This window comes from Streptomyces sp. NPDC085937 (assembly GCF_044540535.1).
Lineage (GTDB): Bacteria > Actinomycetota > Actinomycetes > Streptomycetales > Streptomycetaceae > Streptomyces.
The window spans coordinates 52,420-110,090 of the sequence record NZ_JBITSH010000017.1 but is presented as its reverse complement, the minus strand read 5'-3'; the positions used below and the strand labels follow the sequence as shown (position 1 = coordinate 110,090).

Annotated in this window: 45 protein-coding genes (2 of these 45 only partly in view); 40 read left to right on the top strand and 5 right to left on the bottom strand. The window is 70.8% G+C overall.

The annotated features are described in order from the left end of the window. Positions 1-377, top strand: partial view of a tyrosine-type recombinase/integrase gene (locus ACIF8S_RS28765; protein WP_400002935.1) — the 3' portion only. 787 nt of this gene lie to the left of the window's left edge; only the last 377 of its 1,164 coding nucleotides appear in the window; its start codon lies beyond the left edge, outside the window; it ends in the stop codon at positions 375-377. A gap of 139 nt (positions 378-516) precedes the next feature. On the opposite strand, the gene ACIF8S_RS28760 is transcribed toward ACIF8S_RS28765, so the two are convergent. After that, positions 517-759, bottom strand: coding sequence for a DUF397 domain-containing protein (locus ACIF8S_RS28760; RefSeq protein ID WP_400002934.1), 243 nt, complete (start codon positions 757-759; stop codon positions 517-519). Beyond that, the gene (locus ACIF8S_RS28755) at positions 756-1,589 is read right to left on the bottom strand and encodes a helix-turn-helix domain-containing protein (RefSeq protein WP_400002984.1); all 834 of its coding nucleotides are present in this window, start codon (positions 1,587-1,589) and stop codon (positions 756-758) included. The genes ACIF8S_RS28760 and ACIF8S_RS28755 overlap by 4 nt, the downstream gene beginning before the upstream one ends. A 392-nt stretch (positions 1,590-1,981) precedes the next feature. Here ACIF8S_RS28755 and ACIF8S_RS28750 point away from each other — a divergent pair, with 392 nt between their 5' ends. The 11 genes from ACIF8S_RS28750 (at position 1,982) to ACIF8S_RS28700 (ending at position 13,758) form a co-directional block, all read left to right on the top strand. Further along, the gene (locus tag ACIF8S_RS28750; RefSeq protein ID WP_400002932.1) at positions 1,982-2,872 is read left to right on the top strand and encodes an ATP-binding protein; all 891 of its coding nucleotides are present in this window, start codon (positions 1,982-1,984) and stop codon (positions 2,870-2,872) included. Then, on the top strand, positions 2,869-3,474 hold the full coding sequence (locus ACIF8S_RS28745; RefSeq protein WP_400002930.1) for a hypothetical protein: 606 nt from the start codon (positions 2,869-2,871) through the stop codon (positions 3,472-3,474). Before ACIF8S_RS28750 ends, ACIF8S_RS28745 begins: the two co-directional genes overlap by 4 nt. A 133-nt stretch (positions 3,475-3,607) precedes the next feature. Beyond that, positions 3,608-4,192, top strand: a complete 585-nt coding sequence (locus ACIF8S_RS28740; protein ID WP_400002928.1) for a hypothetical protein — start codon at positions 3,608-3,610, stop codon at positions 4,190-4,192. A gap of 169 nt (positions 4,193-4,361) precedes the next feature. Further along, positions 4,362-4,532 (top strand): FxLD family lantipeptide, encoded by a 171-nt coding sequence (locus ACIF8S_RS28735; protein WP_400002927.1) that lies wholly within the window; start codon positions 4,362-4,364, stop codon positions 4,530-4,532. Between the two features lie 68 nt (positions 4,533-4,600). Beyond that, positions 4,601-7,597, top strand: a complete 2,997-nt coding sequence (locus ACIF8S_RS28730; protein ID WP_400002925.1) for a lantibiotic dehydratase — start codon at positions 4,601-4,603, stop codon at positions 7,595-7,597. Next, a complete protein-coding gene (locus ACIF8S_RS28725; RefSeq protein ID WP_400002924.1) occupies positions 7,594-8,739 on the top strand; it encodes a lanthionine synthetase C family protein in 1,146 nt (381 codons plus the stop codon). The genes ACIF8S_RS28730 and ACIF8S_RS28725 overlap by 4 nt, the downstream gene beginning before the upstream one ends. 13 nt (positions 8,740-8,752) lie before the next feature. Then, complete coding sequence (fxlM, locus tag ACIF8S_RS28720) at positions 8,753-9,949, top strand: methyltransferase, FxLD system (protein WP_400002922.1); 1,197 nt, start codon at positions 8,753-8,755, stop codon at positions 9,947-9,949. 179 nt (positions 9,950-10,128) lie between these two features. Beyond that, entirely contained in the window at positions 10,129-10,662 is a 534-nt protein-coding gene (locus ACIF8S_RS28715) for a hypothetical protein (RefSeq protein ID WP_400002920.1), read from the top strand. A 41-nt stretch (positions 10,663-10,703) separates the two neighbouring features. Further along, positions 10,704-11,048, top strand: a complete 345-nt coding sequence (locus ACIF8S_RS28710; RefSeq protein WP_400002918.1) for a hypothetical protein — start codon at positions 10,704-10,706, stop codon at positions 11,046-11,048. Next, a complete protein-coding gene (locus tag ACIF8S_RS28705; RefSeq protein WP_400002916.1) occupies positions 11,048-13,510 on the top strand; it encodes a phage portal protein in 2,463 nt (820 codons plus the stop codon). Before ACIF8S_RS28710 ends, ACIF8S_RS28705 begins: the two co-directional genes overlap by 1 nt. A 2-nt stretch (positions 13,511-13,512) precedes the next feature. Beyond that, positions 13,513-13,758: a hypothetical protein gene (locus tag ACIF8S_RS28700; protein WP_400002914.1), complete on the top strand. Its 246-nt coding sequence runs from the start codon at positions 13,513-13,515 to the stop codon at positions 13,756-13,758. Between the two features lie 7 nt (positions 13,759-13,765). Here the strand turns inward: ACIF8S_RS28700 and ACIF8S_RS28695 are convergent, their stop codons facing one another. Beyond that, complete coding sequence (locus ACIF8S_RS28695; RefSeq protein ID WP_400002912.1) at positions 13,766-14,539, bottom strand: DUF5677 domain-containing protein; 774 nt, start codon at positions 14,537-14,539, stop codon at positions 13,766-13,768. A gap of 97 nt (positions 14,540-14,636) precedes the next feature. Between ACIF8S_RS28695 and ACIF8S_RS28690 the strand changes: the two genes are divergently transcribed. After that, positions 14,637-28,961, top strand: coding sequence for a hypothetical protein (locus tag ACIF8S_RS28690; RefSeq protein WP_400002911.1), 14,325 nt, complete (start codon positions 14,637-14,639; stop codon positions 28,959-28,961). A 7-nt stretch (positions 28,962-28,968) separates the two neighbouring features. Next, positions 28,969-29,241, top strand: a complete 273-nt coding sequence (locus tag ACIF8S_RS28685; RefSeq protein WP_400002909.1) for a hypothetical protein — start codon at positions 28,969-28,971, stop codon at positions 29,239-29,241. A 52-nt stretch (positions 29,242-29,293) separates the two neighbouring features. On the opposite strand, the gene ACIF8S_RS28680 is transcribed toward ACIF8S_RS28685, so the two are convergent. Beyond that, positions 29,294-29,881 (bottom strand): hypothetical protein, encoded by a 588-nt coding sequence (locus ACIF8S_RS28680; protein ID WP_400002907.1) that lies wholly within the window; start codon positions 29,879-29,881, stop codon positions 29,294-29,296. Between the two features lie 238 nt (positions 29,882-30,119). Here ACIF8S_RS28680 and ACIF8S_RS28675 point away from each other — a divergent pair, with 238 nt between their 5' ends. From ACIF8S_RS28675 to ACIF8S_RS28550, 26 genes are all read left to right on the top strand, one after another. Beyond that, on the top strand, positions 30,120-30,758 hold the full coding sequence (locus ACIF8S_RS28675) for a hypothetical protein (protein ID WP_400002906.1): 639 nt from the start codon (positions 30,120-30,122) through the stop codon (positions 30,756-30,758). Between the two features lie 12 nt (positions 30,759-30,770). Further along, entirely contained in the window at positions 30,771-30,983 is a 213-nt protein-coding gene (locus ACIF8S_RS28670; protein ID WP_400002904.1) for a hypothetical protein, read from the top strand. Positions 30,984-31,129: 146 nt separating this feature from the next. Continuing rightward, entirely contained in the window at positions 31,130-32,992 is a 1,863-nt protein-coding gene (locus ACIF8S_RS28665; protein WP_400002902.1) for an NUDIX domain-containing protein, read from the top strand. Positions 32,993-33,216: 224 nt separating this feature from the next. Next, positions 33,217-34,506: a phage major capsid protein gene (locus ACIF8S_RS28660; RefSeq protein ID WP_400002901.1), complete on the top strand. Its 1,290-nt coding sequence runs from the start codon at positions 33,217-33,219 to the stop codon at positions 34,504-34,506. Positions 34,507-34,591: 85 nt separating this feature from the next. Then, a complete protein-coding gene (locus ACIF8S_RS28655; RefSeq protein WP_400002899.1) occupies positions 34,592-34,867 on the top strand; it encodes a hypothetical protein in 276 nt (91 codons plus the stop codon). Further along, the gene (locus tag ACIF8S_RS28650; RefSeq protein ID WP_400002897.1) at positions 34,864-36,111 is read left to right on the top strand and encodes a hypothetical protein; all 1,248 of its coding nucleotides are present in this window, start codon (positions 34,864-34,866) and stop codon (positions 36,109-36,111) included. Before ACIF8S_RS28655 ends, ACIF8S_RS28650 begins: the two co-directional genes overlap by 4 nt. Before the next feature lie 38 nt (positions 36,112-36,149). Beyond that, on the top strand, positions 36,150-36,890 hold the full coding sequence (locus ACIF8S_RS28645; RefSeq protein ID WP_400002895.1) for a hypothetical protein: 741 nt from the start codon (positions 36,150-36,152) through the stop codon (positions 36,888-36,890). Between the two features lie 157 nt (positions 36,891-37,047). Continuing rightward, positions 37,048-37,509, top strand: coding sequence for an IPT/TIG domain-containing protein (locus ACIF8S_RS28640; protein ID WP_400002893.1), 462 nt, complete (start codon positions 37,048-37,050; stop codon positions 37,507-37,509). A 155-nt stretch (positions 37,510-37,664) separates the two neighbouring features. After that, positions 37,665-38,210 (top strand): hypothetical protein, encoded by a 546-nt coding sequence (locus ACIF8S_RS28635; protein WP_400002891.1) that lies wholly within the window; start codon positions 37,665-37,667, stop codon positions 38,208-38,210. 11 nt (positions 38,211-38,221) lie between these two features. Continuing rightward, positions 38,222-39,082: a hypothetical protein gene (locus tag ACIF8S_RS28630; RefSeq protein ID WP_400002889.1), complete on the top strand. Its 861-nt coding sequence runs from the start codon at positions 38,222-38,224 to the stop codon at positions 39,080-39,082. A gap of 15 nt (positions 39,083-39,097) precedes the next feature. Continuing rightward, positions 39,098-39,430, top strand: a complete 333-nt coding sequence (locus tag ACIF8S_RS28625) for a hypothetical protein (protein ID WP_400002887.1) — start codon at positions 39,098-39,100, stop codon at positions 39,428-39,430. After that, a complete protein-coding gene (locus ACIF8S_RS28620; protein ID WP_400002886.1) occupies positions 39,430-39,960 on the top strand; it encodes a hypothetical protein in 531 nt (176 codons plus the stop codon). Before ACIF8S_RS28625 ends, ACIF8S_RS28620 begins: the two co-directional genes overlap by 1 nt. A gap of 40 nt (positions 39,961-40,000) precedes the next feature. Further along, positions 40,001-40,285: a hypothetical protein gene (locus tag ACIF8S_RS28615; RefSeq protein WP_400002884.1), complete on the top strand. Its 285-nt coding sequence runs from the start codon at positions 40,001-40,003 to the stop codon at positions 40,283-40,285. Further along, positions 40,285-40,710: a hypothetical protein gene (locus ACIF8S_RS28610; RefSeq protein ID WP_400002883.1), complete on the top strand. Its 426-nt coding sequence runs from the start codon at positions 40,285-40,287 to the stop codon at positions 40,708-40,710. The genes ACIF8S_RS28615 and ACIF8S_RS28610 overlap by 1 nt, the downstream gene beginning before the upstream one ends. A 73-nt stretch (positions 40,711-40,783) precedes the next feature. Further along, positions 40,784-41,617: an IPT/TIG domain-containing protein gene (locus tag ACIF8S_RS28605; protein WP_400002881.1), complete on the top strand. Its 834-nt coding sequence runs from the start codon at positions 40,784-40,786 to the stop codon at positions 41,615-41,617. A 137-nt stretch (positions 41,618-41,754) separates the two neighbouring features. Then, positions 41,755-42,279, top strand: coding sequence for a hypothetical protein (locus ACIF8S_RS28600; RefSeq protein ID WP_400002879.1), 525 nt, complete (start codon positions 41,755-41,757; stop codon positions 42,277-42,279). Positions 42,280-42,576: 297 nt separating this feature from the next. Continuing rightward, the gene (locus ACIF8S_RS28595; protein ID WP_400002877.1) at positions 42,577-46,590 is read left to right on the top strand and encodes a hypothetical protein; all 4,014 of its coding nucleotides are present in this window, start codon (positions 42,577-42,579) and stop codon (positions 46,588-46,590) included. Beyond that, the gene (locus ACIF8S_RS28590) at positions 46,577-47,518 is read left to right on the top strand and encodes a hypothetical protein (RefSeq protein WP_400002875.1); all 942 of its coding nucleotides are present in this window, start codon (positions 46,577-46,579) and stop codon (positions 47,516-47,518) included. The genes ACIF8S_RS28595 and ACIF8S_RS28590 overlap by 14 nt, the downstream gene beginning before the upstream one ends. 122 nt (positions 47,519-47,640) lie before the next feature. Further along, positions 47,641-48,618, top strand: a complete 978-nt coding sequence (locus ACIF8S_RS28585) for a hypothetical protein (RefSeq protein WP_400002873.1) — start codon at positions 47,641-47,643, stop codon at positions 48,616-48,618. Position 48,619: 1 nt separating this feature from the next. Then, positions 48,620-49,837 carry a hypothetical protein gene (locus ACIF8S_RS28580; protein ID WP_400002872.1) on the top strand — a complete coding sequence of 406 codons (1,218 nt, stop codon included), beginning with the start codon at positions 48,620-48,622 and terminating at the stop codon, positions 49,835-49,837. Between the two features lie 51 nt (positions 49,838-49,888). Then, on the top strand, positions 49,889-52,336 hold the full coding sequence (locus ACIF8S_RS28575; RefSeq protein WP_400002870.1) for a hypothetical protein: 2,448 nt from the start codon (positions 49,889-49,891) through the stop codon (positions 52,334-52,336). 9 nt (positions 52,337-52,345) lie between these two features. Next, entirely contained in the window at positions 52,346-53,680 is a 1,335-nt protein-coding gene (locus ACIF8S_RS28570) for a glycoside hydrolase family 6 protein (RefSeq protein ID WP_400002868.1), read from the top strand. A 32-nt stretch (positions 53,681-53,712) separates the two neighbouring features. Continuing rightward, the gene (locus ACIF8S_RS28565) at positions 53,713-54,075 is read left to right on the top strand and encodes a hypothetical protein (protein WP_400002867.1); all 363 of its coding nucleotides are present in this window, start codon (positions 53,713-53,715) and stop codon (positions 54,073-54,075) included. A gap of 96 nt (positions 54,076-54,171) precedes the next feature. After that, complete coding sequence (locus ACIF8S_RS28560; protein WP_400002865.1) at positions 54,172-54,597, top strand: hypothetical protein; 426 nt, start codon at positions 54,172-54,174, stop codon at positions 54,595-54,597. Positions 54,598-54,672: 75 nt separating this feature from the next. Further along, positions 54,673-54,996 (top strand): hypothetical protein, encoded by a 324-nt coding sequence (locus ACIF8S_RS28555; RefSeq protein ID WP_400002863.1) that lies wholly within the window; start codon positions 54,673-54,675, stop codon positions 54,994-54,996. 334 nt (positions 54,997-55,330) lie between these two features. Further along, on the top strand, positions 55,331-56,143 hold the full coding sequence (locus ACIF8S_RS28550) for a hypothetical protein (protein WP_400002862.1): 813 nt from the start codon (positions 55,331-55,333) through the stop codon (positions 56,141-56,143). A 731-nt stretch (positions 56,144-56,874) separates the two neighbouring features. On the opposite strand, the gene ACIF8S_RS28545 is transcribed toward ACIF8S_RS28550, so the two are convergent. After that, positions 56,875-57,671: the final stretch of a hypothetical protein gene (locus ACIF8S_RS28545; protein ID WP_400002860.1), read on the bottom strand. It continues 811 nt past the right edge of the window; the window shows 797 of its 1,608 coding nt (coding positions 812-1,608); its start codon lies off the right edge, out of view; it ends in the stop codon at positions 56,875-56,877.

The following is a 57,671-nucleotide window of genomic DNA, read 5'->3' as shown; positions in this document are numbered from 1 at the left end:
AGGGGGTCACGACCGGTCCCGTCTTCCGGCACCTCCTCAAGAACGGCAGGCCCGCCACCGAGTCGACTCGGGCGCGAACGGCCACGAAGCGGGGTGTCCACCTTCGGGGGCACGTCGTCAACGAGCGGGTGAAGTTCTGGTTCGCGGCGGCCGGGCTGGTGAGCGACGGCCGACCGGTCACCTCGCACGGCCTGCGGGCGGGCGGAGCCACAGACCTCGCCCAGCACGGCGCCACGGACGAGGAACTCGAGCGCGCCGGCCGGTGGGCCCCCGGCTCATCCATCCCCCGCAAGGTGTACGTGCGCCCGGCCCGGGATGCGCAGAAGGACCCGTTCGAGCGGATCCCCGTACACGAGCCCGAACGGAAAGCTGAGTGACTCTCGAATATGCGGGTGACGGGCCCTTACACTGTGCTACGAGCCGTCCCCTTGGTGCTGGGGATGGGTAGAACGACGATGGCGGCCCCCCTCACTGTGTCTGAGGGGGGCCGCCATATTCGGTGGCTCAGAGGCGTGCTCAGGCGCGGGCGTCGAGCGTGCCCGTGCTGACCGACGTCACGAAGGTGGCCCACGACGACCGCGGGAAGACGAGCGCGGGGCCCGCCTTGTCCTTGGAGTCACGGACGCCAACCTCGGGCTCCTGAACGACGACCATCAGGTCGGCGATCTCGAGGCAGTTGCCTTCCGCGCCGCTGCTGTGGGACGACTTGAACCACGCCCTTTCAGGGGCCAGGTCGGTGGACTTGCGGGGTCGATTCACGGTGTCAACTTTCGTTCCAGGTCCCGGTGGACTTCATCAATGAAATGCGGCGTCTCGTTGGGCGCGAGCGCCGCGGCCCGCAGGGCTTCAAACCTGCGGGAGTATTTCCCGACCTCGGGCTTCTTGTCGGTGATGCTGGCTTGTCCTCCAGGCTGGTCGGCCTGGACGATCTTCCCCAACGGTTCGCCCATGTCGAGCAGCGCGAAGTTCTGGCTCGCTCGGTAGCCGGTCGATGCGGCCGGCAGTATCTGCACCGTCACGGTGTCGAGGGACGCCAAGTGTTTGATCTCCTCGTACTGCTCGGCCATCACCTCGCGGCTGCCGATCGTGCTGCGGATGCTGTCCTCGCTCATGATGACCCACAGCTCTCGCGGGTCCTCCTTCGTAATGAGCGTCTTGCGGGCCATCCGCATTTCCACGTTGGCGTCGATGAACTCGGTCGTGGTCTCGTCGACGGCCTTGGCGGACAGCAGTAGCTCCCGCGCGTACCGCTCCGTCTGCAGGAGCCCGAAGACGAGCGACGGCTGCCACGCGGCGATCGACAGCGCGTCGGTCTCCATCCCGACGTACTCGCGCATGCCCTTCGGCAGGTGCGCGGAGTACGGCACCCACCAGCCCTCTTGCAGCGACTCCCGGTGGATGACGAGCAGGCTCTCGACGACCTCGGAGTCGTGCACCTGGTAGTGGCCCAGGAGGTTCTTCAAGTCGGTCGGGTTGGGGAGGCTGGTCCTGCCCCTCTCCACGCGCCACAGCTTCTCGGGAGAGAAACCCAAGGCCGACGCGACGTCCTCACGCCTCATGCCCAGGTCTTCTCTCATCCTGGTGAGCACCTTGCCCAGGTGCACCCGCCTGCTTGTCGGCCCCTTCGGTGCGGCCACTCGTCATCCCCTCTGTCGTGCCGAGGCACGCGCCGATCGAGTGGGGTCTGCCCGTCCCAGAGTCCGGTTCATGCATCCCGGAGTCCGGTTCAAGCCTCCCCAAGTGCCCCTTGACCTTGCTTGAGTTGGAAGTGTGCCACCCCAAGTGTCCCTTGCACAGCCAAGAGCTCCGTCAACTGCATATGCCATTCGCCGTGAAAATTGCACGCGCTGTTGCACAGCAACTGTGCCATGCAAGACAGTAGTTGAGCCACGGCGCAGCGTGACTTTCAGCGGTCGGTGCTCCGACTTCGCGATGCCCTGAGCCGTGCCATCCCCCGTACCGGCCGCCCGGAGGTTTCGGCATGACATCTGCGTTCGCGACGCCGAAGGACGGCGTCCGGCAGGCCCTCGAGCTCTCCATCGAGCGGCGCCCGGACCCGCGCACTGACGGCCTCTCCGCCGCAGACGCTGCCTGGCCCCAGCGGCTGCGCCGCATCCTGCGAGCCGGCCTCACGCACTGGGCACGCCTCGACCTGGTGGACACCGCGGAACTCCTGCTCACCGAGTTGGTGACCAACGCTCTCCGCCACGGTCACGGCCACGACATCGGCGTCCGTATCTACCTCCAGGACGACAACCTCGCCATTGAGGTGAACGACGGCTCCCCGCACGCCCCCGTGCCTCGGTGCCCCGGCCCCGACGATGAGAACGGCCGAGGACTGCTCCTCGTCGAGGCCCTGGCCGAAGCCTGGGGTGTCAGCGAGGACGGCAAGACGACCTGGTGCACCCTCCCCCCAAGCAAAGGACCCTCCCAGATGGACCCCGTCGCGGCGACCGCGCCCGTCTTACGTGAGATGCCGCTCGAACTCCCCTCCGACCCCAGCGCGGTGACGGTCGCCCGCGTCTCCGGCCGCACCAAACTCACGATGCTGGACTGGCCCGGGAACGTGCACGCAGCGATTGACGTGCTCGGCTGCCTCGTCGACAACGCCGTCGCCTACGGCCTCACCGCCGGCCGGGCCGGACAGTGCCTCTCCGCGCGCCTGGGCATCACCGAAGCGCGGCAACTGATCATCGACGTCACGGACCCCAACCCGACGTTCCCCAACTTCCCTGAGGCCGTCGACGGCACGACGGGGCGCGGATTGTGGAACGCCCGGCAGCACGGCGCCCATCTCTCCTGGTTCATCGCCTCCGACTTCCACGGCAAGACGGTACGGGCCACCCTCGAGCCGGGACGGGTGGAACTGTGAGCACCCAGGTCATGGCCCCGCCGACCGCTGCCGAGGTGATGCAGCACCTGGTCGACTCCGCCGGAGCGGTGGTGCAGCAACCGGCTGCCGACATGGCCGACCTCGCCGAGATGATCCGCGCCCTCCTGGCCGTCGAAGCCCGCCAGGACACCCGAATCCGGTTGGGCGGCAACTTGTTCGACGTCGTCATCAGCAGCTCGGGCCCGCAGGCACGATTCGCCGTGGAACTGATGGACGAGATCCAGGGCGGATGCGGGCCCGTGATCGAAGATCCAGAAAGTGGCTGGTTCTACTGGCTGGTCCCGCCCGGGTCCGCCGGCCAGTGGGCGCCGCACTCCCACGCGGTGTGCCTGGGAGCCCCGCACACGATCACCCTGCCCTCGCTGAACCGGACCGCCCCGCCGGGCCCGTACTGGCACCGGCCGTCGGCCAGCGACCGCCTCGTTCCCACGGGCCCCCTGCGCGCGGCGCTCGAGCAGCTCCGCCCCGAGCCGACCCCGCACGCCGCCCTCGCCGCCCGCCTCGGAACCTCGCATGACGCCTACCTCCGCGCGACCCACACCAGCGGCGCGCCCAGAAGCGCCGTGCCCGTCGACGAGTGACACCGCCTCGTCGACGGGCACGGCTCCAGCCCCTGCGGCCGGGAGGATCCGACCCGGCCGCAGGCCCTTCCCTTCACCGCTCACTGCAGCACCACCTCCGGGGGACACCGTGGACCGACCGATAGCGCCGTACGTGACGCCGTGGACGGGTGAGAGCGCGCAGACCGCGCCCCTGACGGTCACCGTCTTTGGCGTTGCCTACACCGACCCGCTGCAGGACGCCATCGCGCGCGACCTGGATGGCGTGCTTTGGGCGTTGTGCACTGGCACGACCACCGGCAAGCCTGAGTACACGGCCGAGCTGCACCCCGATCGGCAACGGACGGCAATGGAGGGACTCCTGTGCGCGTGCTGCAGCCGACCAGCCGCCCGCAACAAGGACGGCATGCTGTGGGTCCTTCCGCTGCTGGACGATGCCGTGGACACACGATGGGAAGGCGTGCGCACCACGGTCCCGCCCATGTGTGAGCCCTGTTCTGTGTCGGCTCCGCTCCTGTGCCCGCGGCTCCGCGACGGGCATGTGCTGCTCCGCGTACGCGAGGCCGAACTGATCGGTGTTCGCGGGACGCTCTACCCCCGGCTCGGCAGCTCCGGTCCCGCGGACGACGATGCGCTCGTTCTGCGCCACTCCCCGGACGAACGGTTCGTCGTCGCCCGCCAGGCCGTGCGCGAGCTCCTCGGCACCACTGTGGTCGCCTTCGGGGCGGCCGCCTCCTGACCGCCTGCCCGGCGACTCGGAGACCCCCGAACGGGTCGCCGGGCAGGCTCCAGCACTCCGTTCCGGCGCAGGCCCTGCGCTGTCGGCTGTATCAGGCAGCCCTCAGCGGAGGCCCTGGGCCTCTCCACCCTCTCTCTCGAGGGGTGGTCCACCGATCGAGGAGCAATCCGTGCTGAACACGCTCGAGCCCCAGCAGTCGACCGAGCCCACCGAGGCTCTCCCCGTCGACGGCTGGGAGCTGACCACCACCGTCACCACGTCGCCAGTCCCGATCGTCGAGGCCTGCGGCTCGGGTGATGGCTGCAAGAGCACCTGCGCATCGTCCTGCGCGTCGAGCTGACCCGACCGCGGTGGTGCGGGCACGTAAGGCCGTGTCCGCACCACCGCGTTCCCAGGAGGGACCGACTGATGACCCGAAGCACCTTCCGCAGGCACGGCGACGTGCTGGTCCTGCGCTCCGCCGCTCTACCCGTTGGGGCCCGCCCGGGTGAGTGGCCCGACGTGGACTCCCCGGAGGACTGTCGGCAGTGGCTGGCCCGCGTATGGGAAGACGACTCCTTCACCGAGGCACTGCGGGCGGCATCTTCCGGGCTGGTCACCTTCGTTGAGCAGATCCTGGAGAACCACCGCGTGGCGCCGAAGCGGGTGCGTAGCGCGGCGCTGTCCGTCGCCAGCTACCTCCTTCGGGCCACGTCCCGGCCGACGCCGTTCGGTCTCTTCGCCGGCGTATCCCTCGCCGACGTCGGCCCCGTGACCGCAGACGTGGGCCACATACACCGAGCCGTCGCCCGGCCCGACACGCTGTGGGTCGATCATGTGCGCCGCGCACTGCAGCGCCGCCCCGACGTGCTGCCACACCTGACGATCCAGGTCAGCACGGTCGCCTTCCAGCGCGGTGACGCCATCGGCGTGCCCCGGTCCGGCGGACGCCTGGCGAGCGCGCCCTTCACCCGCCCTCTGGTCGCCCTTCTGCACGCTGCGGCCACCCCGACCACCGGACGTCGGCTGCTGGACGTCCTGGCCGACCAGGGTGGCACCCCGGCCCAGGCCACCCGTCTGATCGTGCAGGCCCTGGAAGACGGCTACCTGACGAGCGACCTCGCCGCGCCCATGACCGTCGTGGACCCCGTCGGCCACATGACGCGTCTGCTGCGGCCGCACGCGGACAAGCTGGATACGGACACGGTCCAGATCCTCGACCGCCTGGAAGAGACGGCGGCGGCCCTCGCCGCGCACAACCGGGCACCGAGCCGGGCGGAGGCACGCCGGCTGCGGGATCAGGTGGACGCCGCGATGGAGACGATCCAGGCCGCGGACTGCCGGAACCGGATCAGCCTCGACTTGCTGCTCGAGGCCCGCGTGTCCGTACCGCGCCAAGTGCTGGACGAAGTGGAGCGAGCAGCGTTCGCGCTGGCCCGCCTGACCCGGGCTCAGGGAGAGTCGCCCGCGTGGGCCGACTTTCAGGCGCATTTCTGGGAGCGCTACGGCGCCGGCGTCCTGGTCCCCGTCCGTGACGCCGCCGACCTGGCCGCAGGGGTCGGGCTGCCGGCCGACTACCCGATGTCCGGGTGGAGCCTGCCGCCGCTCACGGTGCTGCCGCGCGACGAGCAGCTCGCCGCGCGGGCGATGCAGGCGGCGGTGACCGGCGCCCGCGAGATCGTGCTCACCGAGCAGGACATCGACGACCTCGCCGGAGACGCAGCGGACGGGCCCACGGCCCCGCACGTGGAGATCGGGTTCCGGGTCCGTGCCGTCAGCGAAGAAGCCGTGAGTAGCGGCGATTTCGTTCTGGACGTGCGGCCCGCGTGGACGGCTGGCGTCCTGTCCGGGCGGTTCGCCACCGTGCTGGGGACCAGGCTGTCAGACCTGTACCGCACACTGCCCACCATGACCGAGGGAGCCCTGCACGCCCAGCTCTCCGTCATGCCCGACTTCCCGCACGCCCAGAACGTCTCTCGCATCCCCGCTCTGCTGCCCTACCTCATCCCCGTAGGCGAGACCCGGGCCCCGGCCGACCACCTCATCGACATCGACGACCTCGCGGTGTACTCCACCGGCCAGGCTCTGCACCTGGTCAGCATGTCCCGGCGGCGCATCGTGGAGCCGCACGTGCTGCACCCCCTCGCCCTGGAGAAGCAGGTCCCGCCCCTCGCCCGGTTCCTGGCCCAGCTCGGGCGCGGCTTCGCCACAGCGTGGACCGAATTCGACTGGGGGCCGGCCGCTGTAGCACTGCCGTACCTTCCCCGGGTCCGTTACCGCCGCACGGTGTTGAGCCCGACCCGGTGGAATCTGACGGCCAGGGACTTACCCGCGGGGCCGTTCGGTCCCGCCTGGCACAAGGCGCTGCGGGAGTGGGCGGACACCTGGCACTGTCCCGCCCGGGTGCAGCTGCAGGACGACGACCGGACCATGCCCCTGGACCTGGCCGAACCGCTGCACGCGCGTCTCATTCACCAGCACCTGCGACGCCACCCCCAGGCTGTGCTCACGGAGGACGTCAGCGATGAGGAACTGGGCTGGCTGGGCCACGCCCACGAGCTGACGGTCCCGCTCGCCACCACCCGGCCGCCGGCCCCGCACCCGGACCTGACGCACGCCCCCGTCGTGACCAACCGGGACCTGGCCCAGCCCGCAGACCCCGCGCAGCGGTGGACGCAGGCGAAGGTGTTCACCCACCGCACGGCCATGGACCAGATCATCACCGCCCGGCTGCCCCGGCTGCTCGAGGACATCGGCACCGATCAGGTGTGGTTCGCGCGGTACCGGTCCCTGCAGGAGACCGACCATCTCCGAATCCGCGTACCCACCGGCACCCCGGACGACCAGGCGGCCGCACTGCGGGCCCTGTCCGCGTGGACGCGCCAACTCACCGAGGACGGACTCGCCTCCCAGCTCATCCTCGACGGCTACCGGCCCGAGACCGGCCGCTACGGCACCGGGCCGGCCATGGCCGCGGCCGAGGACGTGTTCGTCGCCGACAGCCTCGTCACCCGCTACGCCCTCACCGACCTGCCCGCCCTCGAGCGGGAAACGCTGTGCGCCGTCAACATGATCGACATCGCGGAGGGCTTCCTCGGCATTCACGACGGCCGCACCTGGATGGCGCGCACCCCCGTGCACGGCGCCGGCCGGCTGGACATCACCCGGCAAACCGTCGACCAGGTCGTCACCGCGCAGCCCCTGCGCAACGCCACTTCACGCCTCGAGGAGGCCGCAGCCCGGCGGCGGGCCGCCCTCGCGGCGTACCGGGCGTGCACAGGCGACAGCAGGACGGCTCAGGTTCTGGCGTCTCTGCTGCACATGCACCACAACCGGGTGGTCGGGCCCGACCGGGACAGTGAGGCGGCGGCTCGCCATGCAGCACGGCAGGCATGCCGGTCCCTGCTGCTGAGGAGGACCTCGTGACGCACGACGACCTCGGCACCGGCCCGGCCGCGACCGCCCTCTACGAGATGGTCCTCGCACGCGGAACCGGCGACTGGGCGAAGGCCCACGCCGCAGCCAAGGCCATGGCCGCGCAGCCCATCACCGGAAACGCGGAGTTCGCGAACCTGTACCGCGGGGCTCCGGCAGTCGCGTACATCCTGCACACCGCCGGCCACCGGGCCTACGCGCGCGCCCTCGCGGAGCTCAACGCCGAGGTCGTCGCTATCGTCGCCCACCGCCTGGGCGCCGCTCACCGCCGCATGGACACAGGCCTCCCGCCGCGCCTACGCGAGTACGACCTGATCAGTGGTCTGACAGGGCTCGGCGCCTACCTCCTGCTCTGCGAACTGGACAGAGCCCTCGAGGCTGTTCTGCAGTACCTGGTGAGACTGCTCACCGAACCTCTCATCGTCAACGGCCACCCGGTCCCCGGCTGGTGGGCGGCCACCGGCCCGAGCGACACCCCCGAGCCCGCAGGGTTCGCCCACGGCCACGCCAACTTCGGCGTCGCGCACGGAGTGGCCGGACCGCTCGGTCTGCTCGCCCTGGCCCGCCGCGCCGGCCACACCGTCGACGGACAGGACGACGCGCTCGCCGCAGGCATCACCCACCTCACGACCTGGGCACAGCCCCTCAAGGGAGGAGGCACCGGCTGGCCCGAATGCCTGCCGCTGGACGCCTACCAGCGCGGTCCCGAGCCTGACGCGGCCCCCGCCCGCGCCTCGTGGTGCTACGGAACCCCCGGCATCGCACGTGCCCTGCAGCTCGCCGCCCTCGCCCTCAACGACGACACCGCGCGCCACCTCGCCGAGCACACAGCTCTGCAGGCCGCCACGGACCCCCGGCACACCGGGCAGATCGTCGACACGTCGCTCTGCCACGGGTGGGCGGGACTCGTCCTCACCACCGAACGCATCGCCGCCGACGCCGCACTGCCGGGTTTCCACGACGCCCTCCCCGCGCTGCGAGACCGCCTCGCCACCGAGACCCGGCACCATCCGGCGCCCGAGCACACCGGGCTGCTCACCGGCGCCCCCGGCGTGCTCCTTGCGCTGCACACCCTGACCACCGTCCGCCCCGTTGTTCCGGAGTGGGAGACCTGCCTACTCCTTACCCCATGAAAGTGATGTGACAGTGAGCCAGACACCTACGGCCGACCAGCTCCGCAACCGGCTCGTCGACGAGATCCTCGCCGAACACCGGATGCCTGCCGCCGTGGAACGGGCCATGCGCACCGTGCCCCGGGACGCCTTCCTGCCCGGCCTCGAGCTCGAGAGCGCCTACACGGACCAGGCCGTGACCATCAAGGACAACCCCGGCAAGCCTCTGCCCCTGTCCTGCGCGTCCGTGCCCTCCGTGGTCGCCATGATGCTCGAGCAGCTCGACATCAGCGCCGGGGACGACATCCTCGAGATCGGGGCCGGCACCGGCTACAACGCCGCCCTCCTGGCCGAGATCGCCGACCGCGGCAGCGTCACGACCGTCGACATCGACCCCGACGTCGCCCTGCACGCCCGAACCCGCCTCAACGCCAACGGGTACGAGCACGTCACCGTGATCGAACGTAACGGACTGCTCGGCGCCCCGGAGAACGCCCCCTACGACAAGATCATCGCCACGGTCGGCGTCTGGGACATCCCCGCCGCCTGGTGGGACCAGTTGAAGGACGGCGGCCGTCTGGTTCTGCCGCTGCGTTGGCGCGGGCAGACCCGATCGGTCGCGCTCACCCGCCGCAGCAACCAACTGGTCTCCGACAGCATGGAGCTGTGCGGCTTCGTCCCGATCATCGGCCAGAACGGAGAGAAGACCGCCCCCCTCAACGCGGACGACACCATCCGCGTGCACTACGACGAGGACCAGGACCTCGACCCCGACGCCCTGACCGCCACCCTGCAAGCGGGCGCGCCCGCCCTCGAGGTGCCCTCCGCCCAGCGGGTCGGCGGCGAGGAACCGTTCGACGGGGTATGGCTGCGCGCCACGGCCAGCGACGACCGTGTATGCCGACTGGAAGTCACCCCGCAGGCGCTCGAGCAGGAGCTGCTCCGCAAGCCTGTCATGCCCGTCCGCAGCCCCGTTCTCGTCGAGGGCGGCTCCCTGGCCTACATGACCCTCACACGGGAGGGCGCCGACCCCGAGCGCCCGTTCCGGCTCGGCGCGGCCGCCTACGGCCCGCGGGCCGAGGAGCTCGCACGGGACCTCGTCGCGCACATCGACGCCTGGGGCTCCGACCGCCTGGCCGTACCGCAGATGACCGTCACGCCCGACGACAAGACCTCCGCCGCGGGCCACACGATCAGCAAGCCCGAGAGCCGCATCACCCTCGCGTACTGAGCCATCCAGAAGGGCCTCGATCGCTGCCTCGAGCCGGCGGCCGGGGCCCTTCACGTCTGCCACGACAGGCCGCGCGTGCCGCCCAGTACGGCGGCAGGTGTAACACAACGCTGCCGATGACGTTTCGGGGGTGAAGGGGGTTGCACCTTACGTCAACCCCTCAGTGATCCGGAGGAACGGTGACGACCGCGACAGCCCCACTCTCGACCGAGACCGGCCGCTCCCAACTGCAGGAGGGCCTGTTCGCTTGGCTCCAGCCCGAGCCGGCCCCCGAGCCGATCAACCTCTCCCCCACAGGAGAGGCCGGGGCGGAGGCGAAGACGCTCGAGGAGCCTGCCACGGAGACTTCCTCGGCCGCGCCGGACAACAAGCCGGATCTCTCCCACGTCTGGGTGGTCGCCGCGGAGATCGAGGTCACCCCCAGAGTTGCCAGCATCGCCGACTACCGGGGCAGCTTCAAAGCCACCGAAGGACAGCGCGTCGACGCGCTTGAGGTGTACTGCAAGGGCTGCCGCCGCCCCTACGACGAGGTCAAGGGCGACGACTGCGCCGCGAAGATCGACAACACCCACCTGATCGGCGGTGACCAGACCCGCCGCGCGAAGCGCAAGGTTCCCACTCCGCCCGCCAACGCGCGGATCATCCCCGGCGGCACCATCAACCGGCGCGGTATCGGCGCCTACGTCTCAGGAGTTTCCCGCCCCAAGCGCTGAGCGCGCGACACTAACGCCGCCCGCTGTTCATGGTGCGCGGCGTGACTACTCAGCGAACCTCCAGGGCTCTCGCCCGCGAAGCCGCCGGTCTGTGCCTCACCGCCTTCGGCGTGCTCGGTGTCCTCGTGGCGCTGGGCACACTCCACTGGGCCGCAGGTCTCACCGCCGCCTTCGGCGGAATCGTCGTCGCAAGCGTGACCTTCGCCCCCAAGCCGGACGCCCCCCGCTACGCCCCCATCCTGCGCTGGACGGTCTGCGGCATCGGATACGCGGGTGCAACTGCATGCGCGTTCGTAGTCTGCGCGCCCATCGGCTGGGTCTACGTCGCTCTCGCGGTCGCCGCAGCCGGCCTCTGGCTCGCCACCCGTGAGCCCGAGGGGGCCTGATGCCCCGCCAGTTCCTCCCCACGCTCCGCGGCCTGCTCGCGCCCCGGGCCGCCGCACCCTCACCCCCGCCGACGGAGACGAAGGACCTCCTCGCCGGAGGCGTCTACACGTCGATGTCGTACGCCGGCATCACGAACGTCTGGGGCACGCCAGGCCGCGCCGACGGCTGGGACCTCGAGCGCGTCATCATCGAGGGCTACGAGCGTTCCATCTGGACGTTCAAGTCCGTGGAAGCGATCAGCAAGCACGCCTCCACCCTGCCGGTGCAGATCGGCCGCGGCGGCGACGAGCGGGAGTTCGAGGAGGTCCTTGAGGACCATCCCTTGCTCAAGCTGTTGAACAAGCAGGCCAATCCGTTGGAGACCGGCGACGTCTTCAAGAAGCGGCTCAGCGCCCAGTTGCTGCTCAGCAAGAAAGGCGTCTTCATCGAGAAGACCAAGAGCCGTGGCGGCGTCCTGGTCAGGCTCGACCTGCTCCCTCCGGACCGCGTGCAGATCGTCCCGGACGACGAGAACGCGACCTACGTGAAGCACTTCGAGTTCACGGACTACAACGGGCACATCCGGGAGCTCAAGCCGGAGAAAGTCATCTGGATCCGGGACCCGCACCCCACCGACCCCTTCTGTGGAGTGACACCGCTCGAGGCCGCTGGCCTGTCCGTCGACCTGGACGTGAAGGCCCGCACGTACAACATCTCGTTCATCGACAACGACGGCCGCCCTGGCGGCATCGTCGGCATCGACCTGGACGGCGTCGACGCGGCCGAGGTCGACCGCATCCAGAAGCGCCTCGCCCCGGGCGCGCACAACGCGGGACAGCTCACCCTCGTCGGCACCGGCCCCGGCGGCGTCACCTACGTCGACACGTCCGCACGGCCGCGCGAGATGGCCTACGAGACGCTGTCCAGCACCGCCAAGAACGAGATCCTCTCCGCGTTCGGCGTGTACGAATCCGTCATCGGCAATGCCTCCGAGCGGACGTTCAACAACGCCGACCGGGAAGAGTGGAACTTCTGGGCCCACACGGAGCTCCCTCACCTCAACCTGATCGCGTCCGCGTTCGACCCGGACCTGTCCGACGACTGGGTTATCCGCTTTGACACCTCCCGCGTCCAGGCGCTGGAGTTCCCCCGCCGCCAGGCCCGCGAGGAGGCACGCGCGGAGTGGGAAGCCGGCCTCATCACCATCGACGAGTACCGCCAGATCGCAGGCCGCCCCGCCTTCAACACCCCGCAGTCCCGCGCACTGTGGATTTCCCCGCAGAAGGCGCCCGTTCCCGCGAACACCCTGGACGCCGCAGCGCTCGGCCTGGCGCCGGAGCCGGGAGCCGGCGGCGACCCGGGAGCCGGCCCGGCCCCTGCCCTCCCCGAGGGAGAAGGGGACCAGTCCGCCGCCGCGGCGGTCGCCGAAGCCCGCGCCCTCGAACAGATGCCGACCGCGGCCGACGACGTCGCCGCAGCACGCGGCCAGGCACCGCTCGCCCTGCCCACCGAGCCCACCAGCACCGCAGCGGACGACGTTGCCGCAGCCCGCGTGCAGATGTCCGACACTCCCCAGCCGGGCGCCGCTGCCGGTGACGTCGCCCGCGCTCGCGCCACCGTGGAGCAGCCCGAACCCGGCCCGGCCGCCGACGATGTCGAAACGGCTCGCGCCCGCCTCGAGACGAAGGCGCTCCCCGACAGCGGATTCGAGGTCACCGACGCCGACTTCGACGCCCTGGCCATGGCCGTACAGGCGGCCCTCACCGCGCTGCTGGCACGCCAGGAGGGCGTCATCACCGCCCGGCTCCGCGCGCCGAAGATCCGCAAGCACACCAGGTTCTGGACGCCGGAGAACGAGCACGACACCCGGGCCGGTGACGCGAACCTCGACGAGGACCGCGTCGTCAGCGCGGCCCGCTGGGCTGAGGAAACCACCAACACCCTCGCCCCGATCCTTCAGCAGGCCGCATCCACCACGGCCCGCAAGCTGGGCCAGGCCCTCGCCGGCGTCAGCTCCGTGCCCCCGGCCGCGGTCGCTCCCGCCCTCGTCACCGCGATGTACGCCGGTGAGGCCATGACCGGCCTGCTCGGAGACCTCGCCGACGAGCTGCGCAGCATCCAGACCTCCCCGGCCGAGATCACCCTCGAGGACCTGGATCGCACCGTCGCCCAGTTCTACGAACAGGCCGGGCCCGCGCTGATCGCGCGCGTCGCGGAGACCTGCGCCGTATCGACGATCAACGGCGCCGCTGACGCCGCGGCGGAGAGCGCCGGGCCCGGAGTCGTCCGGTCCTGGATCACCCGCCAGGACGACCGCGTACGGCCCGCACACAGGGCGCTGCACGGCAAGACCCTGCCCGTCGGCACCCCGTACGAGATCAATGGCGCCCAGCTCCGGTACCCCGGCGACCCCTTCGCGCCGATCGCCCTGACCGTCAACTGCCGTTGCCGGCTGCACTACGACACCGACCCCAAGGAGTGACCGTGAGACCCACCCTCGCCTTCATCCGCCGGAACACCAGCGCACTCCTGTGGGGCGCCTGGGCGCTGTTCTTCGTCATCTACGAGGCCATCGCCCTGGCCAACAAGAAGGACGACGACACCCTGAGCGAGAACACCCGCAAGCTGTTCCGGATCCGCAGATCCAAGGCCGGCCGCGCGCTGTTCACCGTCATCCTCGGAGGAGGAGCCGTCTGGTTCATGCTCCACATCCTCACCGAGACGATGTAGCGGTCGGTCACGGGCGCCGCGGGGCCAGGTCCTCCGGGAGGCCGAGATCCCTGCTCGCTTCCCTGATCAGCTTCCGCATCGGATCGCCCTGCAGGAGCGGACTCATCACGCTCGCTGCCTGGAGCAGCGGAACCGGCATCCAGCACAGGTCTGCGAGCCGGTCCGCGTGGGAAGTTTCGTGCAGCACCACCTCGTCGTCGGTCACCTTGGACACGAAGGCCGAGGCGGTCAGGTCGGTGGTGTGGGCGTATGCCGAGAGGTTCCGGTACACCGGATACAACATCGGGGAGCCGTAGGCCGTCACCATGTTCTGGAAGGTGCGCAGCTCGCCGACTCGCCGGTCGTGCTCCTTCTTCTGGTCGGGCGTGGTGAAACCGAAGTCGGGAGCCTCCAGCTCGACTTCCTCGGGCAGTTCCCAACCCACCTGCTCAAGGTTCTCGAGCAGGTTCTTGCGCGACCTGTGCGACTCGTCCATGAGCGCCCGGTAGCCGGCCTCTCCGTGGTCTGCGAGCCAGTTGATGGCGTACGCGTGGCCCACCAGATTGCGCATCAAGGGCGTCACCTCCACGGTGAACCCCTGGTCGTACAGCGCGAGCATGGCGTCGGCGGTGCGGTTGGCGAACCGCCACCACCCGGCGAGCACCGCGAAGACGGACATGGATATTTCTGCCGACTCCAGCTTCTGAACGCGCAGGGCATCCGTGGCCCCGGCGGTCAGCTTGGGCACGATGGCGCGCACCCTCTTCGCGGTCTTCTCGTCCGGCTTGTAAGCGAAGGTCATAGCAGCGCACGCTACGCGGCGAGGGGTCAGCAAAGCAGCCGAGTATCCACCGTCTACGACGCGACGTTAAGCAGGTGCGGTGTGCATGGTCCGCGCCATGCTGAATCGCCCCGCTGCTGCGCACGCTGAGTTGCAGGACCCGAGTGACGACCTCGAGGTCAAGGCCGCCCGCCGTAAGTGGAACCCCGCCCTGCATCCCCGTGACAGCAAGGGCAGGTTCATCGAGACCGGCGGAACGGTCCGCTTGTGGGGCGGCAAGCTCGCGCGTGTCGTCCGCGCGCTCCCGCACGACCGCATCTTGGTCCAGGACCAGAGCGGCCCGAACGAATTCCGCGGCCGACGGCACACCACCAGCGCGAAGTGGGTGTCGATGGTGTCCCGGCCCGACGGCTCTGCGCCCACGGACAACGAGGACAAGGTCCAGGAGGAGGACGAGAAGCGCCGCAAGGACCCGCGCCGCGGCAACGGCGTGGCTGGGGACGACGACGGCGACCCGGACACCCCCGACGACCCGCACGACGTCGACGACCGCGGCCGCCCGATCGGTGACGACGACGACCCTGTCGGCCCCCGCGAGGACGACGACCAGGACGAGCCCGAAGACGGCAACCACCCCATCAACATCGGCGCCCTGCCGAATAAGGTGCACGGGCCTACGCGCTTCCCGGACCGCGCAGCCGTTCGCCGGCACTTCCTCGAGCTGGCCGAGCGTCCCGGCCAGAAGCCTGAGATGGCGCAGTTCCTGCGGTCCGTCGCAGGTGACGACGAGCTGCTGACCACCCATGACGGTGCGCTGGCCATCCTGCGCAACGACGACGGACGGTGGTCCCTGACGGCCACCGGCACCGGGCAGCGCATGGACATGGCTGGCGACTTCGCCACTGCGGAAGAGGCCGAGCAGTTCGCCCGGCACCTCGCGGTCACCGCTCCTACCGAGGGCGCCAAGCGGAAGGTTGGGCCACCCCCGGGGTTCGACTTCTCCGACCCGGAGCTCGACCAGGCCGCCCGCACCTGGCGTTCGACCAAGGGCGAGAACATCCAGGCCGCCATCCAGCGGGCCCGACAGGAGTTCGACACCTCCCGCAAGACCCAGGACAGTGCCGCCCCGGCCGGCGACTCCTCCGCGAAGACCGTGAGCCCCCGCGACCTCAAGCCGGGTGACCGGGTGCAGGTCACCGTCCGCAGCGCAGACATCGAGTGGCCGGAGAGTACCCGCGACCAGCGCAAGCCGGGCACGGTCACTGTAGAGGGCACTGTCGCCCCGACCTACGACTACGGCTCCGGCCGGTCGACGGCGCTGCTCGACGTCACCCTCACCGGCCCGGACCGCTCGGTCATGGCGTCCGGGGAGAGCGTGCGACTCATGCGCGCCCCCAAGCAGTACACGGTGACGGGGCACACCGAGGGCTTCGCCCCGGAGAAGGTCCGAGCCGACCGGGTCCGCGTCGGTGACATCGTCGCGGGCGGGCAGTTCGGGCACGTCGTCACGGAGGTGCGTCGCTACCCGGGAGGCCGTACCTTCACCACCCGCAGCCTCGGCGGCCGCCGCGAGACCGAACAGTTCGGCGCCAGCCCCGGCGACACGATGAACGTCATCCCGCGGTCCCGCCGCCACCCCGAGGACGTGCAGCGCGACGCCCTCACCCGCATGCAGCAGCACCCCAACAGCACCGACGCCAAGCGCGCGGCCGCCGCGATCCTCAAGGACTGGGCCGACGTCGACGAGCTCGCCAAGAGGCAGTGGCCGGACGGAGCACCCGAGCAGTTCCGCGCCCTGGCGCAGCACATGCAGAACGTCACCGACTCTCCCAAGGGCGCCGACGGCTACCACCAGAACGCTGAGGCGATGCGCGGTGCTCTGACCGCGCTCGACGACCTCGACACCGAGAACCTCGGCCGAGACCTGCAGCAGGCGCTCCAGCGTCTCGAGACACGCCTGGACGACAACGCCGACCGGTTCGAAGCTGACTCCCGCGCGATCAGGGCGAAGAAGCAGAAGAAGACGGACACCCCGGAGACCACCGCCCCGGAGACGAGCGGCGACAAGCCGGCGGAGGAGGAGCGCCTCGAATCCGACTGGAGCCCGGACAACCTGGTGACGCTGACCATGCCCGCGGCCGTCGCGGGATGGCTGCTCGAGCCGGACACCTGGGACGGGAAGGACCCGGACACCCGTAAGGCGCTGACCGAGGCCAAGCGCCGCAAGGACGGCACACTCCAGGTGACCGCCCCGATGGACGTGCACCACGACCTGCTCCTGCAGGCCATGCCGCTGTCCGGCGATGGTGGAGACGCCGAACCGCACGAGATCCGCGGATACAACAACTACGCCAAGCGCATCGACGCCGCAGACGAGGAGGCACGGAAGAAGCGGGCCGAGAGAGACGCGGAGGCGCCGAGCCCTGACGCCAGCGAGACGGCCACCCCGGACGAGGTCACTCTCACCCCGGACGAGGTCAACGCGCCTGCAGCCGCTGCCAACGATGCCAAGGCCCCGTCCACGATGGAGGACGGAGAGATCCGCGACGAGATCGTCTCCCTGATGGAGCGGGAGATGGCCAACGGCGGGGAGCTGTCGGGCGTCGACCGCACCCGCCTGCGGGTCCTGGAAGCCGAGGAAGCACGCCGCGCAGGCCGGAAACCGAAGGAGGAGCCGAAGCCGAAGCCGCAGCCCGCGGAGGAGCCGGGCGGTCTGTTCGACGTCGAGCCCGAGGAGCAGCAGCGGTTCGTCGCCGATCCGAACAACCCGGAGGACCAGGCCGACGACGCCTTCGGCACCCCGGACATGATCGCCGCCGCCGAGGGCCGCGACACCACCCGGCTGCGCCCGCCGCAGTCCCGTAAGCCCGCCGACTTCAAGGTCGGCGACCGGTTCGTCGACGCAGACGGCCGCACCCACACCGTGGCGGAGCAGCCGCTGCGCACCCCGCGCGGCCGTATCCGCGTCGTCGACGGCGACGGCCGCGAGCACTTCCTGGCTGCGGACAAGGAACTGCGGGTACTGCACCCGGACGAGGACGCCCCCGAGGTACCCGAGACGAACGGCCCCGAGGACGACGGACCCGACGCCAACGCCCCTGAGGGGGACGCTCCGGCCGCCGACGCACCCGAGAACGACGCCCCGGCAGCAGACGCACAGCAGAGCGAAACACCGGACGACCGCCCGGAAGCGGAGGAGCCGGAGAACGCCACCGCGCCGGATGCGGAGACCGAGCCTGCGGCAGTCCCGGACCAGGTCACCATCGAGCACAGCGGCACCGGCACCGTCGTCCGCTTCCCCACGCCGAACGGCATGGTCAGCGACGCCGAGTTCGCGGCGCTGCGGAGCCTGGGTTTCAAGGCCAGCCGAGACCGGACGCAGCCGCGGTTCTTCTACCTGCCCAGCAACTGGACCCTGTCCCGGCGCGAGGAGCGCGTACGGAGGCTCAGGGAGTGGCTGGACCGGCAGAACATCGCCTACCAGGCCCCCGAGGAGGACATCGAGAAGCCTGACCTGACCGAGGAGCAGCGCGAGGCACTCAAGGGGCGGTACTACGCCCCGCCGGGGACGTGGGCACTCACCGACTTCCAGCCGGGCGACGAGGTGTGGACCGGCTGGCACTGGGACACGGTCGACTCTGTCGGCCCGAAGAACCTGCGCCTGCAGTCTCGTGGGAAGACGGCGTACGACAGCGTGCTGGCTCGCCGCCGCGGCAACGAGATCAGGACGATGCTCGACGCGCCAGCCGACGACGGCACGCCGCGCCCGCAGTCCATCGACCCGGTCCGCATGCGGGACGCAGAGATCGCGGCAGAACTTGAGCAGCTGCGCGCTGCCACCCTGCCCACGGGCAACGATCCAGCGAACCGGACCGTTCGCCGGCAGGTCTCGGCCCGCATACAGGCTCTCCAGACGACCCAGTCTGAGCGGACCTACGCCCGCCGCCGCGACGAGTCTGCGCGCCGCGCCGGCTCTGAGCTTGTTCGTGACCCGGAGCGCATCGCCGCAAAGAAGGGCCAGCAGATCCAGGGCCGGGACGGCGAGCCCATCGGCATCGTCTACCAGGAGAAGCGAGGGAAGTGGCTGTTCGTCGACCGCGACGGCCGAAGCCCTTCCGACGGTCGGGGCGCTGCCCGCACCTACCCGACTCGCGCGGCCGCCATCACCGCGCTCAACCAGCTCACCGACCGCCGCAACGAGCGGGCCGGAGAGGGCTGGAAGCACTCGGCGTGGGACGACGTCCAGCCGGGCCACTCGATCCGCATCCCTGAACTTGGCCCTGCTGAGAACGGCCGCGGCCGCACTGTGACCGGCTGGTCGGAGCCGCTCGAGGTTTCCGAGGTCCGCCGGGGCGAGATGGGCCAGGTGCACATCACCGGCCGTCGCGGCGACGAGGACATCGACATCGAGGTCTCGCGCGCCGACGCCACCTTCGGCGCCTCCAAGCCGGGCACAGTGCCGGAACGGGAGCGCAGCGAGGCCGGCGAAGGCCTGCCGTGGCAGCAGATGACCCCGGACGACTTCGGCCAAGACGAGCGGCCGCAGCCCTCCCCGGACCAGAACGCGCCCCGTCCCACGGACGAGTTCGGCACCCCGGACCTGATCGACAACGGTGCGCCCGAGGCCCCGGACTCTGGCGCACCCGAGAACGAGGACGCACCCGCCAACGCCGACGACGCCCCCGAGACGCCCGACACCCCGGTCGACGAGGCGGGCACCGCTCGCACCGTTCTCGACCAGCTGCCCGAGCTTCCGGCCCTGCCGAAGATGGCCGGTCTGTCCAGCCAGGACAAACACCAGGTCCGGCGCATCCGCTCGGACTACGCCCACATCCGGGAGTCCCTGGACGGCATCCTTGCCGGGGACCCGCCGACCGGCGACGACCGCGAGGACCTGCGGCGCGTCCGTGCGCAACTCGACTACATCGCCGGGCGGCTGCTCGGCAACTTCCTGCCGGACCCCGACGGGGCGCGGGACGTACGCGCGCGCCTGCTCGAGCTGGGCCAGGACTTGGACCGCGCGCTCGACGCGCTGCCCGAGCGAGAACCGGAGCCCCAGGGAAACGGCCCCAATGGGGGCACGCTGTTCCACCCCTGGGACGTCCAGGACGGCGAACTCGTCCGGTTCGACGCGGTGAACCCCGCCGACCGCGAGGGAGGTCTCGCCCCGTACTACGGCACCCTCCGAGGCCGCCCCTCCTCCGCTTCCGGCGAGCAGGGACGCACCCTGGTCACCTACCAGCCGCACCGCTGGAACGACGACCGGCAGCAGTGGGAGAACGAGGCCGGCCAGCTCACGGTCACGATGCCGCCGCGCGGTCTCATCGAGCGCTTCACCCCCGAGCAGTGGGATGCCTGGCAACGCCCTGGCCAGCCCGGCGACCGCAACAACACCAACCCCGCCACCGTCCCGGACGCCCCCATCGGGCCGACGGCCCCGGCAGACATGGACGACGCGGACATCGAGGCAGAGCTCGGGGCTCTCAAGGAGTGGCGGGAGCGGCACCTCATGCGCACCGGGGAAGGGCCGCTGCTGCCCACCGTCGAGGCGCAGCAAGCCACCTTCGACATCGCTGACCGCCGCGGTGCCCTCCTTGAGGAGAACCGCAAGCGCAGCGTGGCCCGCCAGGACAGAGAGAAGCGGGAGAAGGAGAAGCAGGAGCGGGACGCGGCCCTCACGCGGGCTGTGCTCGGCAAGAGGAACGACGACGGCTCTTACCCGGTGACCGTCGATGGCAACGACGCCGGCACCGTCCAGCAGCGTGCCCGGAAGTGGCGGTGGACCAACGCAGGCGGTGAGACGTCGCCCGCCGAGTACAAGAGCCGTGCCGACGCAACCGCCGCGCTCGTGCACCACATCGACGCGCGCCAGGCGAACGACGATCGCGCCCGTGAGGAGCAGAACCGCAACCAGGTGGCCAGCAATGGCGCCCAGCCGGACACGACTCCCGCATGGCGGCGGGAGCTGCGTACCCGCATGGGCGACATCGGAGACGACGTCGCGACCCTGCGACGCCACTCCGACGGCATCGACGACAAGCGGCGCATGCTCAACATCCAGGAGCTGATTCGTCGACTTGAGGAGGGACAGTTCGAGGTCCTGCAGGGCGATCTCCGCCACCTCGTGGCCGAGACTGCGTGGCTCGAGGAGCAGTTCTCGAACCCGGATCTGCCGTATGAGACATACAGCAGGCGATCGTGGGCGAAGGCAGCCCACCTCAAGGCCCAGCGGGCGCTCGAGCACCCTGATTTCCAACCTGATGTGACGGAGCCGCCCGACGACTACGCGGAGCTGAGGCAGCGCTACGACGGCGTCATGGTGCCCGCGTCCGAGGTTCAGGTCGGGGACTGGGTGCACCTTGTTGAACCAGACCCCATCTACAACGAGCCGCAGCACATGGTGGGGCGCGTCGTCCTGGCTACGCACCTCAGGACCGGCAGGGTTCGCGTTGAGGTCGAGTCGAATGTGCGGCTGAGGGGCAAGGACACTGTTCGGCGCGAGTTCGCGATACTCCGCGAGAACGACCTGGTGGAACAGTTGCCAGAAGGCAACCCCGGGCGGGGGGACACCTCTGACCTGGCGCGCCGGATCGAGACCCTCGACGAACAGCGCAAGGCGTCCAGGGTGGCCGTCCCGGAGGGCTGGCGGGCCGTTGACGGTTCCGACATTCAACCCCGCCCTGGCGGCCGCTACCGCATCGTTGCACGCGGCGGCGACGGCAAGCCCGTGCACATGAACGTCGTGGTGGAGGGGCCGGCTAACGGCCGAGAGGGCTACTGGAAGGTCAAGCGCCAGCAGATCGCCTTCCCCCCGAGCAAGATCGTTGCCGTGCCCGAGGACGACGAGGCACGCGATGCGGATGCCCCGAACCTGGACGGTCCGGAACCTGCGACAGCCGCTGTCCCCGGCGGTGGCCGCTTCTCGGACGTTGAGGAGGTGCGGGAACGCTGGAAGCGCGGCGACCTGGACCCGACGTCGCACCCCGACCTGGTGCTGCCGGCGAACAGCCGCAGCCAGAAAGCAACGAACGCCGACACCGACACGCTCGAGCTGTCCGAGGGCGGCCGCCTGGCCATCCTGCAGACCGCCAACGACACCGGTGCCTCGTGGGCAGTCGTCGCGCCGGGGTCCATGACGGTGCTTGCCCGCGCGTTCGACCGTGACGACGCTCGCGCACAGGCGCGGATTCTGGAAGCCGTCCGGGACGCCGATGGCAACCCCGTGCCGTGGGACGCACCGGGTGCGGCAGAACGCGCGCGATCGTTCCGCGGCCCCAACGGGGAAACCCTGGGCGGGGCCGTCGCCGAGCGCATCGCCGCGCAGGGCGATGCCGAGGGGGTCAACCGTCGCTGGCAGCAGGATGCGGCCCGGCACCTCCGCGGCGCGAATGCGATCGATGCCTACTACGACGAGTGGCGCGCCCGGCAGGAGGCGGACGGCTACACGATCCCGGTGGACCCGGCGGACATGCAGGCCGGGGATGACATCTCCGTCCTGGACGTCGATCCGAGTCCGACCGGGAAGCGTCCGCGTACTGCCGGTACGACGACGCGTGCGCGGGTCGAGGAGCCGGCGAAGCCCGATCCGCTCGCCCGCGGCGCCTTCTTCCCCTTCGCGGTCGATTCAATGTGGCAGGTCCGGACCGAGGAAACGCCCGAGGTCACAGACGCCCATCACGGCAAGACCACCAGGCAGCTCGTGCGGTCCCTGCACCTGCGGAACTCGGCCGGCCGTCCCGAGGCGTTCCGCCGGCCGCGGCCCGGAGAGAGCGATGCGGACAGCCGGGACAACGACGACCAGGCGGCGCGCGCCCGGGAGTTGTTCGGCGACGGCATGAATGCGGTGGGTGGCGACTCGCTGCCGGAGATGCAGGAGCTCGACGAGCGTCTGCGCCGGGCCGACTCGGCTGACGACCGTGACGCGGAGCTGCGCGACGTCGCCGACCGCATGGATGCACTGGCGGAGCAGTACGAGCTTGCTGGCCCCCAGGGTGAACTCGCTGCTGACCGGTTCCGTCGTGCTGCCCGCGTGGCCCGCGGTGAGCAGGACGACCGCCGGGACGACGACACCTCCACCGGGCCCGGCGATGATCGGGAGGAGACCTCGAGCGGAGCCGTCCCGGGCAACGATGACGAGCAGCGCGGCGGCCAGGACGACGAGCAGCGCGACGACGAGCAGAACCGCCGACGCCGCGACAGCGACCGCGACCCGGACGGCAGCGCGGCCGACCCGGACGGGGCGCCGGACGGAGGCGGCGCGGGCGCGCCCGGCACGCCCGAGGACAGCGACAACGACGAAGAGGGCGACGGCCCGGACAGGGAGGACGACGAGCAGACTGCCCCGGCGGCAGACCGCGAGGAAGAGAACGACGATCGGCACCGGCGTCGTCGCCGGCGGCGTGACCGCAGCGGCGACGGCGGTCCTGGCGGAGGCGGCCCCGGCGGGCCTGGCCTGCCGCACCTGAACCTGCCCGACTTCTCCGACAACGACGACGGGGACGGGGACGGGGACGGCAGTGGCGACGGAGGCGAAGACGGCGTTCGCGCCGGGCGTCCCCGGCACCGTGACGTCGACTCCCTGCGCAACGCCTGGAGGAACGGCGACGGGCTCACTGCGGAGGAGGACACCCCCGAGCGACGCGCCCTCCTGGCCGACCTGGCGTCGCGCGAGGGCCTGGCCCTGTCGCCCGACAGTGGCCTGGCGGTGTACCCGGAGCAGCAGGACGACGGCACCACCGTGTGGCGCTTCGCCCAGGCCCGTAACGGCACGAACCTGCCCGGTCTCACCCTGGCGTCCGACGACCCCGACCAGGCGCAGGAGCTGGCCGGACGGTTCGAGGAGATCACCGACCGCAACGGTGACCCCTTCGACTGGCACGAGCCGTGGGGCCCGGCGAGCGTGGCCGCCTGGCGTGACGGGGAAGGCCGCAACCTGCCCCAGGCCCTGCGCGCGGTGCGCGACGACTACGAGCAGGAGCGCAGCGGCGCCTTCGACCTGCCCGAGGATCTCACCACCCTGAGCGACTCGGACCTCGAGGCCGCCTACACGCGCGGTCTGGGGCCGGAGGACGAGCTGCGCGTCATGGCGGAGATGGACCGCCGTGACGGCTACGTCGACGAGCGGATCCGCGCGGCCGTGCCGGACACCCCGCCCGTGGACGCCGAGGACGCCGAGCGGCGCAGCCGCGCCATGGACGAGGCCCTCCGCTTCGGCGACACCGACGTCACCCAGCCCGCCCCCAACGGTCCCGGGCAACTGCGCCGCGAGTTCGACGCCCTCGACGAGGAGCGTTTCCAGGCCGCGATGGAGGCCACCGGGGGCCGGATGCTCAGCCCCGAGGCCGAGGCCGCCGGCGTCGACCCCCGGGATGTGTTCTCCGGCCGTAAATACAGCAACAAGCGGGCGAAGGAACTGGCCTCGGACGAGCTGAAGCTCTGGTTCGACGGCGACGAGTCGTCTCCTGGCCACGGACGGCTGACGTACCCGCAGTACCGGCAGCGTGAGAAGGACCGCGCTCTGTACGCCGAGTTCGCCGACTGGAACGAGGCCCGGCTCCGTCAGGCGATCGACTTCACGAACGGCTACTTCTTCACGCGCGAGTACAAGTACAACGGCTCGGTCAGCGAGACCGAGCTGTTCTCCGGCGGCAGCATGTCCGGCGACCGGTGGCGCAAGTACGCCAGCGAGGAACTGCAGGAGTGGTTCGACAACAACGGCGGCCGCGTCACCTTCAACGAGTGGAAGCAGCAGCGCCGCAACGACGATCGTGCGGCGGGGGACGAGTACGAAAAGGAGCGTCGCGCCGCCAGCGGCGGGGACAGCACGCCCGAGGGTGGGGACACCGCTGCCGACGACAGCGCCTCCTTCACCGCTGCCGACGTCGTTCCCGCACCGCCGTTCAACGCCATGACCGTTGAGAGCGAAGACGAAGCGGCCTTCCGCTTCGGCGGGCGCGACAGGATGCAGGAGTTCGCCGACCGGGCCGAGGTTCGGCCCAGCGGCAACGGAGCCGAGTCTGTGTGGCTCGACGGCCAGCAGATCGGCACCATCCGCAGCATCAGCGGCAACTCGATGTGGGACGCGAGGCCGTTCTTCGGGCTGGACAACTCCCGGATCAGCCGTTCCCGGAGCCGTGACACCGCCCTCGCCAACCTGGTGGTCCGGGCCCTGCAGGACGGCCCCGCAGACCCGGCGAACCCGAGCGATGACGTCTGGGACACCGTGACGGTCAATCTGGCCGGGATGACCCGGGAACTGCCGGAGCTGCCCGCTTCCCTGACTGACAGCCACGAGGCCCGCGACCGTCACGCCCGACTGTCCGGGCTGGTCGACGCCTTCCGTGACCAGCGCTCTCCCAGCGGGGACCTGCGGGAGGATCTCGCGCAGGCACGCGACGACTTCGCGTGGCTGCGGGACGCACTGCCCGAGGCCGCCCGCGGGGAGCAGCGCGAGGCCCGCCAGGACCTGAACACCCGCGAGTTCTGGGCGCGGCACATTCTTGAGGCGCTCGGTGGTGACCGGGACCGGGAGCGGCCCCGGGGCGGCGACGAGCCGCAGCCCAACAGCGATGCCCCGTCTCCCGCGGCGCCGGCCGGCGCCGCGCCCGTGAACGCCCCGGAGGACACCCCCCGGCCGGCGGCCGCCCCTGACCCCGACCCGGAAGCACCCCCGGAGCCGATCGGTGGGCAGCCCGCCCACTGGGCCCGCGTTGAGGACCTGGTCCCCGGCGACATGGTCCGCATGGACGGCACCACCAAGCGCGGCAAGACCGTTCAGCGCGCCGGGTACGTCTACACCGCACCCCAGCGCGTGGACGTCACCCGCCGCGGCCGCACCGAGCAGATGTGGCGTACCTGGGTCACCGATAACCCGGACGGCACCGGGGCCGCCGGGAACGTCTACACGACGCTCAACGCCGCCGCCGCGCGCGCTGAGGCGCCGGACGATGTCGCGCCCGGCTCGCCGGTCAACGGTGCCCAGAGCTCCGTACGGTCCGGCAACCTGCCGGACCGGGTCCCGGCGGACCGTAACGGCCGCGCTCTCTTCCCGGGCAGCACGGTCACGGGTGTGCGCGGTATCCGCACCCAGGAGGGCACCGTCACCGGAGCCACCGACACCACCGTGTCGGTGCGCTGGGACGACGACATCGAGGACGGCGTCACCCCGACGTCCCTCACGGTCACCCATGCCGTACGCCCGGACGGCTGGACGACCGACGGCCGCCAGGTCCGCATGAACGACGTCGTCGCCGACGCAGACGGCGCCCTTCTGGGCCCCGTCGACGGCATCGACGGCGACAACGTCACCATCGCCACCGCCCAGGGGAAGATCACCCGGAGCGCCGGCGACCTGCGAGTCACCGGGGAAGTCCGCGACGACGTCCCCGAACCCGACGCCGTGGCCAGCGTCGACGAACCGGCGGCCGCCGACCTCAAGGAAGGCGACGTCGTGCTCCTGGACGTCGACGGCACTCTGTCCGCGGCCGCCATCACCGGGACCCGCCGCGACGGAGACCGCGTCACCATCGAGTACGCCGACACCACCACCGGCGAGATAGGCGAGCTCGACGTCGACGCCCGCGCGGTGTTCTCCCGCGCCCAGGGCCCGGACGGTGGCGCACCGGACCTCGGCCCGGACGACGCCCCGGAGCCGGACGACGACCTGGTCGTCCACCCGGCTCCCGAACCCATCGCCCCGGTCACCGGGCCGACCGTCGACCCGGAGCTCGACGCGGGCGACCGAGACGTCATCGGCGACCACGCCGCAGGCCCGGACGACGATCCGGACGCCCACCAGGCCGCCGTACGGATCACCGCGGACCTTCCCGTCACCCCGGAGCAGGCGTCGGCGCTCGCCGCGCAGCTCCGCGAGGCCGCGGACCCGTCGACGCCCGAGGGCCGTGCCGCCCTGCGGGCCGCGGACCACCTCGACCGCGCCGCCGGCCGGACCCCGCCCCCGGGACTGAACCGTCCCCGCCCGTCCAACGCCGCGCAGATCGGCGAGGGCGACCTGGTGGCCATGCCCGACGAGCGCCACGGCGACCAGGTGCGTGTCTTCCGCGTCATCGACGCCGAAGACGGCCCCGGCGGCGTCCGCAGCTTCCTCCTCGAGGACGAAGACCAGCAGTGGCGCCGACGGATCGTCCACGGAGCCATGCCCGTGTGGCAGCTTCCGGAGCCCGAGCCGGAGCCCGTCACCCCGCCCGACGACGACGTCGACACCCCGGAGGCCCCCAACACCCCCGACACCCCTGAGACGCCCGATACTCCGAGCGCGCCCTCGCAGCCCGTTGCCCGGGTGAAGCCGGGGAACCTCCGCGTCGGCGACGTCATCGACGCGCCCGTCAGCCGCGCCGGCTACCAGTTCAACGGCCACCGGCGGCTGACCCTCATCAGCGAGCCGCAGCGCAACGGCTGGTGGATGCAGCTCACCGGCATCGACGAGGACGGCAACGTGCACGACTTCGGTCTGCACGCCGGCCGCGCGGTGAACGTCTACGACCGGAACCGGCCCACCCCGGCCCTCCCGCCGGTCGGTGCACCGCGCGACCCGAACCAGGTACCGCAGTCCGACGTCGACCGGATCGCCGACGGCCACGGCCGCAGCATGGTCGCCCGCATCATCGACGAGGCCATCGCGGGTACTGAGCCGCCCGGCGACATCCACGCCCTGCGCGAGCAGATCGCCCAGCGCCTCACCGACGAGGCCCTCCGCGATGCCCGTCAGGCCGTGCGTCGTGACGGGTCCGTGCAGCTCGATGCCGCCGGTATCACCGGCCGGGACCGCGCCGATGCTCAGCGGCGCCTGCGCGAGACCCGCGCGCAGGCGCACGCGGACACCGTGCGGGCAGCGCTGCGCACCATCAACGACCTCGAGCCCTTGGACGGCGAGAGCGACGAGGACCTGGCGGCCCGCGCCCGGGACCTGCTGCGTCTCATCCCGGACCAGGTCGCCGGCCGCCCGTCGACGACCGACGGCGACGCCGACCCGGACATCACCCGGGCAGTCACCGGGCACGCCGATGACGCGGTGAACGCGGTCCTGCAGCAGCTCCAGGCCGCAGGCGTCGACCCGGGCGACGCCGAGCGGATCGTGGCCGCCCTCACCCAGCACATGGCCGGGACCCGGCAGGCCACCGCGCGTCGGATCGCCGCCCGGGTCGCTGCGGCCTCCCCGGACGCCGGTCGCCGGCCGGGCCTCCTCGCCCGGATCGTCGCCGCCCTGATCCGCCTGGCCAAGCGCCTGGCGGAACTGGTACGGATCGGCGCCCGGAAGATCGCCGAGAAGTACCGCAGCGCCCGGGAGCGCCTGGCCCGACTGCGGGCCTTCCTCGGGCGCCTGGCCCGCCGCGTCCGTCAGTGGCCGGAGTCCCGCCGCCTGGCGCGCCTCCACCGCGCGGTGAACCTCCCAGACGCGGACGGCGACTCGCTGGCCGCGCGGGTCTCCCACTGGGTCGGACTCATGCCGGAGCCGGGCCGGTTCGGGCAGTCGCAGCGTCGCGTCACCTTCTGGCGGCCGACGACGTGGGGGCAGCTCACCGCGGGCCGTCTCCCGGACCGCTCCGACCGCATCCAGTGGGCACCGGACCGGGCGGCCGACGGCGGCCCCGGCCTGACCGCGCTCCGCCACATGGCGGCCCTGCGAGCGGCCGGCAGCGACGTCGACCAGGACGTGACCCGTCGACTGTCCGCCGCACTGGGCGACGACTTCGGCGACGACCCGCACGCCACGCTGCAGCACATGGACGACTACGTGGCCACCAGCGAGCGACGCCTGGTCAACCTGCAGGCCGCACGCAGCAGCGCGACCATCCCCGACGACCCCGACCTCGAGGTCGAGATCACGGCGGCCCGCGCTGAGCTGTCGACCGCCCGCCGGGAGTACGCCGACCTGCGGGCGCGGTACGCCGCCGCGGTGCCCGACGCCGTGGCCGCGGCCCTGGCTGACATCCGCGACATGGGCCCCGAGGGGAACGCCGCGATCGTGTTCGGCCCGGACACCGACCAGGACGCCGAACGGGCCGTACGGGGCGTACAGCGCCTCATCCCGCGCGCGTGGCTCAACACTCCGGCCGCGCGCCGCGTGACGGCCGTGAACGGCACCCAGGGCCGGTACGAGGCTGACGGGCAGCGAATCACGGTCGCGGACTTGGCAGACGACGGACTGGGCACCGCCGGACACGCCCTGGCGCAGCACCTCGCCCAGCACCTCGGGGACCTGGACGCCGCCCAGCGCGCGTACTGGTTCACCCGCACCCACACCGGCCGGCCCGGCGCCCGCCAGATGCGGCGCAGCGCACTGGCCAGGCTTCTGCGGCGGCAGCAGACGCAACCGGAAACCGGTGACAGTCTCGCCCGATCGGTACAGGCGATGTTCAGCGGCGACTGGTACCAGGACGACGACCTGCGGGCGTTCCTTCTTGGCCTGCTCGCCACACGATGAGGAGGGCATGATGCCGTTCACCGTCACCGGCGCGTTCGATGACGGGGCGACCTACACAGTGCAGATCACCGGGCGGGCCGACCGCCCGGTGATCGGGTCGCACCGCGCCGCCGCCCTGGTTGAGCTGCATCAGGGCGGACCCGTCTCCCTGTCCCCGACCGGGCCCGTGCGCACGGTCGCCGGGGACGATGAGGGGACCGTCCTCGCGGTGCTGCGCCAGTACACCGACGTCATAGACGAAGGGCCCGGCACCTCACGGCAGGCCCATATCCCCCGGTGACCCGGCCGCTTGCACAATTGTGCAAGAACGATCTTGAAGGCGTGTGCGGCTCCTACGTTGCTGCCCCGCACTCATCTAGGGCAGACATCTTGCGTGACGCGCCCTTTAGCCATTTCATGAACTCGCGCACGTCACCAAGCTCCCGGTTGGGCAGCTCGGGCCAGCCATGGGTGAGGGTGCCGTCAATATCCCTCGTCCAGCGCTGACCGTATGTGTCGGTGAAGCTGATTTCAGACACCGAGAACACATAGAAGCCTTCCCGTTCCTCATTGGGAATGACTCCCTCCAGCTGGGCTTCAGGTATGGCAAGTCGGCTGCACGGCGGCAGAGTGCCCACGGCGACCAGTACCTGGCCTCTTCCCGCGTCATTGGGGTCTTCCGCCGCGTGGAAGTAGTTCACGGTCAAATAAAGATTCACGGGGTCCAAGGACCGGTTGGCGACAACCGTGGCCTCGTCCCCCTCCTCCCAGTAGGTGATGCGACTTGCCTGCCGTCTGGTGCGTTCCTCGCTCTGCACCTTGGACTGCACGAGCTGGTCCTCCGCCACCCGGGCCGATATGAGCGTGCCCCATGCGGTCACCCCGAGACCTGCAGCGGCAACCATGGCGGCAACGACTGTCGTGTGTTTGGCCCAGTCCACGCTGCCGTACCAGGATCGGGCGGAGCGCAGCCCCCTGCGTATCCGTGAAGCGGGCGCGGACTGAGGTGTTGCAGACCGGGGGCGGATCGGCGGGCGGGGCGGCGACTGACGTACACGTAAGCGCGGGCGCGGCGATCGGGGCATGTGACCTCTCACTCGTTATGCACGGGCAGACGTCAGTTCGGCGGTCTTCGGTTCTCGGAGGGACACAAGCGGCTCCGCCCGTCATCCTCCGCCCGTGACCAGATACGGATTCGCCATCAAGGCTCTCCCTCAGGGCGGTAAACCGTTCGGGGAGGAAGACGACGAGAACGAGGAGAACGCGGGCATCGAAGAGGCCTCGCTCGACGAGGACGGCCCCGGCGGCTCCGACAGCGACCTGTCCGACGAGGAGGACCTGCCCGAGAACCCGGCGGCCGCGCCCGCCGTTCCCGAAGGGGAACCCGCCGCCTCGGAGAGCGACACGGCGGCGCCTCCGGTGGAGGACGCGCCACCGGACGGAGCGAACCCCCAGGAGCCGAGCGAGGCCCCGGCGCACCCCGACGACGACTCCCGCCCCTGGGCGGGGGATCTCTACAGCGAGGGCGACGAGACCGACCCTGACGACGCCTTCGCCGCCTACAGCGGCAGCGGCGGGGAACAGGCTTGGCTCGACCAGGCGCCGGACGGCACACTGACCGGATGGGTCCGTGACAGCGACGGCCAAGTGTGGCGCTACACCGACGCCGACGCGTGGGCGACCGACGTGGACGGGGCGCAGCTGACCCGCACGCACGGGCCCGAAGGGGGCGACGGCTCCGCCGGCCAGGCCGGGCCGGACGACCCGGCGCCAGCCGACGGCCGCGGCGTCCAGGACCCGATGTTCTCGAGCCAGTAAGGAGATCCGAGAGTGCAGCTCGACCGCCAGACCTTCCAGGACCGGCTCAACGAAGGCAAGGCCGCGTACGAGGCCGGAGACCCCTCCGACGCCTGCCCGTACAACATGTACGGCGACGCGGAGCAGCAGTTCGGACACCGCTACTGGACCAAGGGCTGGACCATGGCCCGCTCCGCAGCCGAGAGCAAGGCCCAGCGCTCCACAGCGGCCAGCGCAGGACAGTAGGCGCGCACTGACGGCACGGTGCCCGGCGGCCCACTGTCCACCGCCGGAGGTTTCCCGCCGTGCCGACCGCTGCTCCACCGTCCAGATCCGCACGCCCCAGCACCACACAGCGAGGCACCAGCCGGGCAATCTACGCCGTCACCGGCGTGGTCGACGAGGTCAACGACCTCATCATGCCCGGCGCCTTCGCCCGCACTTTGGCCACCCGCCCCGTCAAAACCGTTTGGCACCACGGGTGGAAGGACCCCGTCGGGGTCATCATCGAGTGCGAGGAGTGGCTGCCCGGCGACCCCCGTTTCGCTGACATCCCCGACCTTGAGGACTGGCCTGCGGAGGCCGGCGCTCTCGTCGCCACGGTGCTCTACAACCTCCGCACCCGGCAGGGCCGCGACGCCTACGAGCAGGTCCGGCAGTGGCACGAGCACAAGCAGGCGGCGTTCTCCATCGGCTACCGGGTGCCCGAGGCCAGCGCCAGCCTCCGTGGCGACGGCGTCCGCGTCATCCACCACCTGGACCTGTACGAGGTCTCGCCCGTCCTGCACGGCGCGCACCCGCTGACGCGGAGCCTCGAGGTGAAGTCCGCCGTCGATGCGGGCGGACTCGAGTACAAGACCACGCCCTCCCACGTAGAGATCGACGTCGCCACGTCCCCGAAGGACAAGGCCATCAAGGTCGCGGGTCTCGCGGTGAAGGCCGCCGACACCGGCCGGCTGCTGATGATCCAGCGGGCGCTCGAAGACGACGACCCCGCAGCCGGGATGTGGGAGATCCCCGGCGGGCACCTGGAGGACGACGAGGACCCCCTCGCGGCCGCGCTGCGCGAGTGGGCCGAGGAGACCGGCTCGACCCTGCCCGGAAGCACCAGCGTCGTCGGATCGTGGACCGCCCCGAACGGCATCTACCGGGGATTCGTCGCCGTGGTCCCCACCGAGTCGTCGGTGCCCATCAACACCCCGCACAAGGAACGCCGCGTCGCCAACCCCGACGACCCCAAGGGCGACGCGACGGAAGTCACCGCCTGGTGGCCCATCACCGCCCTCCCCGACATGCCGCTGCTGCGGCCGGAGTGCCGCGACTTCCCGTGGGACCTCCTGGCCGGCGCCGCCCTCCCGCAGGCGCCCGCTCCGAAGGGCTCCACCCCGCACGCCAAGGAGTTCGCCGACAAGGTGATGGCCCGCTTCCAGGCTCTCGGCGGCGACGAGGAGAAGTCCGCGGCCGCCGCCGTACGAGCCGCCCGCACCCTGCCCCGTATCGAGCACAAGTCCGCCCGCTCCACGGTCCTGGAGGCCAAGAGCAAGCACATCGCCCACCTGGAGGCCCTCACTATGTCCCCCAACGCTGCCCTGCCCGAGTCGCAGGAACAGTTCCGCGGCCGCCTCGCCGACAAGATCCGCGAGCTCCTCGACCAGGACGGCGGTACGTGGACATGCATCGAGGGCACCTACCCGGACCGCGTCATCGTGTCCGTGCACGGGGAGGAAGACGGGCGCCGCACCATGCACTACTCGATCCCGTACACGGTCACCCCCAAGGGCGACATCACGCTGGACCAGCCGCAGCCCGTCGAACTCGCCACCATCGTGCTGCCGGAAGGAACGACCGCCCACCGCGCCGCCACCATGGACGAGGACGTCGACGCCCGCGTCGTGAAGCCCACCGTCGGGGCCCTCACCGACGCCACCGCCCGGGTCACCAGCTCCACCGCCGAACCCGAGCAGCTCGAGGGCGTCCGCGACAAGGTCCGGGAACTGATCGCCGCCCTGTCCGCGAAGGGACTCGACGTCGACGAGGACGCGCCCCCGGCCGCCGACCGTTCCGCGGCAAGCATGCCGCTCGGGCTGGACCTGTGGGACGAAGAGACCTTCGACGACGACCTGGCCGTCGACGACGACGAAGACGAGGAGGACGACGGCCAAACCCCCGACGACGAACCTGCCCCCGGACCGGACGACACCGTCCGCCTGGACCCCAACGAGGTGAAGGCCGCACTCGCTGCGCTACGAAGCTGAGTTGCACCCCCGCCCGTGCCGAACCCGCACGGCCACCCCTCACCACCGATAACAAAAACCGCAGGTCAAACCCCATGCGCTGCCCGCTCTTGACGTCCTGAGCGGGCAGCGCGCGACGTTAACACCCCACTGCCTTTTCCATTCCGCCTCGCGTTGAGGCGTCCCGGTGCTGGCCGGGCGAGCGACGCACGTCAACCGCACCCAGCACAGGGAGAGACACCCAAATGCCCACCAGCCGTGTCGAGGAACTGCAGAAGGCACTCCAGCTCAAGTCCGCCGAGGCCGAACGCATCAGCCAGACCTTCAAGGTCGAGGACGGCGGCCAGTTCGTCGTCTCCAGCGAGCAGGCGAAGGCCTTCAAGAAGGTCTCCAGCGAGGCCGCGGAGATCAAGAGCCTCATCGACGCCGAGCAGGGCCTGATCGAGGTCAAGCAGTACCTCGAGGCCCCCGACGCGCCGCCGGCCGCGGCCACGCACTACGGTCAGCGACCCGGCATCGAGGAGAAGTCCCTCGGTGACCTGTTCGTCGAGTCCGGCTCCTTCAAGACCGCCACCGCCCAGCAGTTCCGTGACAAGCCGTACATCCGCGCCGACATCGAGGGCAAGAGCATCTTTTCCCTCTCGGCCGGCACCGTGACCCACCAGGTCCTCGGCTCCGCGCAGAACCTCGGCATCGCCGAGCGCCCGTTCCGGAAGTTCCACATCCGGGACCTGTTCCCGAAGTCCACCACCAAGAACGCCGTCCTGTACGGCGCGCGAGAGACCGGCTGGACCAACGCCGCCCGCCAGGTCAAGGAGCGGTACGCCGCGGACGGCACGTCGCCGGCCACCGGCGCCGACACCGACACCTGGGGCCGCGCGCCCCGGTCCAAGCTGACGCTGACCCCGGTGATGTACCCGGTCGCCGAGGTCGCGCACCTGCTCGACGCGCACAAGAACATCCTGTCCGACGAGCCGCGCCTGAAGACCTTCATCAACACGCGCATGGTCGAGGGCGTGAAGTACGCCGAGGACTGGGACCTGCTCCACTCCGTCGGCGACGGCCAGTCCCTCACCGGCATCTACAACACCCCGGGCGTCCAGCAGTACACCGGTCTCGCGACCGACCAGTACAGCGTCCAGATCCGGCGCGCGATCACCAAGGCGTTGCTCGCCGAGTACGACCCGACCGGCATCGTCCTGTCCCCGACGATGTGGGAGCACGTCGAGGTCGAGGAGGACAAGAACGGCGCCTTCCGCGTCGCCATCGCCGTCGCCATCGGCGCCGAGAAGAAGGTGTGGAGGCTCAACGTCGTCGAAACCACGGCCATGGCCGACGAGGACTTCCTGATCGGCGCGTTCGGGCTGGGCGCCCAGCTCCACGACCGTGAGTCCGTCTCCGTCACCGTCTCCTCGGAGAACGCGGACAACTACGAGAAGGGCCTGATCACCTTCCGCGCCGACGAGCGCCTGGCGCTCGAGGTCCCGCGGCCGGAGTCCTTCGTCATCGGCACCTGGACCCAGCCGACCGGCTGATCCGCGCCGGAGTGAGGGGGTGCACCCGGCCCACGGGTGCGCCCCCTCCCACGTAGCACCATCACGACGACGAAGAGGGACGCTGATGATCGAGAAGCAGCCTCTGGGCCTCGCGGACGAGCTGCAGGCACTCGCCACCGCGCCCACCACATTCCGAGGACCCCAGTGCAGCGTCGGGGCCTTCCTGGACGCCGCCGACGCCAGCGACGCGGCAGCCCTCCGCCAGGCTCTGGACAACGACCGCATCACCGCCAGAGCCATCGCCGACACACTCAGCCGGCACGGTGACTCCATCACCGCCTACACCGTTGCCCGGCACCGCCGCCGCGGCGAGTCCAACGGATGCCGGTGCGAGCGATGAGCCTGAGGACCGACCTGCAGGCACTCCTCGAGCCTGCCGCCCACGCACAGACCCAGGCCCCCCAGACGCAGCGCGCCCACCCGGCCCCGCCGCGCGGCTGGGAGTCCGGGGTCAGGTACGAGCCGGGCGGCACGATGGTCGTCACCGCCCCGCCTGCCGAGACGCAACCGGCGGGGGACGACGAACTGCGGCAGCGCATCGAGGAGATGGGCCTCACCATCCCCGAGGGGTTCCGCGTCCGGCTCGTGGAGGCCAAGCACGACCCGGCCGCCTGGCACCGCGACGCCCAGGGCGACGACGCCGTCACACGCGCCGTATGGCGCTGCCGGTACGTCATCGAACCGGCCGAGCCCGCATGGATGTCCGCCGGCGACGTCGACACGCTCGTCCGGGACGCGATGCGCCGCCGCCGCAAGCCCCGCCCGGCCGTCGACACCGCCGAGCGGGCCCTCGTCGTCGTCTACGCCGACGCGCAGGCCGGGAAGGTGGGCCGAGACGGGGGCACCCCAGAGCTCATCGCCCGGGTCGCCGACCGCTTCGACCGGCTGGACGACCACATCCGAGACCTCAAGGCCATCGGCCGCGCCCCAACCGTCGCGTACTGGGCCGACGCCGGCGACTGCGTCGAGGGATTCGAGAACACGACGCAGCAGGCGTTCACCAACGACCTGACCCTGACCGAGATGGTCCGCGTCCACCGGCGCATCACCTTCGAGGGCCTGGACCGCCTCGCCGGGAAGTTCGGCCGCGTCGTCGCGGCCACCTGCGGCTCCAACCACGGCCGCGTCCGCCGCGGCAAGGACGCCGTCGGCCCGCCCGTCGACGACTGGGGCATCGAGGTCATGTCCCAGATCGCCGACGCCTACGCCCGCAACGAAGACGCCTACGGGCACGTCTCGTTCGTCATGCCGGAACGGTGGCGGGACACCGTCAGTCTCGACATCGCCGGGCGCATCGTCGGCCTGGCCCACGGCCACCAGTACCCGCGCCCCGAGAAGGCGGGCGACTGGTGGCGCGGGCAGACCTTCGGCCGCCAGCCCGTCGCGGACGCCGACATCCTCATCACCGGCCACTATCACCACTTCCGCGCCCAGCAGATGGGCAACGGCCGGCTGTGGATTCAGGCCCCCACCCTCGACAACGGCAGCGACTGGTACGCCGTCCGCTCCGGCGAGGTGTCCACGTCCGGCCTGCTCGTGTTCAGCGTCGGCCCGGACGGCTGGGACGACCTGCGGGTCCTCTGAACGCGACGCAAGCCGCCCGGGAAGCCCACGGTCCGGGCATGACTGAGAAACCACGGTGGCTACTCACCCAGAACAGTGACCTACGGCGGCAGGGCATATGGAACTGGTCCATCCCGGCGTGGGCCGGGACCCTGCCCGACGGCCGCAACTACAACACATGCCCCTCAGCTGGGGTGTGCGCTCCGCTCTGCTACGCGCGGCAGGGCACCTACCGGTTCCCGAGCGTCAAGGCCCGGCACGAGGCGAACCTGATGATGGTGCTGGACGATCTCCCCGGCTGGGAAGCGCAGATGACTGCCGAGCTGCAGCACAAGCGGTACCAAGACCGCTGGGTCCGCGTCCATGACGCCGGCGACTTCTTCTCCCGGGAGTACACCGAGGCGTGGCTGCGGATCATGCGGGCGTCGCCGGCCGTTCGTTTCTACGCGTACACCAAGAGCGTCAGCCTGTTCCGTGAGGTCGTCGAACCGGACCCGCCGGACAACTTCAAGTGGGTGTACTCGCTGGGAGGCCGGGAGGACCACCTGGTCGACGTGACCGTGGAGCGGCACGTCGACATCTTCCCCGACGAGGAGTCCCTGGCCGAGGCCGGATACGCCTCACGGGCCGAGCAGGGGTGCCTGGTGTCCGTGCTGGGCCCGCAGAAGGTCGGGATCGCAGCGAACAACATCAAGCACCTGCGGAAGAAGCAGGGCGACAAGCGGTTCAGCGAGCTGCAGAGCGCCCAGGACGCGCGCCGCCGCGGGCCCGGCAAGCAGTTCCGCAGCGGAAGGCCGTAACCCCTCAAGGTCACCCGGCACCGGATCCGTGCCGGACGACACCAAGATCATTCTTGCCCAATTGTGCAAGCGGCCCCCTCGCCCAACAGCGCGCGACTCAAGCCAGCGCGGTGCCGCATCCTGCGCCGGCCACCGACCCCAGGAAGGACCCCAGCCCATGCTCTACAAGGAAGACGGGACCCTCATCACGAAGGCGGCGTTCCCCGCCTCCGCCGTCCCGGACACCCCGATGCGCGTCACCGCGGACGTGTACGAGACGAAGCCCTACGGGCCCGGTGACGGGCGTCCCGAAGGTTCCCGGCGCCACCTGCTCTACCAGGCCGGAACCGTCGTCCCCCAGTCCGAGATCGACCGTCTCTTCACTCCGGCCGCGACCGTGACGACCATCAGCCCGACCACCGGCCCGGCCGCGGGCGGCACCACCGTCACGATCAAGGGCACCCGGCTCGCCGGTGTGACCGCGGTGAACTTCGGCTCCACCCCGGGCACCGACCTGCGGCGCATCTCCGACACCGAGCTGCGCGTGAAGACTCCCGCCGGTGTGGCCGGCGCCGTCAACGTCGTCGTGGCGGCCGACTCCGGCAACGTCACGAAGAACGGCGGCTTCACCTACTCCTGACCGACACAGCGGGTGGCCCCTCCGCACGGGGCGTAGGGGCCACCCGCGAACGACGTACGCCCTTGCCAGCCCGCTCGAGGTAGGACGCGACACAAGCGCCGCCCAGCGTGCAGGGTGCGCGCCGACCGGACCGACACCCCGAGAGGGAGCCACCCATGGCAGGCACCACCCGAACCCGCAAGACCGCAGCCTCCAAGGCCGCTGCCGAGAGCGCCGCGACGGCCGAGGAGACCACGCCCGAGGGCGGCGACACCCCGGCGACCACCGAGGACACCACGCCCGGGGCCAAGGACAAGGTCCCGGCTGACAGCACCCCGCAGGCGCCCGACGCGGCCCCGCTCGAGCCCCCGGCCGTGCAGGAGCCCCCGGCGGCCCCCGCCGAGCCTGCGTACGCCTCACCGACCGAGGTCATCCCCGACGACGCCAACCTCTCCGAGGTCATCCTCGACGACGCCACCAAGCAGCCTCCGACCGATGTGGACGCCGTGTTCCGGCCCCTCACCGAGTACGGCTCCGTCCTGGTGTGCACCGTCCGCCTCGTCGAGCGGACGTTCCTCGGACCGCACCGCAACCCCGTCCACCGCCTCCTGCAGCCCGCCGGCGCTCACCTCTCCGAGAGCGTCGCCGCGCGCATCCGGGAGCGGCTGGAAGCCCAGGCCCAGCGGCTCGCCGCCCAGGCCGACGCCGCCAACGAGCAGTAAGGAGACCGGGGGTGTTCGACTACCAGCCCATGTACGGCGGGGCGCACTACGACCCCGAACCGGCCGGAGGGCAGGTGACCAGCCTGACCCTGTACGACGGGCCCGACCGCACCACTGTCGTGGGAGCGAGCGGACCCGCCACCCGGCTGCGGGCCGGGGTGTACCGGTTCGCCCTGCCGGACGTGCCGCCCGGCCGCTACTGGGCCACCGTCGCCTTCACCCCAAGCGAGGGAGCCCAGCCCGTCAAGGACCAGGCCGTCCGCCTGGACCTGCCCCTCGGGCTGGGCCTCGTCACCTCTCCCGAGGCCGTCGCCAAGGAACTCGGTGTCCCGCTCCCACTCACCGCGGAGCAGCGCGACGACCTGCTGACCGCCATCCGCAAGGCGCAGGCTGACGTCGTCGCCTACCTCGGCCGGCCCGTCATCCCCCAGCTCGTCACCCGCACCGGCCTCGCGCCCTACCTGGGCGGCGACGAGCGACTTGAGGACGCCGACTCGTGGCCGTTCGACGCCGACGACCTGGTGCAGGTCTCCGCCTACCGGCTGCGCGAGGATGGCACCTACGACGTCGACTTCCTCGTCGGGTTCGACGGGGCCGCGAACGACGCGGTCGTCCGGTACGTGACCACCCACGCCGCCGAGTCCGAACGCAACCGGCCTGGCGGTGTCGGCGCTCAGGGCCGCCGCGTCGCCTCCGTCAGCGCGGAGGGGCAGTCGATCTCCTACGCGGCCGAGCCGACCGCCGGCCAGGCCGGTGCGCTGCCGACTCTCGACAGCCTCTCCCGCTGGAAACGCCGCCTGTTTCAGCCGCTGAACCGCCCTGTCCGCGCGCCGTGGCCGTACTCCTCCCACAGCGCCTACCGGCGCCGCTGAGGGGAGCTGCCGACCGTGGCCGTCGTCCTGCCGAACGCCATGCTCACGGTGTACGTGCTCGACCACCCGTGGGAGCGCGACGCCAACGGCGTACCCGTACCGCCGAACCCGAACCAGAAGCCTGCCCCGCGCGGGCCCTGGCCCGGGTCTGTACTCGAGCAACCCGACGCCTCATGGTCGGTGCGGCTCGACCCCCGAGCCTGGCCGATCAAGGAGGGCGACACCATCTCCGACGAGACCGGCCGGTCCTGGACGCTGACGAGCACCCGCAACCACGCGGTACCCGGCTGCCCGGATGCCGACTACGTCCAGGCCACCGCCACCCTCAACCCTCCCGAGGTGCCGTAATGGCCAAGTTCACCCCCGTGCCCGGCCTGGAGGAGCAGCTCGCCCGGATGCTGGCCCCCGCCGTGCAGCGCATCGCCCGCCAGGTCGAGGTCGAGGCCAAGCGCCTCGCCCCGCCCGTGAAGCGGTGGGTGACGATGGGCGACGACCACGTCCGCCCCACCCACGTCCTGGCCCAGGGTCAGGAAGTGCCGGGGAACCTGCGCTTCGAGCTGAACTCCATGCGCTGGGACATGGAGCACCGCGGTGTCGGCCCGCACACCTACATGACCGAACCGCGCGACCGCAGCTCCCGGGCCATCGCCAACCTCAAGAACTGCCGCTGCAGCACGCACCGGGACCCCGACGGCATCGCCCGGCGCATCAACACCGGTCCGCCCGTCGTCGCGGGAAAGAAGGTCACGGTCACCGTGTCCGTGCAGGCCCCCAAGGTGGTGGAGGCCGAAGTGGGCACCGTCTACCCGGGCAACCTGGTCGCAGAGGGCACGTTCTTCATGTCCCGTGCGGCCGCCATCGTCGCCGCCCGCCGGTAACCACGCGACACAAGCCGTGTGCGTGCGCACAGTGCGCGTCATGGCTACGAACCCCACCACCAAGAAGCCCGCCGCGGCCGCCGCGGCGGAAGAGTCCACCGAGCCCGTCACCGAGACCGCCCCGGCCCGGCCCGCACGCAACCCGGCCGAGACCTCCGAAGCGGTCGTCGGCCCCGCCCCGGTTGCGGGAGCCGACCCGGTCAGGGTCAAGCTCTCGCACCACCTCACCATCGACGGCACCGACTACCGGCCGGGCGCCCACATCCTCGTCTCTCCGGACTACGCCCGCCGGCTGCGTCGCCAGGGCTACGCCACCCAGGTCTGATGAGCGAGCTGACCCTGGCGGACGCGGATCCGGTCTCCGCGCTCCTCGCCTGGCTGCAGAAACACCCGGCGGTCGCCGACGCGCTCGGCGGCCCCGGCCGCGTGTCCGGACTCATCGAGGCACCCTGGCCGCACTTGCGCATCGACCACGGCCCCGGCGGAGACCTGCGGGACATGACATGGGCCATCTCCCCGGAGGTCACGCTCGAGGCGTACGGCGACCCGGGCGGATGGCCGGGCAAGGCCGAACTCCGGCGGATCCTGTTGCGCTGCGCCCAGGCCGCTCAGGAACTCGGCGAGGCGCCCCACGTCCCCGGCCGGCCGGTCCTCAGCGGTATCAAGCCGTCCGGGCTGCTGCTGTGGTCACCGCTCGTCGGAGGCCAACCCAAGTGGGTCATGAACCTCTCCCTCACCGTGCATCCGTGACGACGCGACGTTAACCACCCCGGCTCTCCAAGGTGTCCGCGCCCTAGCACCGGACACCAAGGAGAAGCCCGCCATGGCTGGCGAGACCACGAACAACAACGAGATTCTCATCCCCCAGCTCAGCCGGGTGTGGCTCGCGCCCGTCGGCACCCCGGCCCCGGAGGACGCCACGTCGCCGATGCCCGAGGGCTGGTTCACCGTCGGCCTGTTCACCGAGGACAGCCTGAAGTTCAACGCTGAGCCGAACTTCGAGCAGGTCCGTAGTGCGCAGTCGTACTACCCGACCCGCACCTTCCAGACGCAGGACGCGGCGACCATCGAGGTCGACCTGCAGCAGTGGTCCGGCCGCAACTTCAAGGCCGTGTACGGCGGTGGCTCCATCACCGTCGTCACCCCGTCCGGCGGCGGCCCGAAGCACTTCAAGTTCGCCCCGCCTCGCGTCGGCGGCCGCACCGAGATCGCCGCGGTGATCGAGGTCATCGACGGCGGCAAGCACTACCGCTACATGGTCCCGCGGACCATGCAGATGGAAGGCGTCTCCAAGGACCTCGCCAAGACCAAGGAGTCCGTCCTGCCGCTGCGCCTGGCCGTCCAGGGCGGCGACGACACCGATGCCTGGTACGTCATCACCGACGACCCGGCCTTCCAGCCGCCGGTACCGACGATCACGGCCATCAGCCCGACGAACGGCCCGGCCGCGGGCGGCACGACCGTCACGATCACCGGCGCCGACCTGAGCGGCGTCACCGCCGTGAACTTCGGGACCAAGCCGGGCACCGGCCTGGTCGTCCAGAACGACACCGAGCTGTCCGTCATCAGCCCTTCCGGATCGGCGGGCGCGGTGGACGTCGTCGTCGTCGCGGCGGGCGGCGACGCCACCAAGACCGACGGCTTCACCTACGCGTGACCAGGCCCGCGGCCGCTCCTCCCGCCCAGTGAGGCAGGGGCGGCCGCAGGCCGCGACACAAGCCACGCAGCGCTGCCACTGTCCGCGCGCTGCCACACCCGGCAACCCAGCTACGCACTCACGAAGAGGTCACGCACATGTCGTTCGTCATCGACCTGGACGCCGAACGCCGCGAGGTTCAGTACCCCGACGGCATCCCGGTACGGCTCGGCGGAGAACAGTTCATCTTCCCGGCGGAGCTCCCCGCCGAATCCCTCGACCCGATCCTCTCCGACGAGCTCGGGCTGGTGAGCCTCCTCTGCGAGGTAATCGAGTCGACCGAAGGCGACGCCGGCGTCAAGGAAGTTGTCAACGCCCTGTTCCGGCGCCCGACCCTGCCCCGGAAGTTCCTCGAGGCGATCCGAGAGACCTACGGCATCCTCCTGGGCGATCAGCACGAGGAGTTCCTCAAGCAGCGCCCGACCATCGGCGACTACGTCCGCCTGACGACCGGCCTGGCCAAGGTCTACGGGGTCGAGCTGGGAAAGCTCTTTCGGTTGGGCGACTCCTCCGCGAGCGATTCGCAGACGTCGAATCCGACCTCTCCCGCTACCACCGCGTCGACGCCCGACGCGTCTGGCTTCGTCCCGGACAACCCGAGTTCCTCGGACTCCGACGACTGATCTCCCTCGTCGACGGCCTGCCGCACGACTCCCGGGTCCGCTCCGCCCCCCAGGGGGGTTGGAACGCCGTCCTGGAGCTGCTCGCGCTGATCGTCGAGGAGATCGGGATCCTCGCCGCAGACAAGCGCCGCGAGGAGCCGACCACCATCGTTCGCCCGCCGCGCTCCACTGACGCGCCGCGCCCCGGCCCCGGTTCCGCACCCCGGCCGCAGCCGCCCGCCCAGGAGCCTCCGGCGCCCCGCATGACCGGCCACAAGCAGATGCTCATGGCGGCCATGCAGAGAGGAATGGTCCGCAGTGGCTGAGGGCCTGCAGGCCGGCCGCCTTGAAGTGCCGGTCGTCGCTGACCTTTCTGGGTTCGCCGCACGGCTGCGCACGGCAGTCGAGACGGCCGCCGAAGGCCTCGCCGCGAAGGTCAAGGTCGAGGTCGACTCCAAGGGCCTGCGGCGGCGACTCAAGAACGCCGTCAAGGAGGCGTCGAAGGGCGTCACGGCGAAGATCCGCGTAGAGATCGACGAGGACCGGTTCAGGGCCTCCCTGGACGGCATCCGACGCCGCATCGACGACGTCGACCTGAACCTCCCCGTACGGCCCGACGGGGAGGGCGACGGCTCACCGAGCGGTATCCTCCTCGGCGGGCTTCGCCGGCTCATCACCGGCGCCCAGGGAGAGGCAGACCGCAACCCCGTCAACGTCCCTGTACGGATGCGGATGCCGAGCGGCCGCCGGGGGCTGCGGATGCTCGGTATCGGCGCCCTCCTCTCCCTGCTGCAGCCCGCGGTCGCCCTGATTGGCCAGTACGGCGCCGGGCTCACCGCCCTCGTCTCGGCGGCCGCGCCCGCGGTCGGTGTCCTCGGCGCGATACCGGGACTCATCACAGCGGCGGGCACCGCAGCGATCGGCACGAAGATCGCGTTCAACGGCTTCGGTGAGGCGCTCAAGCAGACCAACGCCGCCCAGCAGATGCTCGCGACGGACGGCAAGGTCACCGAGGCGCAGCAGAAGAAGCTCAAGGAGGCGCTGGACAAGCTCTCGCCGTCGGCAAAGAAGGCGGTCTCTTCGGTCTCCTCGCTGCAATCGGCGTGGAGCAAGGTCCGCATGGCGGTCAGCGAGCGGTTTTTCAGCAAGGTCGCCGACGACATCAAGCCGCTTGCGACGTCGGTGTTCCCCCTTCTCGAGGACGCCCTCGGCGACTCGGCGGCGCAGATGGGCAACCTGGGGGAGCGCGCCGCGAAGGCCATGCGCAGCGGGCCGTTCCGCAAGGACTTCAAGACCATCGCGGCGACGAACTCGAGGGTCGTCGGTCATCTGACGGACAGCTTGGCCAACCTCGGCCGCGGCACGGTCGACTTCCTGGTCGCCTCCGGCCCGTTCACGAGGCGAGTGGCGGCGGCCGGCGAGCGGATGACTGCCTGGTTCCGGGCCTCCGTCCAGGCCGGCCGCGAGACCGGCAGCCTGGCGAGGTTCCTGGACCACGCCGGGGACAAGGCGGCGCAGCTCGGCCGGACCACCGGCAGCCTCATCAAGGGGCTCGGCGGTGTCGGCCGGGCCGCCATGGACACCGGCAACGCGCTGCTCAACGGCCTCGAGGGCTCGATGAAGAGGTTCGAGCGCTGGGCCAACTCGGGCGCCGGGCAGCGCGCCATGGAGCAGTTCTTTTCCGACGCTGCTCCGGTGTTTCACGAGGTCAACCTGCTGTTCGGGGACCTCATGCGAGGGCTCGGCCGGTCCATGAAGGACGGCGGCATCCTCGACCTGGTCCGGCAAATCCGCACGGAGTTGATGCCCGCGCTCGGCACGTTCTTCAACGCTCTCGGCCAGACCATCGGCCCGGCGATCATCTCCATCATCTCGAACATCGCCACGGCGATCGGGAACCTGTCGGCGGCCGGCTCCGGGCTCGGCATTCTCCTGGTGGCCTTCGGGGGTCTGCTCAACGTCTTCAACACGCTGATGACAGTGATCCCCGGCGCGAACACTGCCCTGGCCGTGTTCCTCGGTGGGCTGCTCATGCTCAAGGTCGTCGGTGCCGTCTCACGCGGGGTGCAGGGACTCGCCACGTCCATCCGCAACGTCGGCACCGTCGCCACCACCACGGCGGCAGGAGCAACCACCCAGACCACGGTGTGGCAGCGCATGGGAGCGGCCTACCGCTCCGCGGCGGGCGATGGGCGACGCCTGTCCGGAGCGATGGGAGCCGTGCGCGTCGGGATGGGCGGCATGCGCACTGCTGCCAGCGGCATGGTGTCAGCGATGGGCGGCCCGCTCGGCCTCGCCCTCGCCGGCGTGACGATCGGGCTCGGTCTCCTCGCCTCCCGGCAGGCGGAAGCCGCCCGCGCCACCCAGGCCCACAAGGAACGGGTGCAGTCCCTGACGGACGCCCTCGTCGCGTCCGGCGGCGCGATCGACGCGAACGTGCGCGCGCAGGCGGCGCAGCTCCTGCAGGACACGGAGCTCGCCGACGGTAAGGGCAAGCTCGTCGACATGATGCGCGAGGCGGGTGTCAGCCTCGGGGAGCTGACGAACGCCTACCTCGGGCAGGGCACCACCCTCGAGGCTCTGCAGGAGCAGCTCCAGGAGACCGCCGACGTCAATAAGATTTTCGCCCGCACCGCGACGGGCGCTGTCCAGACCTGGGAGGACGAGGGCCTGGCCGCGATCCGCGCGAAAGACGCTCTCGGCCAGGTGAAGGGCGAGCTCGAGGAGAGCCAGAAGAAGCACAAGGAGCTGGCCGACGCCGTCAACCAGTCCGGGACGACCGGCACCACCTCCTACGACCGTCTGCAGGCCGCGGTGCAGGTGTTCAGCGACAAGACCAAGAGCGCGGACGACCGGACGGACGCCCTCAAGCGGGCGCTGGACGCCCTCAACGGCAACACCCAGAGCTTCCACGACGCGCAGGCACAGCTCAACGCCGTGATGCTGCAGGTCGACGACACCATGAGGGGCACCATCGAACGGACCAACGGATGGGGCAAGGCCCTCGTCGGCACTGACGGCCTCGTCAACACCACCACCCGGAACGGCCAGACCCTCAACACGCAGCTGCAGGAGCTGCGCGACGGCATGCTGGGCGTGGCGACCCGGGCGATGGAGGCCGGCGAGCAGGGGCTCATGCCGATGTCCAAGGCGATGGACCAGAGCAACGCCGCGATGGAGCGGGCCCGCGCGAAGGCCATCGAACTGGCCACGAGCATGGGCATCCCCAAGGACCAGGCCAAGGCGCTCGCCGACCAGATGGGATTCGTCCCCGACACGGTCAACACCCTGGTCACCGCGACCGGCATCCCGGAGGCGACGGCCGAAGTCCTCAGCCTGCGGGCCAAGCTGGAGAGCCTGCCGGCGGGGAAGTCCACCACGATCAAGGCGCCCACGGCGCAGGCCCGAGCACAGCTCGAGGCGCTGGGCTTCACGATCCAACGCGTGCCCGGCAGCAAGAACGTAATCATCACGGCGCCCACGGGCACGCCGCGCGCGAACATCTCCGCCCTGGCCAAGGACATCGCCAACGCGCCGGACAAGAAGAAGGTCACCGTCCAGGCGATCATCAAGCAGGCCACCGGTGACCTGCAGGCGATCCGCGACAAGGTCGCGGGTCTGCCGCCCGGCAAGAAGCTCAAGATGGAGGCCCCGACAGCGACGGCTCAGCAGGCGATCAAGGATCTCGGCTACAAGGTCAAGGACCTCAAGGGCAAGAAGATCGAGATCACCGCGCCGAACGCGACGCCGCTCGCGCAGGTCCAGCGCATCCAGGACAAGATCAACGGCCTCACGGGCCGGACCATCCACGTCACGGTGCAGTACAGCGAGTCCGGGAAGCCGTCCGTGGTCCGCACTCACGCCGACGGCGGCATCGTCACCTACGCCAACGGCGGCATCCGCGCCGCCGCCAGCCGCATCAAGGCGTTCGCGGCCGGCGCGGAACGGCACATCGCACAGATCGGCAGGCCGGGCGAGATCCGTGTATGGAATGAGCCGGAAACCCAAGGCGAGGCTTACATCCCCCTGGCGCCCGGGAAGCGGAGACGGTCCGAGGCGATCCTGCAGCGCGTCGCCGAGATGTTCGGCGGCCGCGTCGTCTACTTCGCCCAGGGCGCCCTCCGGCAGTACGCCTCTGGGGGCCTCCGCAGCTCGGCCTCGTCGAGCCCCGTCCGTTCCGTGACCGCCGCGGCGACGGCCGCCGCGGCGCTCGTCGGCGGCGACCTGAACCTGACCATGACCGGCCAGCCGATGACTCCGGGCGAGGCCTTGAACAACGCCCTGTTCGAGCTGCGCCGTATCCGCCGAGGAGGCGCGTATGCCACCCCGTGAGGGCGAATGGAACCTCTCCTACAGCGCGAACGGCGTGTACCCGGGCGCCAACTTCACGTTCGGGTCGATCCGCACCGGCTACTACCTGCTCGAGCCGTACGAGATCACCTACTCGGACACCGACGCCGGCGATACCCCCATGCCGCAGGAGGACGGCGTCCGGCTTGGCCAGGACTACCGCGGCCAGGCGACCATCACCTTCGAGGTGGGCGTGGACACAGTCGACGACGCCCCGACCGCCCACGGCCGGCACGGCGCGAACCTCGATGCCGTGTCCACCATGCTGCAGGCGTGGGACGCCGAGGGGCTCCGGCGACGCTTCGCCACCCCCGCGGTGCTGTCGACCACGCAGGGCGGCCGGAGCCGCCGCTTCTTCGGCCGCCCCAGGAAGCCCGCCCCGGCCGGATCCAAGCTGACCCGGCAGGGCTACACACCCGTGGTGTGTAGCTTCGTGTGCGTCGACTCCACGGCGTACGACGACGTCGAGCAGAGCATCCGCGTCAGCCTGGTCCCACCCAGCCACTACGGCCTGGTGGGGCCGCTCACCACGCCGCTGACGATGACCCGCGAGAGCGAGGGGAAGGTCGCCGGGGACTTCATCGTCGGAGGGACCAAACCCGCGTGGCCGGTCATCACGTTCTACGGGCCGATCGCGAACCCCGTGTGCGAGCTGGTGGGCCGCTGGAAGGTCGGCCTGAACCTCACCCTCGGGGTCGGTGAGCGCGTCGTCGTCGACCCCCGGCCGTGGGTGCGCACCGTGATGCGGAACGGCAACGCCTCCGTGGCTGGACTCCTCACCCGGGGCACACCGCGGTTGAAGGACCTGCGCCTGCCACTGGGCAGGCAGGACTTCGTGCTGCGCGGCACGGACGCCACCGGCACCGCGTACATGACGGTCGCCTGGCGAGACGCGTACGCCTACCTGTAACCCCTACCAAGATCGTTCTTGCCCAATCGGGCAAGAACGATCTTGGTCAGCGCGCGACGTAAGCCCTGCGGCCACTCGACACTCCCCGCCGGTTCGATCCAGCAACCAGCGGAGGTAAAGAGATGGCGTGGGACAGCGTGCCGTGGTTCACCGAGGGCGGCGCCGTGCACTCCAGCGAGGTGGCGCGTCTCCTGGCGTACGCGGCGTTCGGAGGCGCGGAGGGCGTGGTCGGGTCCGGTGACCTGCGAGTGCGAGCCCTGTCGACTCCCGGCCCAGAAGTGCAGGTGCTGCCCGGCGCCTGCGCCGTCACGAACCGGGCCGCCGGCGCCGCGTACCAGGCGTACGCGGGCCGCCTCCCGACAGCCGACCGCGTGAACATCGCCGCGACCGGGGTGTCCGCCCGCTCCGACCTGATCGTGGCCCGCGTCGAGAACCCGTACTCCTACGGCGAGACATGGCCGAACCCCTCGGATCCCGAGGTGGGGCCGTACATCTACACCCGCGTGATCAGCAACGTGCCGAAGACGACCACCCGTGTCTCCCAGGTGCGGCCGTCGGACTCGGCCGTCGCCCTCGCGCGGATCGACCTGCCGGCCAACACCAGCAGCGTCACCCAGGCCATGATCACGGACCTGCGGTCGATGGTGAACCCGCGCCGGGACCGGCGCATCTACACGGCGTTCCCTAACGCCCTCAGTCAGCTCACCTACTCCGACAACAAGTGGCACAACTGGCCGGGTGAGCCGGCGCGGTGGAACATCGACGTGCCGCTGTGGGCGACCCGCATGAAGATCGTCACCACGCTGGCCGGCTTCCGGTACCTGCGTGCCGACGTCTTCGCCAAGATGCAGAACGTGTTCGGCGGGATGCTGGGTCAGGACACTGTCATCGACGACGACCAGGGCGCCAACGCCCGCCGCTCGACCATCGTCCTGGCCGACAACATGACCGTCCCCGCGGCCATGCGTGGCACCACGCAACTGCTCTACCTGCAGACCTACATGTACAAGTCTGAGACCGGGGACGTTGCCGTGGACGCTGGCACGTCCATCGTCGCCGACGTCGAGTTCGTCGAGGCGCCCGACGACGAGGAGCTGTGAGGTGCCTACGGGGTGGCGCTTCATCGCGCAGCGCGCCACGGGAATCGGGCGGGACGCCGTCGAGCCGATCCTCGACTGGGAGGTGCCGCTGGCGCTGACGTCGAACCCGCGGCGTGACCTGTCCGGCCCCGGGTCGATGAACGGCACCATCGAGCCCGAGTACACCCACCTGATCGGCTCCGACGGCTACCCGATCCTGCAGGAGTGGGGCACCAAGCTGTACCTGGAGATCGACGGCCGTATCCGGTGGGGCGGCATCGTGACGAAGACGGCGTACGACGGGCCGAAGGCGACCATCAACTGCGAGGGCTTCACCGCCTACCCGCAGGGCATTCCGTACGAGGCTTACATGATCTCCGGGGCGCTGATCACCCCGAAAGACCCGTACGCCGGCAAGGACAAGAACCATGACGGCTGGGTCGACGGGAAGAAAGGCAAGGAGCGTGTGCCGCCCCCGCCGAAGCCCTACGGCGGCCCCCGCATCGACGTGTACGACGCGTTCCGGAACATCTGGAACCACGTCCAGTCACGCCCGTACGGAAACCTCGGCCTGCAGATCGACCAGCACGACCTGGGCGAGAAGCTGGGCGCGGCGGACGGCTCCGACCCGTGGGAACTGGCCTGGTGGAACAACCCCGACTGTGGTCAGACACTCGACCAGCTCGCCCGGGACACCCCGTTCGACTGGGTCGAGACGCACGCCTGGAACGGCAGCGGGAACAGCTTCACGCACCGCCTGGTGCTCGGAAGGCCACGGCTCGGCAGGAAGCGCACCGACCTGCGGTTCGCAGACGGGGAGAACATCGCGGCCATCGCCAAGCCGGAAGGCATGGGCGACGACTTCGCCAACGAGGTGATCGTGCTCGGCAAGGGCGAGGGCCGCAAGATGAAGCGCGCCCAGATCGCCCGCAACGACGGGCGCCTGCGCCGGGTGGCCACCGTCGTCGACAAGTCCCTGTCGTCCGCCAAGGGCCTGACCACGCGCGGCAACCAGGAGCTGGCCGGCCGGACCAAGGCCCTGCAGATCCCCGCCATCCAAATCATCGACCACCCCAACGCCCGGCTGGGTTCCTGGTCCCTGGGTGACGACATCCGCGTCCAGGTGCATGTGCCGTGGGTGGGCGACATCGACGTGTGGCACCGCATCATCAGTGACGAGATCAGCGCCGACGGCCTGTGCACCCTCTACCTGAGGCGGTCCGACTCCTTCGTCTACTGACCCGGGCCAGCGCGCGACGTAAGCCCCCGCCGCCGTCCAGCATCCGCGGCCATGGCCAACTTCCTGGATATCCAGACGGACGCGCGACGCCTCGCGCAGGTCCTGGCCGACCTCGACAAGCGTCTGCAGGACCTCGAGCGCACCAGCCAGGCCGGGTACCGGTCGATCGACGGCGGGGCCCTCGACATCTACGACGAGGCGGGAAACCTCCGCGGCTCGGTCGGCGTCCAGGACGACGGCTCGGTCGCGGTCGTCGTCGTCAACTCGGACCCTCCACCCACCCCGACCGCCCCGACGCTCGAGCCGGTGCTCGCTGGGCTCGTCGTCACCTGGGATGGGCAGTGGGACGACTCGTACGACACGCCCGCGGACTACGAACGCATGCAGGTGCACGTCGGCCTGGCCCCCGACTTCACCCCGGACCAGACGACCCTCTCGGCGACGATCAGCAACCGGGCCGGTGGCTCCGTCACCGTCGCCACGGCCACCTACGACACCGCGCACGTCCGCCTGGTCGCAGTGAATACCGCCGGTCTCACCGGCCCACCGTCCGAAGCCGTCGCGGGCACCCCGAAGCAGGTCGACGGGCCGGACCTGTCCGCGCTCCTCGACCTGGCGGTGTGGCTCAAGGACGAGTCCGTGCCCGGCTCCAAGCTCGTGAAGGAGACCATCGGCGCGGATCTGCTGGCCGCCAACTCCGTCGTCGCGGGGAAGGTCGACGCGGGCGCGATCAGTGCGCGGGAGCTGAAAGCCCAATCGGTGACGGCCGGGAAGATCGCGGCCGGTGCGGTCGACACGACGCACATCTCCGTCGGCGCGGTCCGCCCGGACCAGATCGCCGTCGGCCAGGGCACCAACCTGGTGCCCGACCCGAGTTTCGAGACCGCGGCCACCGCCAACACCATCGCAGCCCAGGGCGCCCCCTGGGCTTTCGCGCCCGGCAACCGCACCGGTGTCGGCATCCTCTGCGACTGCACCGCCGACATCCCCGCCTACTTCACGCTTCCCCTGGCCACCGTCCCGGTGCTGCCCGGCGCCCAGTTCTGGCTCGGCAGCGACGTCCTCGTCAGTGACGACTTCGCTGCCCAGGCCGTGAAGATCCTCGCCCGCTGGGAGAGCGTCACCGGCGAGGTCCTCGGCTATGGCGTGGTGGAGGCGACCGCCCCGGAGCCGGGACGGTGGCAGCGGATCACCGGACAGGTCGCCGCCCCGCAGGGCACCGTGCAGGCCGTGCTCTGCCTCGAGGCATCCGCCGCCACCCGCGGGTGGGCCGTCTGGGACAACGCGGAAGCGACCACGATCTTCGGCCGCGTCAGTGGCGGCGCGCGTGCCGAGGTCGGTCCCCAAGGCGTGAGGTTGTTCGACGACGCCGGCGATGAAGCGGTCTCGCTCGTCACCGGGCAGCCGCAGTTCCTGACCCTCCGCAGCGGCGGCACCGCCGTCTCCACCATCGACGACCAGGGCAACGCGTCGTTCTCCGACGTCAACGTGGCCGGCGGCCTCACCGTCGGCGGCGAACCGATCACCACGTTCCTCGGGGCGGGCCCGCGCGGTCTGGTGGCGATCGACTACCAGGCAAGCAGCGTCACCGGCGGAACCAGCGAGATCGGGTTCGTGGAGCTCGGGTTCGAGGCCGAGACCGATCGGATGTACCGGGTCGTGCTCGACGCCCTCGCCAACCCCTCAGCAGCGGGGGGACAGATACAGATACGGCTCCGCGACGGCGGAGGGGGCAAGCCCACCATCACGTCGACGCAGCTGCAGCTCGTCGCCTACCCAATGCCGATCGCGGCACCGCAGCGCGTCCGGCTCGAGCACATCATCGACGGCCGGAACCTCGGGGCAGGCCTGCACCGGCTGCTCATCACGTTCCGGTGTGTCAACGGCCCGAGCGGGCAGACCGTCAACCTCTACGGCTCCTCCTCGGGCGTGGGGTTCCTGTACGTCGAGGACGTCGGCCCGTACGTGCCGGAGACCGGCGGATACAACACCGGTGGCGGCACCGAGCCGGACCCGGTCCGCAAGTACACCAAGACCTACACCGCGACCTGGTCGGGCTCGTACGCCAACCGCAGCGGCTACAACTCATACTACGGCGCCAAGTGCATGCAGGGCTACTACAGCGGCACGAACGGCGTGCAGGCGTCGCTCGTCGGCTTCCCCGCGGCCCTGGCCACGGACCTGTCCGGCGCGACGATCCAGAAGGCCGAGGTCTACCTCTACGCCGATCACTGGTACAACGCGGCCGGCGGCAGCGCGGTCATCAAGGCCCACTCACACACCAGCCGCCCCGCGAAGTTCAGCAGCGACAGCGAAGCAAAAGTCGTCTCGTGGCGCCGCAACGAAGGCAAGTGGGTCGACATCACCAGTGTCTTCGACAGCACCAAGTGGCGCGGGATCGCTCTGGACCCCAACAGCACGAACCGGACGTACTACGGCTCATTCCGAGGCGCCGGCCAGACCTACCCGCCGAAGCTGCGGGTCACCTACACCAAGTAGAGGAGCACCATGGCCGGCACGTACGGCGACCTGGTCACCAACCACGATTTCAGCGACGGCATCACCGGATGGTGGGCCGGTGACCCCACCAAGATCACCATCACTCAAGGGCCCGGCGGGCTGGACGCCACCGCGAACACGGACGCCGTCAACCTGTGGGACGCCCCGTTCGGCCAGGACGGCATCACCCTACGCAAGGGCGCCCGCTACACGCTCACCTTCACCGTGCGGGCCTCCCAGGCGAACACCCAGCTCCGCGCCCAGGTCGCTCTCAACGCCGACCCGTGGACCGCGGCCCTGGACCGGACCGTCGTCATCGGCACCGTCGACACCTCGTTCGTCTACACCTTCGTGTCGGACATCGACACCACCACGGCGCAGGTGTCGTTCCAGATGGGGCAGCAGACACCGGTCACCATCACGCTCGCCGAGTGCCGACTGACCACCTCCACCGTCCGGGAAGGGTTCTACGTCGACCCTGACAGCAACGCCGCAAAGTGGCTCGCCCTCAACCCCACGGACGGCCGCGCCACGAAAATCCGCAACTCGATAGTCCGGCGCCCCGGCGCCAAGTGGTTCGGCGACTGGAACACGAACATCCAGGCTGACGTCGACGCGTACGTCTCTGCGGCGGCCGCCGCAGGGAAGATTCCGATCCTGGCGGCGTACGCCATGTACTGGCGGGACAACGGTGGCGAGTCCCACGGCGGGGCGGCCACCCCCGAGGCGTACCGGGCGTGGGTCGATGCGTTCGTCGCGGGTATCGGGGACCGGCCCGCCATCGTCATCGTCGAGCCGGACTCCCTGGCCCAGGCCGAGTACCTGCCCACCCCGGAGGCCAAGGCCACACGTTACGAGCTGTCCACGTACGTGGCTCAGGCCCTCGGGGCGAAGCCGCTCGTGCAGGCGTACATGGACGGCGGCAACGCGACCTGGCTCAAGCCCGCACAGATGGCGGCACAGCTCGTCAGGGGCGGCGTCGCGGCCACCAAGCGGATCGCGATCGGGGTGTCCAACTTCGACGCAACCGACATCTCATGCGCGTACGGGCACCAGGTCGTCGCCGAGCTCACCAAGGCCGGCGTACCGGGCGTCAGGTTCGTGATCGACACGGCCCGCAACGGCAACGGCGCGATGGATGAGAACGGGCAGCACGTCGACTACTGCAACCCGGCCGGACGCCGCCTGGGCGTGCCCAGCTCCATCGGCGTGGGCGGCGCCGAGTACCTGCTGTGGATCAAGTACCCGGGCGACTCCGACGGGCAATGCGGCATCGCTCCCGAGGGGACCCCCGCCGGCACGTTCTCCCCCTACCTCGCCGAGCGACTCATCGACGGCACCTAACCGCTGCTCCCACTCCCTGAAACGAGACCCTGGTGTCCCTCATCATCGAGCACGCCCTGGCGATGGATCCGACGTTCCGCGCCCGCGTGCATCTCGCGTTCCTGCACATCGCCAAGGAGGTCGCCACCGAGCCCGCGGACACCCCGGGGCACCCGCTGAGAGCCTCCCTCGCCCGATCCCTGTACGCCCCGAATCTCGACTCCGACGGCTACGCCCCCGCCGTCGCAACGTGCCCGGACGTCTCCGCGGCCGCGGCCGCCGCCTACTCGGAGGAGAACCCCGCGGCCGCGCAGGCTGCCGTCTCCGACGCCGTCCTCTTAGACGCCGTGCGGACCCTGTGGAACAGCCTCTGCGGAAACACCGAGGCACCGGTCGCCCAGGCCGCGGCCGAGTAGCGCGCGACGCAAAGCACCGCCTTCTCCCAAGGTCACTCCTGCGGGGAGCCGCGGGTCTTCGGGCCCCGGCTCCCGCGCACCCCAATCTGACGACCGATGACCGAGGAGGCGCTCGTGGAGTGGCTCATCTCTCTGGCGCCTGTCCTCAGCCCTCTGTTCGGCATGACGGGCGTGCTGGGCGGGGCCTGGATGGTGTACCGGCAGCAGCAGCGCAAGAACGACACGGACGAGCAGACGGCGGAAGCCACCACGTTCGTGACGTCCGTCCAGACCGTGACCAACGGCTTCACGCAGCTCCTCGAGCAGCAGCGTGCCACCAACGCCCAGACCCTCGAGCGGGTCGCCACGCTGGAGAACCGCGTGGAGCGCCTCGAGGAGGAACAGCGGCAGTGGAGGCGCTGGAAGGCCGCGGCCGTCGAGTACATCCAGCAACTTCGGACGCTGGTCGCCAGGCTGTACGAACGCCCCGTCCCGCCCGCGCCCGAGGAGATCGCCGGGGACCTGGCCGACGGAGGGCCGTAGGCCAGGAGCGACGCAAGGCCCCGGCCGCGCGCACAGTCCGCCCGTCACGCCACTCCGCATGAAGGGCAACACCTGATGTCTTCAACGCTCGATGCTCTGTCCACCGGCGCCCAGGTCGGTGCCGTGCTCCCGCTGCTCACCGCGGTGGTGCAGCGTCCCGCCTGGTCGGCCACGTACAAGAAGGTCGTCGCGGTCGTCGCCGCGCTCATCGCCGGCGTCGCCGCGGTGGCGGCGGACGGCGGCTGGGGCCAGTTCCAGCACGGCCAGCTCACCATGGCCACCGTCGTCGGTGTTCTGGCCGCCTCGCAGACCAGCTACGACCTCCTGTGGAAGCCCAGCAAGCTCGCCCCCTGGGTGGAGTCGCTGACGTCCAAGAAGACGTCTCAGCAGGCCGAATAGGACTGGCGGCGTCCAGCCGGCTACCCGCCGGCGGGTACCATCTGCGCAGAGGTGGCCGTACCGCTGCCGCGAAAGACGCGTTTGAGATCCCGGTCAGGGCTAGTGGCGCAAGACCATCACGGTTCGTAAGAGCTGGGGTGTTCCTCCCGCCAGTGGTGGCCCCGACCACTTGGATTCGAGCAACCAGGTGCGTGCAGAGCACTTGGGGCCGGGGAGTGGATGCTCCTGCGATGATCCGGCACACGCTGTTCGCGACCGTGCGGCCACCTCGCTTGTCTTCGCGCAACTCCTACGGCCCGGGAGCACGGGCCATGCCCCGAAGCGGAGGAACCTCATGGCTGACGCGTTTGTCGAGGCCGAGATCAAGCGCCTGTCCCAACTGGACGACGACGCCTTCATGGACACGGTCGTCGGGTACGTCACCGGCGGCACCGGCCGGCGGATTCCGCGGAACGTACAGGGCGCGGCCCTCGGATCCGCCCGCCTTGCTCCGCGCACGCTCGACGCCCTCGAGTTGGCCATGCGACGGGCGAAGTTCTACAACCCGATCCGTGAGGGCGAGAGCAAGCGGGAGCAGCAGGCCCGCATTGCACCGTGGCGGGCGAGGATCAAGGCGGCCATGGGCCCGGTCCAGGACGTCGTCGACGACCTGGCCCACGAGCGGGCGAAGAAGCTGGCGGCGCTCGACGACGACGCCTTCACCGGCCGGTGGACAGCGTTCGTCCTCGACGAGTTGGAATCCCCTTCGGCCCGTGTCGAGGCGCTCGCCTTTCGCTCACCGAGAGTAGCGGCTAGGGCAGTCGGCGTCTGCCGCCTGATGCTCGAGGAGCCGGCCCGGTTCCTGCCGCCGGCCCCGCCCGGCGAAAGCCGCAAGGCGCGGGACCACCGCATCACGGGCTTCCGTCTGCGGGTACAGACGGAGGCCGGTTTCCTGCGGTACGCCGTGCAGTACGCGGAAGCGCGCCAGGGCCGGATGCCGAACGAACCGAACCACCGACTGCAGGCACTCAAGCTCTTGGGCAAGGCTCACCCCGAGGAGCTGCTGCAGTTGCTCCGTCAGGTCCGCGGCGAGGCGCGCGCGGCCAAGCAGGACGCGCGTCGGGAACAGCGGGACCTCCGGCGCGCGGCGCGGCCGGGCGCGCGGTAGGCCGCGCGCGCCGAACCGATCGACCCTCCAGGGCGCGCCCGATGGCGCGCCCTTCGTCATGTCTGGGCGCGCGCCGGAGAGCGGCCGCGCGCGCGATCATCGCGCGGTCCTCGGGCGCGGCCGGCCGGTCGGCGCGCGCCGCGCGGCCCTTCCGCGCCGTTGAGCGCGCGCCCTCAAACGGCTCCGCGCGCGGCCGGGGGCGCGCCGCTACGGGGCAGCACGGTCCTCGATCGGAGCACACCGCCGAAGGGCGCGCCGACGATGGGCGCGGGGCGCGCCTCGGTAAAAGTGCAGGTCAACGGGGCGCGCCTGGGCGCGCTCATGGAGGCGCGCCTTCGCGCGGGGCTCTCGGCGCGGGCGCGCGGCGCGGCCGGATGGGGCGCGCGCGTGATCGGCGCGGTGGCGCGCCGCGCGGCGCGGTCCCTCGAGGCGCGGCCCCTCGCCGGGCGCGCCCCAGTGGCGCGCCCGGCCGGCGCGCGGCGCGGTCGGTGTGGGCGCGCGCGGTCTCGAGGCGCGCCTGGGCGCGCTCGGATCGGCGCGCCGGGAGGGAGGCGCGGGCGCGCCGGTAAGGCGCGGCGATCGGGGCGCGATCGGCCGGGCGCGCGTCCGCGTGCTGGGAGCGCGCAGGCGCGCGGCGTGCCCGTTGTGAGGTGAGGTGAGGTGACGAGGGCGCGGAGAGGATCTGTGGCGGAGGGGCGCGCCCGGAGGGGTCGGGCGCGCGTCACCTCACGTCACTTCGGCCCGGCGGGCGCGCCCTCGAAGTAGGCGGCGAACATCTGCCGGATCTTCGGCTCGACCTTCGGCGCGGCCTTGTAGGCGGCGGCGAGTGCGGTGTGCCCCTCCTGCTCGAGCTGAGCGATGAGCGCGGGCCGGTGATGCTGCAGGTGGTTCCGGAGGACGGTCACGTCCGGTTCGCCCTCCCCGGAGATCGGCCCGAGGTGCTCACCCACAGTCATCATTCTGAGTCGGGCCTGTACGTCCGCCTCGGCGTGCAGTGCCTTGAGAGCGAGGGTCTCGTTCCGGCTGCGCCGGGTCGCGCGGGCCGGGGTAGGCGGCGCGCTGGGGACGTCCTGCGGCTCCTCGGCCGCGCTGGTGTCCTCGGGGGACTCGTTGGGCGGGGGCTCCTCGGCCTGCGGGTCCGGCGGCGGGGGAGCATCGCTCTCGGCCGGCGGCTCCGGCTCGGCGTGCGCCTGGTGCTCGCGGGCCTCGTCCTGCCCGGCCGGGGGCGCGGGCGTCCCGGACTCGGTGCCCGTGCTCGGCGTAGGGGTGGCGGCCTTCCGCCGCTTCTCGGCCTCCTCCTTGACGTAGGCGAGAGAGCGAGTGATCAGGTCGGCCGCGTTGAGTTCCCCCCACATCTTCGTGAAGGTCGGCACCTGCTTGAGGGTGCGGGTGCCCCACTCTGCGCGGATGGCCTGCAGACGCTTCTCCGGGTCGGCCGGGTCGTTGAGCGCCTGGTGGATCAGCGCCACGACCTGCTTTCCGACCTGCTCAGCGTTCTGGTTCTGCTGCGCGGGCGACGCCTCCTGCC

What these genes read in the sequence shown, in the direction of transcription:
- ACIF8S_RS28590 (WP_400002875.1), top strand. Translation starts at nt 46,577, where the DNA reads ATGCCACCCCGTGAGGGCGAATGGAACCTCTCCTACAGCGCGAACGGC.
- ACIF8S_RS28635 (WP_400002891.1), top strand. Translation starts at nt 37,665, where the DNA reads ATGGCAGGCACCACCCGAACCCGCAAGACCGCAGCCTCCAAGGCCGCT.
- ACIF8S_RS28585 (WP_400002873.1), top strand. Translation starts at nt 47,641, where the DNA reads ATGGCGTGGGACAGCGTGCCGTGGTTCACCGAGGGCGGCGCCGTGCAC.
- ACIF8S_RS28600 (WP_400002879.1), top strand. Translation starts at nt 41,755, where the DNA reads ATGTCGTTCGTCATCGACCTGGACGCCGAACGCCGCGAGGTTCAGTAC.
- ACIF8S_RS28695 (WP_400002912.1), bottom strand. Translation starts at nt 14,539, where the DNA reads ATGACCTTCGCTTACAAGCCGGACGAGAAGACCGCGAAGAGGGTGCGC.
- ACIF8S_RS28690 (WP_400002911.1), top strand. Translation starts at nt 14,637, where the DNA reads ATGCTGAATCGCCCCGCTGCTGCGCACGCTGAGTTGCAGGACCCGAGT.
- ACIF8S_RS28615 (WP_400002884.1), top strand. Translation starts at nt 40,001, where the DNA reads ATGGCTACGAACCCCACCACCAAGAAGCCCGCCGCGGCCGCCGCGGCG.
- ACIF8S_RS28575 (WP_400002870.1), top strand. Translation starts at nt 49,889, where the DNA reads ATGGCCAACTTCCTGGATATCCAGACGGACGCGCGACGCCTCGCGCAG.
- ACIF8S_RS28620 (WP_400002886.1), top strand. Translation starts at nt 39,430, where the DNA reads ATGGCCAAGTTCACCCCCGTGCCCGGCCTGGAGGAGCAGCTCGCCCGG.
- ACIF8S_RS28645 (WP_400002895.1), top strand. Translation starts at nt 36,150, where the DNA reads ATGACTGAGAAACCACGGTGGCTACTCACCCAGAACAGTGACCTACGG.
- ACIF8S_RS28550 (WP_400002862.1), top strand. Translation starts at nt 55,331, where the DNA reads ATGGCTGACGCGTTTGTCGAGGCCGAGATCAAGCGCCTGTCCCAACTG.
- ACIF8S_RS28655 (WP_400002899.1), top strand. Translation starts at nt 34,592, where the DNA reads ATGATCGAGAAGCAGCCTCTGGGCCTCGCGGACGAGCTGCAGGCACTC.
- ACIF8S_RS28605 (WP_400002881.1), top strand. Translation starts at nt 40,784, where the DNA reads ATGGCTGGCGAGACCACGAACAACAACGAGATTCTCATCCCCCAGCTC.
- ACIF8S_RS28640 (WP_400002893.1), top strand. Translation starts at nt 37,048, where the DNA reads ATGCTCTACAAGGAAGACGGGACCCTCATCACGAAGGCGGCGTTCCCC.
- ACIF8S_RS28570 (WP_400002868.1), top strand. Translation starts at nt 52,346, where the DNA reads ATGGCCGGCACGTACGGCGACCTGGTCACCAACCACGATTTCAGCGAC.
- ACIF8S_RS28730 (WP_400002925.1), top strand. Translation starts at nt 4,601, where the DNA reads ATGACCCGAAGCACCTTCCGCAGGCACGGCGACGTGCTGGTCCTGCGC.
- ACIF8S_RS28650 (WP_400002897.1), top strand. Translation starts at nt 34,864, where the DNA reads ATGAGCCTGAGGACCGACCTGCAGGCACTCCTCGAGCCTGCCGCCCAC.
- ACIF8S_RS28660 (WP_400002901.1), top strand. Translation starts at nt 33,217, where the DNA reads ATGCCCACCAGCCGTGTCGAGGAACTGCAGAAGGCACTCCAGCTCAAG.
- ACIF8S_RS28705 (WP_400002916.1), top strand. Translation starts at nt 11,048, where the DNA reads ATGCCCCGCCAGTTCCTCCCCACGCTCCGCGGCCTGCTCGCGCCCCGG.
- ACIF8S_RS28750 (WP_400002932.1), top strand. Translation starts at nt 1,982, where the DNA reads ATGACATCTGCGTTCGCGACGCCGAAGGACGGCGTCCGGCAGGCCCTC.
- ACIF8S_RS28685 (WP_400002909.1), top strand. Translation starts at nt 28,969, where the DNA reads ATGATGCCGTTCACCGTCACCGGCGCGTTCGATGACGGGGCGACCTAC.
- ACIF8S_RS28560 (WP_400002865.1), top strand. Translation starts at nt 54,172, where the DNA reads ATGACCGAGGAGGCGCTCGTGGAGTGGCTCATCTCTCTGGCGCCTGTC.
- ACIF8S_RS28610 (WP_400002883.1), top strand. Translation starts at nt 40,285, where the DNA reads ATGAGCGAGCTGACCCTGGCGGACGCGGATCCGGTCTCCGCGCTCCTC.
- ACIF8S_RS28555 (WP_400002863.1), top strand. Translation starts at nt 54,673, where the DNA reads ATGTCTTCAACGCTCGATGCTCTGTCCACCGGCGCCCAGGTCGGTGCC.